This window comes from Cryobacterium shii, from assembly GCF_004402595.1.
Classification (GTDB): Bacteria; Actinomycetota; Actinomycetes; order Actinomycetales; family Microbacteriaceae; genus Cryobacterium; species Cryobacterium shii.
In genome coordinates this window covers 1-57671 of sequence record NZ_SOFY01000011.1, presented here as the reverse complement: position 1 = coordinate 57671, position 57671 = coordinate 1, and the positions used below count along the sequence as shown (strand labels likewise).

52 protein-coding genes (1 of these 52 running past the window's edge) are annotated in these 57671 nt (G+C 68.8%); 37 read left to right on the top strand and 15 right to left on the bottom strand.

The window, feature by feature from the left end:
* Window positions 1-88: the 5' portion of a LacI family DNA-binding transcriptional regulator gene (locus E3O49_RS02010; protein ID WP_241978667.1), read on the bottom strand. It extends 941 nt beyond the left edge of the window; the window shows 88 of its 1029 coding nt (coding positions 1-88); the start codon lies at window positions 86-88; its stop codon lies beyond the left edge, outside the window.
* 179 nt (window positions 89-267) lie between these two features.
* Here E3O49_RS02010 and E3O49_RS02005 point away from each other — a divergent pair, with 179 nt between their 5' ends.
* Together E3O49_RS02005 and E3O49_RS02000 are read left to right on the top strand one after the other, a co-directional pair.
* Window positions 268-1704, top strand: a complete 1437-nt coding sequence (locus tag E3O49_RS02005; protein ID WP_134367476.1) for a lipase maturation factor family protein — start codon at window positions 268-270, stop codon at window positions 1702-1704.
* Window positions 1697-3169: a phytoene desaturase family protein gene (locus E3O49_RS02000; RefSeq protein ID WP_134450911.1), complete on the top strand. Its 1473-nt coding sequence runs from the start codon at window positions 1697-1699 to the stop codon at window positions 3167-3169. Before E3O49_RS02005 ends, E3O49_RS02000 begins: the two co-directional genes overlap by 8 nt.
* Before the next feature lie 19 nt (window positions 3170-3188).
* Here the strand turns inward: E3O49_RS02000 and E3O49_RS01995 are convergent, their stop codons facing one another.
* The 8 genes from E3O49_RS01995 to idi are packed head-to-tail and all read right to left on the bottom strand — an operon-like array spanning window position 3189 to window position 9253.
* A complete protein-coding gene (locus E3O49_RS01995; protein WP_134367472.1) occupies window positions 3189-3593 on the bottom strand; it encodes an RNA-binding S4 domain-containing protein in 405 nt (134 codons plus the stop codon).
* A 22-nt stretch (window positions 3594-3615) separates the two neighbouring features.
* On the bottom strand, window positions 3616-4518 hold the full coding sequence (locus E3O49_RS01990; protein ID WP_134367470.1) for a prenyltransferase: 903 nt from the start codon (window positions 4516-4518) through the stop codon (window positions 3616-3618).
* Window positions 4511-4831: a lycopene cyclase domain-containing protein gene (locus tag E3O49_RS01985; protein ID WP_134367468.1), complete on the bottom strand. Its 321-nt coding sequence runs from the start codon at window positions 4829-4831 to the stop codon at window positions 4511-4513. Before E3O49_RS01985 ends, E3O49_RS01990 begins: the two co-directional genes overlap by 8 nt.
* Complete coding sequence (locus E3O49_RS01980; protein ID WP_134367466.1) at window positions 4828-5187, bottom strand: lycopene cyclase domain-containing protein; 360 nt, start codon at window positions 5185-5187, stop codon at window positions 4828-4830. The genes E3O49_RS01985 and E3O49_RS01980 overlap by 4 nt, the downstream gene beginning before the upstream one ends.
* Window positions 5188-5189: 2 nt before the next feature.
* Complete coding sequence (gene crtI, locus E3O49_RS01975; protein ID WP_134367464.1) at window positions 5190-6821, bottom strand: phytoene desaturase family protein; 1632 nt, start codon at window positions 6819-6821, stop codon at window positions 5190-5192.
* Window positions 6818-7711 (bottom strand): phytoene/squalene synthase family protein, encoded by an 894-nt coding sequence (locus E3O49_RS01970; protein WP_134367462.1) that lies wholly within the window; start codon window positions 7709-7711, stop codon window positions 6818-6820. Before E3O49_RS01970 ends, crtI begins: the two co-directional genes overlap by 4 nt.
* Window positions 7708-8751, bottom strand: a complete 1044-nt coding sequence (locus tag E3O49_RS01965; protein ID WP_134367460.1) for a polyprenyl synthetase family protein — start codon at window positions 8749-8751, stop codon at window positions 7708-7710. Before E3O49_RS01965 ends, E3O49_RS01970 begins: the two co-directional genes overlap by 4 nt.
* The gene (idi, locus tag E3O49_RS01960; RefSeq protein ID WP_241978655.1) at window positions 8744-9253 is read right to left on the bottom strand and encodes an isopentenyl-diphosphate Delta-isomerase; all 510 of its coding nucleotides are present in this window, start codon (window positions 9251-9253) and stop codon (window positions 8744-8746) included. Before idi ends, E3O49_RS01965 begins: the two co-directional genes overlap by 8 nt.
* A 183-nt stretch (window positions 9254-9436) precedes the next feature.
* On the opposite strand from idi, the gene E3O49_RS01955 reads away from it, so the two are divergent.
* Both E3O49_RS01955 and E3O49_RS01950 read left to right on the top strand, forming a co-directional pair.
* Window positions 9437-9964, top strand: coding sequence for an adenine phosphoribosyltransferase (locus tag E3O49_RS01955; protein ID WP_134367456.1), 528 nt, complete (start codon window positions 9437-9439; stop codon window positions 9962-9964).
* Between the two features lie 132 nt (window positions 9965-10096).
* The gene (locus E3O49_RS01950; protein ID WP_134367455.1) at window positions 10097-10546 is read left to right on the top strand and encodes an NUDIX hydrolase; all 450 of its coding nucleotides are present in this window, start codon (window positions 10097-10099) and stop codon (window positions 10544-10546) included.
* Window positions 10547-10552: 6 nt separating this feature from the next.
* Here the strand turns inward: E3O49_RS01950 and E3O49_RS01945 are convergent, their stop codons facing one another.
* A complete protein-coding gene (locus tag E3O49_RS01945; protein ID WP_134402435.1) occupies window positions 10553-13021 on the bottom strand; it encodes an ATP-dependent DNA ligase in 2469 nt (822 codons plus the stop codon).
* 82 nt (window positions 13022-13103) lie between these two features.
* Between E3O49_RS01945 and ku the strand changes: the two genes are divergently transcribed.
* The 5 genes from ku (at window position 13104) to E3O49_RS01920 (ending at window position 16519) form a co-directional block, all read left to right on the top strand.
* Window positions 13104-13964, top strand: a complete 861-nt coding sequence (gene ku, locus E3O49_RS01940; protein ID WP_134367451.1) for a non-homologous end joining protein Ku — start codon at window positions 13104-13106, stop codon at window positions 13962-13964.
* Window positions 13965-14011: 47 nt separating this feature from the next.
* Window positions 14012-14629: a CDP-alcohol phosphatidyltransferase family protein gene (locus E3O49_RS01935; RefSeq protein ID WP_255572881.1), complete on the top strand. Its 618-nt coding sequence runs from the start codon at window positions 14012-14014 to the stop codon at window positions 14627-14629.
* Between the two features lie 85 nt (window positions 14630-14714).
* Window positions 14715-15128, top strand: a complete 414-nt coding sequence (locus tag E3O49_RS01930) for an FHA domain-containing protein (RefSeq protein WP_134367520.1) — start codon at window positions 14715-14717, stop codon at window positions 15126-15128.
* Window positions 15129-15175: 47 nt separating this feature from the next.
* On the top strand, window positions 15176-15826 hold the full coding sequence (gene ftsR, locus E3O49_RS01925) for a transcriptional regulator FtsR (RefSeq protein ID WP_244285237.1): 651 nt from the start codon (window positions 15176-15178) through the stop codon (window positions 15824-15826).
* Between the two features lie 141 nt (window positions 15827-15967).
* On the top strand, window positions 15968-16519 hold the full coding sequence (locus E3O49_RS01920) for a MerR family transcriptional regulator (protein ID WP_134367447.1): 552 nt from the start codon (window positions 15968-15970) through the stop codon (window positions 16517-16519).
* Between the two features lie 90 nt (window positions 16520-16609).
* On the opposite strand, the gene E3O49_RS01915 is transcribed toward E3O49_RS01920, so the two are convergent.
* A complete protein-coding gene (locus E3O49_RS01915) occupies window positions 16610-17416 on the bottom strand; it encodes a ParA family protein (protein ID WP_134450965.1) in 807 nt (268 codons plus the stop codon).
* A 77-nt stretch (window positions 17417-17493) separates the two neighbouring features.
* On the opposite strand from E3O49_RS01915, the gene E3O49_RS01910 reads away from it, so the two are divergent.
* The 3 genes from E3O49_RS01910 to E3O49_RS01900 all read left to right on the top strand — a co-directional run bounded on the left by E3O49_RS01910 (window position 17494) and on the right by E3O49_RS01900 (window position 22796).
* The gene (locus E3O49_RS01910; protein ID WP_134367446.1) at window positions 17494-20898 is read left to right on the top strand and encodes a pyruvate carboxylase; all 3405 of its coding nucleotides are present in this window, start codon (window positions 17494-17496) and stop codon (window positions 20896-20898) included.
* A gap of 35 nt (window positions 20899-20933) precedes the next feature.
* Window positions 20934-22241 carry a MinD/ParA family ATP-binding protein gene (locus E3O49_RS01905; protein WP_244285236.1) on the top strand — a complete coding sequence of 436 codons (1308 nt, stop codon included), beginning with the start codon at window positions 20934-20936 and terminating at the stop codon, window positions 22239-22241.
* A 63-nt stretch (window positions 22242-22304) separates the two neighbouring features.
* Window positions 22305-22796 (top strand): peptide deformylase, encoded by a 492-nt coding sequence (locus tag E3O49_RS01900; RefSeq protein ID WP_134450907.1) that lies wholly within the window; start codon window positions 22305-22307, stop codon window positions 22794-22796.
* A gap of 66 nt (window positions 22797-22862) precedes the next feature.
* On the opposite strand, the gene E3O49_RS01895 is transcribed toward E3O49_RS01900, so the two are convergent.
* Entirely contained in the window at window positions 22863-24695 is a 1833-nt protein-coding gene (locus E3O49_RS01895) for an AMP-dependent synthetase/ligase (RefSeq protein ID WP_134367442.1), read from the bottom strand.
* A 175-nt stretch (window positions 24696-24870) separates the two neighbouring features.
* Between E3O49_RS01895 and E3O49_RS01890 the strand changes: the two genes are divergently transcribed.
* The 3 genes from E3O49_RS01890 to E3O49_RS01880 all read left to right on the top strand — a co-directional run bounded on the left by E3O49_RS01890 (window position 24871) and on the right by E3O49_RS01880 (window position 28002).
* Window positions 24871-25818, top strand: coding sequence for an ROK family glucokinase (locus tag E3O49_RS01890; protein ID WP_134367440.1), 948 nt, complete (start codon window positions 24871-24873; stop codon window positions 25816-25818).
* 28 nt (window positions 25819-25846) lie between these two features.
* Window positions 25847-26536, top strand: a complete 690-nt coding sequence (locus E3O49_RS01885; protein ID WP_134367438.1) for a lysophospholipid acyltransferase family protein — start codon at window positions 25847-25849, stop codon at window positions 26534-26536.
* 95 nt (window positions 26537-26631) lie between these two features.
* The gene (locus E3O49_RS01880) at window positions 26632-28002 is read left to right on the top strand and encodes a class II 3-deoxy-7-phosphoheptulonate synthase (RefSeq protein WP_370261575.1); all 1371 of its coding nucleotides are present in this window, start codon (window positions 26632-26634) and stop codon (window positions 28000-28002) included.
* A gap of 371 nt (window positions 28003-28373) precedes the next feature.
* On the opposite strand, the gene pknB is transcribed toward E3O49_RS01880, so the two are convergent.
* Entirely contained in the window at window positions 28374-30353 is a 1980-nt protein-coding gene (gene pknB / locus E3O49_RS01875; RefSeq protein WP_134367436.1) for a Stk1 family PASTA domain-containing Ser/Thr kinase, read from the bottom strand.
* A 78-nt stretch (window positions 30354-30431) separates the two neighbouring features.
* Window positions 30432-31751 carry a LysM peptidoglycan-binding domain-containing protein gene (locus tag E3O49_RS01870; RefSeq protein ID WP_134450905.1) on the bottom strand — a complete coding sequence of 440 codons (1320 nt, stop codon included), beginning with the start codon at window positions 31749-31751 and terminating at the stop codon, window positions 30432-30434.
* Window positions 31752-31899: 148 nt separating this feature from the next.
* On the opposite strand from E3O49_RS01870, the gene E3O49_RS01865 reads away from it, so the two are divergent.
* Window positions 31900-32244, top strand: coding sequence for an Rv2175c family DNA-binding protein (locus E3O49_RS01865; RefSeq protein WP_134367432.1), 345 nt, complete (start codon window positions 31900-31902; stop codon window positions 32242-32244).
* 27 nt (window positions 32245-32271) lie between these two features.
* Here the strand turns inward: E3O49_RS01865 and E3O49_RS01860 are convergent, their stop codons facing one another.
* A complete protein-coding gene (locus E3O49_RS01860; protein ID WP_134450903.1) occupies window positions 32272-33393 on the bottom strand; it encodes a polyprenyl synthetase family protein in 1122 nt (373 codons plus the stop codon).
* Window positions 33394-33466: 73 nt separating this feature from the next.
* Here E3O49_RS01860 and E3O49_RS01855 point away from each other — a divergent pair, with 73 nt between their 5' ends.
* The 21 genes from E3O49_RS01855 (at window position 33467) to dnaE (ending at window position 57518) form a co-directional block, all read left to right on the top strand.
* Complete coding sequence (locus tag E3O49_RS01855; RefSeq protein WP_134367428.1) at window positions 33467-33841, top strand: DUF3040 domain-containing protein; 375 nt, start codon at window positions 33467-33469, stop codon at window positions 33839-33841.
* Window positions 33842-34115: 274 nt separating this feature from the next.
* The gene (gene mraZ, locus E3O49_RS01850) at window positions 34116-34547 is read left to right on the top strand and encodes a division/cell wall cluster transcriptional repressor MraZ (RefSeq protein ID WP_134367427.1); all 432 of its coding nucleotides are present in this window, start codon (window positions 34116-34118) and stop codon (window positions 34545-34547) included.
* 96 nt (window positions 34548-34643) lie between these two features.
* Window positions 34644-35597 (top strand): 16S rRNA (cytosine(1402)-N(4))-methyltransferase RsmH, encoded by a 954-nt coding sequence (gene rsmH / locus E3O49_RS01845; protein ID WP_134367513.1) that lies wholly within the window; start codon window positions 34644-34646, stop codon window positions 35595-35597.
* On the top strand, window positions 35594-36196 hold the full coding sequence (ftsL, locus tag E3O49_RS01840) for a cell division protein FtsL (protein WP_134450902.1): 603 nt from the start codon (window positions 35594-35596) through the stop codon (window positions 36194-36196). Before rsmH ends, ftsL begins: the two co-directional genes overlap by 4 nt.
* A gap of 104 nt (window positions 36197-36300) precedes the next feature.
* On the top strand, window positions 36301-38079 hold the full coding sequence (locus E3O49_RS01835) for a peptidoglycan D,D-transpeptidase FtsI family protein (protein WP_241975795.1): 1779 nt from the start codon (window positions 36301-36303) through the stop codon (window positions 38077-38079).
* A 14-nt stretch (window positions 38080-38093) separates the two neighbouring features.
* Complete coding sequence (locus E3O49_RS01830; RefSeq protein WP_134450900.1) at window positions 38094-39638, top strand: Mur ligase family protein; 1545 nt, start codon at window positions 38094-38096, stop codon at window positions 39636-39638.
* Window positions 39639-41051, top strand: a complete 1413-nt coding sequence (locus E3O49_RS01825; RefSeq protein ID WP_134402430.1) for a UDP-N-acetylmuramoyl-tripeptide--D-alanyl-D-alanine ligase — start codon at window positions 39639-39641, stop codon at window positions 41049-41051.
* Complete coding sequence (gene mraY / locus E3O49_RS01820; protein WP_134367419.1) at window positions 41048-42139, top strand: phospho-N-acetylmuramoyl-pentapeptide-transferase; 1092 nt, start codon at window positions 41048-41050, stop codon at window positions 42137-42139. The genes E3O49_RS01825 and mraY overlap by 4 nt, the downstream gene beginning before the upstream one ends.
* Window positions 42139-43701 (top strand): UDP-N-acetylmuramoyl-L-alanine--D-glutamate ligase, encoded by a 1563-nt coding sequence (gene murD, locus E3O49_RS01815; protein ID WP_244285235.1) that lies wholly within the window; start codon window positions 42139-42141, stop codon window positions 43699-43701. Before mraY ends, murD begins: the two co-directional genes overlap by 1 nt.
* Complete coding sequence (ftsW, locus tag E3O49_RS01810) at window positions 43664-44980, top strand: putative lipid II flippase FtsW (protein WP_134402429.1); 1317 nt, start codon at window positions 43664-43666, stop codon at window positions 44978-44980. Before murD ends, ftsW begins: the two co-directional genes overlap by 38 nt.
* Window positions 44977-46050, top strand: coding sequence for a UDP-N-acetylglucosamine--N-acetylmuramyl-(pentapeptide) pyrophosphoryl-undecaprenol N-acetylglucosamine transferase (locus E3O49_RS01805; protein WP_134367413.1), 1074 nt, complete (start codon window positions 44977-44979; stop codon window positions 46048-46050). The genes ftsW and E3O49_RS01805 overlap by 4 nt, the downstream gene beginning before the upstream one ends.
* A gap of 136 nt (window positions 46051-46186) precedes the next feature.
* Window positions 46187-47584: a UDP-N-acetylmuramate--L-alanine ligase gene (murC, locus tag E3O49_RS01800; RefSeq protein WP_134367412.1), complete on the top strand. Its 1398-nt coding sequence runs from the start codon at window positions 46187-46189 to the stop codon at window positions 47582-47584.
* Window positions 47585-47597: 13 nt separating this feature from the next.
* Window positions 47598-48713, top strand: coding sequence for a cell division protein FtsQ/DivIB (locus E3O49_RS01795; protein WP_134367410.1), 1116 nt, complete (start codon window positions 47598-47600; stop codon window positions 48711-48713).
* A gap of 160 nt (window positions 48714-48873) precedes the next feature.
* Entirely contained in the window at window positions 48874-50070 is a 1197-nt protein-coding gene (ftsZ, locus tag E3O49_RS01790; protein ID WP_134367408.1) for a cell division protein FtsZ, read from the top strand.
* A 16-nt stretch (window positions 50071-50086) separates the two neighbouring features.
* A complete protein-coding gene (locus E3O49_RS01785) occupies window positions 50087-50791 on the top strand; it encodes a YggS family pyridoxal phosphate-dependent enzyme (RefSeq protein ID WP_134402428.1) in 705 nt (234 codons plus the stop codon).
* A gap of 35 nt (window positions 50792-50826) precedes the next feature.
* On the top strand, window positions 50827-51390 hold the full coding sequence (locus E3O49_RS01780; RefSeq protein ID WP_134367404.1) for a cell division protein SepF: 564 nt from the start codon (window positions 50827-50829) through the stop codon (window positions 51388-51390).
* A gap of 8 nt (window positions 51391-51398) precedes the next feature.
* Window positions 51399-51701: a YggT family protein gene (locus E3O49_RS01775; protein ID WP_134367402.1), complete on the top strand. Its 303-nt coding sequence runs from the start codon at window positions 51399-51401 to the stop codon at window positions 51699-51701.
* Between the two features lie 136 nt (window positions 51702-51837).
* Window positions 51838-52467, top strand: coding sequence for a DivIVA domain-containing protein (locus E3O49_RS01770; RefSeq protein ID WP_134367400.1), 630 nt, complete (start codon window positions 51838-51840; stop codon window positions 52465-52467).
* The gene (gene lspA / locus E3O49_RS01765) at window positions 52457-53014 is read left to right on the top strand and encodes a signal peptidase II (RefSeq protein ID WP_241975793.1); all 558 of its coding nucleotides are present in this window, start codon (window positions 52457-52459) and stop codon (window positions 53012-53014) included. Before E3O49_RS01770 ends, lspA begins: the two co-directional genes overlap by 11 nt.
* An 8-nt stretch (window positions 53015-53022) precedes the next feature.
* On the top strand, window positions 53023-53943 hold the full coding sequence (locus E3O49_RS01760; protein WP_134367398.1) for an RluA family pseudouridine synthase: 921 nt from the start codon (window positions 53023-53025) through the stop codon (window positions 53941-53943).
* Between the two features lie 107 nt (window positions 53944-54050).
* On the top strand, window positions 54051-57518 hold the full coding sequence (dnaE, locus tag E3O49_RS01755; RefSeq protein WP_241975797.1) for a DNA polymerase III subunit alpha: 3468 nt from the start codon (window positions 54051-54053) through the stop codon (window positions 57516-57518).
* The last annotated feature ends 153 nt before the right edge of the window (window positions 57519-57671 follow it).

Sequence of the window (57671 nt, the reverse complement as noted above, 5' to 3'; positions counted from 1 at the left end):
GGCGGTCGTTCAGGGCGAAGGACACGAGCCCCTTGCTGACGCCGGCCTGCTTGGCGACGACGGCGATCGTGACTTTCTCGCGGTTCACGGGTGGCCTCCTCATTGACAGCCGATCCAACTGAACCGGTTTAGAGGAAGGCTATACCGGTTTAGTCCGCCTCGTCAAGGTCCGGCCCGGATCCGCCCCGCACCCCGGGCGGCGGTTTCCGTGTCCCGGGTCCCCGCCCCATTGAAGGCCCGTCTCCCGCGGCCTATCGTGAGGGCACCATGGAATGGTTCGATGCGGGAGACTATGAGGTCGCGCGGCAGGTACTGCAGCGCGGCGTTGCGGCGTGCTATCTGATCGGCTTCGTCTCGGCAATCAACCAGTTCCCCGTGCTGCTGGGCGACCGAGGTCTGCTCCCGGTGGCCCGGTTCACCCGGCAGGTGCGATTCCGCCAGTCCCCGAGCCTGTTCCACTGGCGCTACTCCGACCGGATGCTGCGCGTGCTTGCGTGGTCGGGGGCCGGTCTGGCGGCGGCCCTGGTGGCCGGCCTGCCCCAACTCGCACCGCCCTGGCTGCCGATGGCGTGCTTCCTCCTGCTCTTCGCCGCCTACCTGTCGATCGTCAACGTGGGCCAGACGTTCTACTCGTTCGGCTGGGAGAGCCTGCTGCTGGAGGCCGGCTTCGTGGTGGCGTTCCTCGGCTCCAACGACGTGGCTCCTCCGCTGGTCGTGATCCTGTTCTGCCGCTGGCTCCTGTTCCGCCTGGAGTTCGGCGCCGGCCTGATCAAGATCCGCGGCGGCCAGGAGTGGCGCGACCTGACCGCTTTGTACTACCACCACGAGACCCAGCCGATGCCGAACCCGGTCAGCTGGTTCGTGCACCACCTGCCGAAGTGGTTCCACCGCGGCGAGGTCCTGGGCAACCACTTCGCCCAGCTCGTCGTGCCGTTCTTCCTGTTCGCGCCCCAGCCCCTCGCATCCGTTGCCGGCCTGATCGTGATCCTGACCCAGGGCTGGCTCGTGCTCACCGGCAACTTCGCCTGGCTCAACTGGATCACCATCGTGCTCGCCTTCTCCGCGATCGACGACACCAGCATCCGGTTCGTGCTCGGCCTGGCCCCGCCGGCGCCGGCGGGGGAGACGCCGCTCTGGTTCGTCGTCGTGGTGCTCGCCGCGACCGGGTTCCTGCTGGTGCTGAGCTGGTGGCCGCTGCGCAACCTGTTCGCCCGCCGCCAGCTGATGAACGCGAGTTTCAACCGCTACCACCTGGTGAACGCCTACGGCGCTTTCGGCACGGTCACGAAGGAGCGCTTCGAGGTGGTCGTGGAGGGCAGCGACGCCGCCGACCCCGGCGACGAGTCCGGGTGGCTGGCCTACGAGTTCCGAGGCAAACCGGGCGATCCGGCGCGGATGCCCCGCCAGTTCGCGCCGTACCACCTCCGGCTCGACTGGCTGATGTGGTTCCTGGCGCTCGGAACCCGCGACACCCGGTGGTTCGAGATGCTCCTGGCCCGGCTGCTCGAGGGGGACCGGGCGACACTGCGGATGCTGCGCGCGAACCCCTTCCCGTCCGGCCCGCCCCGGTACGTGCGTGCCCGGGTCTTCCTGTACCGGTTCTCCACCCCAGCCGAGCGTCGCGCGACCGGCGACTGGTGGGTGCGCTCCGAGGTCGGAATGCTCGTGCCCCCCGTCTCCCTTCCCGGAGGGACCCGTGCCTGACGTCAACGTGGTCGGTGCCGGACCCAACGGCCTCGCAGCCGCGGTCGTGCTGGCCCGGGCCGGCCTGTCGGTGCAGGTGATCGAGCAGTCCGGGGCGGCGGGCGGGGCCCTGCGCACGCAGGAGCTGACCCTGCCGGGATTCCGGCACGACGTCGGCTCCGCCGTGCACCCCGCCGCCCTGGCCTCCCCGTTCTTCCGGGAATTCGGCTTGACCGGGCGGGTGCCGTTCATCGTCCCCGAGATCTCCTACGCGCATCCGCTGGACGGCGGGCAGGCCGCGGTCGCCTGGCTGAACCTCGACCGCACGGCCGACGCCCTGGGCCGGGACTCGCGTGCTTGGGCGCGGGTGTTCCAGCCCCTGCTGAACCGCCTCGACGGCGTGGTGGGCTTCACCGGCAATCAGCTGCTCCGCTGGCCCGACGACCCCGTGGCCGCGGCCGCCTTCGGCGCACGGGTGCTCCTGCTCGGCACGGCGGCCCGGCGCCTCGTGTTCCGGACAGAGGCGGCGGCGGCGCTCTTCGCCGGCGTGGCCGCCCACACCCCCGGCCGGCAGCCGTCCCCGGCCTCGGCGGGCGCGGGGCTGCTGCTCGCCGCGCACGCCCACGGCCGCGGCTGGGGGTACCCGGTCGGCGGTTCCCAGGCCATCGCCGACGCGCTCGTCGCCGATCTGCTCGCGCACGGCGGCAGCCTGCGGCTGGACACCGAGGTGCGTTCCCCGTCCGACCTGGAGCCCGCCCGGGTCACCCTGCTCGACACGTCGCCGGGCTTCCTCGCCCGGTTCGCCGGCCCCCGCCTGCCCGATCGGTACCGCCGGGCACTGGCGCGCTTCCGCTACGGCGCCGGGGTGGCGAAGGTCGACTTCGCCCTCTCCGGCCCGGTCCCGTGGACGAATCCGGATGTGGCCCGGTCGCCCACGGTGCACGTCGGCGGCACCCGGGCCGAGGTGGTCGGCGCCGAACGCGAGGTGGCCCGGGGGCGGTCGGCGGAGCATCCGTTCGTGCTGGTCACCCAGCCCAGCGTGCTCGATCCCACGCGGGCGCCGGCGGGCTGCCACGTGCTGTGGGCCTACGCCCACGTGCCGCCCGGCTCGGACGAGGACCTGACCGAGGCGATCGTGTTGCAGATCGAGCGCTTCGCGCCCGGATTCCGGGACACGATCCTGGCCAGCACCGCCCGGTCCGCCCGGGGGATGGCCGCGCAGGACCCGAACCTCGTCGGCGGCGACATCCTCGGCGGCGTGGTGTCGCTCCGCCAGCTCGTCAAACGCCCGGTGGTGTCATCCCGGCCCTGGCGGACGCCGGTCCCCGGCCTCTACCTCTGCTCGGCGTCGACCCCGCCCGGTCCCGCCGTGCACGGCATGAACGGATGGTACGCGGCCACCCTGGTCCTGCGGCACGAGTTCGGCCTCGACGCGTTCCCGTCGCTCGCGCCCGACAGCACGGCACCCGACAGCGCCCGCGCCTGAGCAGCGCCACGGCTCGGGGTCAGTCCTCATCCGTCTCGTACCGGGCCGGCTGTTCGGGTGCGCGGAGGCGGTCGATCTCCCGGCGTTCCCGCTTGGTCGGGCGCCCGGCGCCGCGATCGCGCATCGGGAGCAGCGCCACCTCCTCCCGGGGCGGGGGCGGCGGGGTCATGTCGACGAAGCACTCCGCCGCGACCGGCGCGCCGACGCGCTTGGTGACGATCTTCGCCACCACCAGCACCCGGTCGAAGCCGCTGCTGCGCACCCGCACCTCGTCGCCCACGCGCACGGGCTGGGCCGACTTGGCCCGTTCGCCGTTGACCTTGACGTGACCGGCCCGGCAGGCCGCGGTGGCCTGGGAGCGGGTCTTGAACATCCGCACGCCCCAGGTCCAGCTGTCGACGCGGGCTGAGCCCAGAGGTTCCATGCCTCGACTCTAGGCCAGGCGGCTAGAACGGTCCGAGCATCACCCAGGCGATGAGCAGCATCGTGACCAGGAAACCGGTCAGGAAGTTGAGCCAGAGAAACCGCTTCCAGCCCGCGTTCGCGGTCTCCGCGCGCTCGTCCGTGACCGAGCGGAACGGCCAGGCCGCACCGATGTACGGCAGCGCGAGCACCGCGCCGAGCAGTCCGGGCCAGCCGGTGAAGAGCATCAGCAGCCCGGCGAGGGCCCAGAACGCGATCGCCAGGCGAACGGTGCGCGCCGCGCCGAGTGCGGTCGCGATCGAGGCGATCCCGCCTTCCCGGTCCGGCACGATGTCCTGCACCGCGCCGAACGCGTGGCTCGCCATGCCCCAGAGGAAGAACGCGAGGAGCAGGGCCACCAGCCCGGGCGTGAAGACGGCGCCGGCCACGACCAGGCCGTAGACCGCGGGGCTGACGAAGTGCGTGCTCGACGTCGCCGAGTCGATGAACGGGCGTTCCTTGAACCGGAGGCCGGGCACCGAATAGGCGGCGACGGCGAACAGGCTGATCGCGAGCACGAGCCAGGACAACGGATGCCCCGTGCCGGCCAGCAGGAGCATCGCCGCGAGCACGGGAACCGCGGTCACCACCCCGGCGACCAGCACCAGCCGGTGCAGGCCCGGGTCGAGCATGGCGCCCTCGACGCCGCCCTTGCGCGGGTTGCGGAGGTCGGACTCGTAGTCGAAGACGTCGTTGATGCCGTACATCAGCAGGTTGTAGGGAATCAGGAAGAACAGCGTTCCCACGATGAGCAGGGCGTCGACCCGGCCCGTGGTCACGATGTAGGCGGCCGCGAACGGGTAGGCCGTGTTGACCCAACTCAGCGGCCGCGACGAGAGCAACACCTGGCGGGTCTTCCACAGCGTGGGGGTGGGGGTCTCAGTCATCGGTCTCAGTCATTCGTTTTCTTTCCAGCAGCGCCCAGACCGCGGGCAGCAGGAGCGCTGCCCCCACAGGATAGGCGAAGTCTTCGATCGGGGCCACACCGATGCGCAGCCCGGAGATCCGGTTCGGATCGTAGTCGACCAGCCCGATCGCGATCATGATGTTGTCGAAAATGGCCGTCAGCACGATCACGACGGCCAGAGCTATCAGGGTGGCGGCGATCCCGCGCCGGGAGAGCGCGCCGCGGCGAACGGCCACGAGGTACACGGCCGCCGCGAGCACGAGGAAGACACTGTTCAGGAGCAGGTACGTCATCCGTGTGTCCCGTCGTCGACGCCGGGGCGGGCCGGCCGGGCGCCCCGCCGCCCCAGGAGGAGGCGCGCGCCCTGCACCGCGTTCAGGGTGAGGTAGCAGAGGAAGGTGAGGAAGACGAGTTCCTCCACCGGCAGCTCCGGGGCCAGCTGCAGGCCCGTCATCAGGTCGGTCTCGCCGCGATAGAAGATGCCCAGACCGATCCCGAAAAGGTCCCAGAGCAGGAAATACGCCACCCCCGCGCCGAGCACCACGGATGCCCGCACCGGGTTCTGCCAGAAGGACAGCCGGAAGCGCGCGTCGAGCAGCACCATCGCGCCCAGGCTCGCCAGCAGGGTCAGCAGGTAGGCGACCTGCACCGCTACCGGGCTTCCGGCCGGGCGTGCCGCACGGAGTTCGGCAGCGGTTTGTCGGGCAGCGGCTCCGGCAGCGGTCCGGTGGACGTGTCCGCGTTGATGCGTTTGAGCAGGATCTCAGCGCTGATCAGGCACATCGGAAGCCCGATACCCGGAATGGTGGTGCCGCCGGCGTAGAACAGGCCCTCGACCTTCGCGGAGGCGTTGGAGCCGCGCAGGAACGCGCTCTGACGCAGGGTGTGCGCCGGGCCAAGGGCCCCGCCGCGCCAGGAATTCAGGTCGTCGGCGAAGTCGCTTGGGCCCACGGTGCGGCGCACCACGATCCGATCGAACAGGTCGGGGATGCCGGCCCACTCGCTGAGCTGACGGATGGTGTCGTCCGCGATCTTCTCGATCGTCGGCGAACCGGCGCCGTTGATCCCGCCGTGGCCGAGGCCCGGGTCGGCGGGGATCGGCACCAGCAGGAACATGTTCGTGTGCCCCTCGGGGGCGACGCCCGGGTCGGTGGCGCTGGGCATGCACGCGTAGAAGGAGGCCGGCGAGGGCACGCTGGTCGTCTTGCCGAAAATGCGGCCGAAGTTCTCGGCCCAGTCCTCGGTGAAGAAGAGGGTGTGGTGCTTCAGCTCGGGAAGGTCGCCCCTGATCCCGAGCATCACCAGCACGGCGCCGGGTCCGGAGACCTTTTTGCGCCACCAGCTCTCCGGGTAGGTCCGGGAGGCGGCCGGGAGCAGCTCGGTTTCGGTGTGGTGCAGGTCGGCGGCCGAGACGACGGTGTCGGCGTCGAGGGTGACCAGGGTGCCGTCCTCCGTGCGGTAGCTGACGCCGGCGACGGCGGTCCCGGCGCCCGGGGTGGTGCGGATGGCCGTGACTCTCGCCCCGGTGATCACGGTCACGCCCTGGGCGCGGGCGATGTCGGCGATGCTGTCGATCAGCCGTGTGAACCCGCCCTGGGGATAGAGCACGCCGTCGGCCATGTCGAGGTGACTCATCAGGTGGTACATCGAGGGGGTCTGGTCCGGGGAGGAGCCGAGGAACACGGCCGGGTAGCCGAGGATCTGGCGCAGCCGGTTGTCCTTCACATAGCCGGCGGCGAACCGGTCCAGCGGCTGCAGGAGCAGGCGCGCCAGCCGACCGAGCCGGCGGAGGACATCCGGAACCAGCAGCGGCCGGAAGCTCGCGAAGCTCGTGTACAGGAAGCGCTTGACGGCCATGTCGTACGTCTCTTTGGCGGAAACGAGGTAGCGGTCGAGGGCGGCACCCGCGCCGGGTTCCAGGCTTTCGAACAGGGCGATGTTGTCGGCCCGCTCGGCCGCGATGTCCACCGGCTCGCGGGTGTTCTCGAAGAACACGCGGTAGCCGGGGTCCAGCCGGGTCAGGTCGAGCTGTTCGGCGGAGGACGTGCCGAACAGACGGTAGAAGTGGTCGAACACCTCCGGCATCAGGTACCACGACGGACCGGTTTCGAATCGGAACCCGTCCACCTCCCAGGAGCCGGCCCGGCCGCCGAGGGTCGCGTGCGCCTCGAGCAGGGTGACCCGGTGGCCGTCCCTGGCCAGCAGGGCGGCGCTGGCCAGCCCGGCGATGCCGCCGCCGATGACGACGGTGTGCCCAGCGGCGTGTCCAGCCGTGCTGCTCATCGCTTCCACGCTCCCGGGCCGAACGATGCGGCGAGTGCAATCATGATTTTCTCCGGATCCGGCACCCGTACCCGGGCGCTCATCAGTGCTCGCGCGGGGGTGACGCGCAGCTTCGCCGACAGGCGGGCGAAGAGGCGGTGTGCGGCGGCGACCGCGCGGCGGCTCCCCACCGGAAGCATGGGCAGCACGCGTGCGGCTGCGTCGAGGTCGGCGTCCATATCGTCGAGGAGCTCGTTCTTCTGTGTCTCGGTCAGGGTGAGCAGGTTCACGCCGGGGAAGTAGTTGCGTCCGAGGGCGTCCCGATCGGCGGCCAGGTCGCGCAGGAAATTGACCTTCTGGAACGCGGCGCCGAGGCTGCGGGCGCCGGTCTCGAGCACCTCGAGCTCGGCGGCCGTGCGCGGGGTGTCCTGAACGAAACAGCGCAGGCACATCAGCCCGATCACCTCGGCCGAACCGTAGATGTACTCCGCCACGCCGGCGGCATCGAACGGCGACGGGTCGAGGTCGCGGCGCATCGAGGCGAAGAAGGGCGCGGTCAGGCTCGTCCCGATCCCGGCCTCCCGGGCGGTCGCGGCGAAGGCGTGCACGACCAGATTGGTGCTGAAGCCCGTCTCGATGGCCCGGCCGGTCTCCCGTTCGAGCCCGTCCAGCAGCTCCCGCTGGCCGCCCACGCTGACCCCGGCCTGACTAGCGGCGCCGTCCACGATTTCGTCGGCGATCCTAACGAGGGCGTAGATGGTGCGCACCTGGCTGCGCACGCGCGGCTCCAGGAGCCGGGCCGCGAGGCCGAACGAGGTGGAGTAATGGCCGATAACCGTGGCCGAACTGGCCCGGGCGGCGGCGTTGTACTTGGCGATGCCGGTGTGCTCGGCGGGGGTGTCCCGGATCATCGGCTGCGATTCACTGCGGTGCCGGCCAGGGTGGTGAGCAGCGCCCGGAGCGCCGCCGGGATGGCGGGGGTGTCCAGCGCCCGGGCGGCGCGGTCGGCGTGGTCCGCGGCGAGCTCGGTCGCCGACTGCAGGGCGCCGCAGTCCCGGATGCTGGCACGAACGGCCTCGGCCTCCGCCTCGGTGAGGTCTGCCTTTCCGATGAAGGGGGCGATGCCGGTCCAGGCCGGTGTGGTGCCCGCATGGGCGATCAGGGCCGTCTGCTTGCCTTCACGCAGATCGGTGAGCACGCTCTTGCCGGTCACCGCCGGGTCCCCGAACACGCCGAGGATGTCGTCGGTGAGCTGGAAGGCCACCCCGATCAGCCGGCCAAACGCACCGAGGGCGTCGATCGCTTCGGCCGAGGCGCCGGCGAGGACCGCGCCGGCCTGCAGGGGTGCTTCGAAGGAGTACACGGCCGTCTTCTGCTCCAGCGTCGACACCACCCGGTCCACCGACAGGGGATGCTTCGAGGCGGTGTTGGTCACGTCCGCCAGCTCCCCGGCAGCGGACACGAACACGGCCCGGTCGAGAAGGTCGAGCAGTCGCCCGCGCAGTTCGAGCTCCACCGGAAGCAGGGCGAGGGCGCGGTGCGCTTCGCTGAGGGCCAGGTCGCCGGCCAGGATGGCGGCGGTCGCCGCCCAGGCATCCGCCTGGTCTTCGGCTCCGTGGGCGTGCGCCCGCTCGGCGAACGTGCCGGCGATGTTGGCCACGCCGCGTCGGGCCAGGTCCCGGTCGATCACGTCGTCGTGGATGACGAATGCGGTGTGCAGCAGCTCGAAGCTCACGGCGACGGGGGTTGCCAGGGTGAGGTCGGTGCCGCCGAGGCCCGAGAACGCGGCCAGCACGAGGGCGGGGCGCACCCGTTTTCCGCCCGTGCTGGCCCGCTCGAGGCAGTCCCAGAGGGCGACATAGTGGTCCCCGTAGTCACTGGCCCGCAGGCGTGCCGCCGCGAAGAAGCGTCCCAGTTCCGTTTCCACCCCGACGGTCTGGATTTCATGCATCGAAGCTCGTCAGTTCGGCCAGCTGCAGGCCGAGCCAGGGGCTGAAGGCCCAGGGGGCGTCGCGCACGGCACGCTGGAGGGTGGCAGGGTCGACCCAGGCGAACTCCATCACCTCGTCGGGGTTGGGAACCGGGTCGGCGTCCGCGCGGGCCAGGTAGACCGGGCAGATCTCGTTCTCGACGATGCCGCTGCTGTCGACGGCCCGGTAGCGGAAGTCCGGCAGCGTGACGGCCAGGTCCGTGACCTCGAGGCCGAGTTCGAAGCGGGCACGGCGCGTGATGGCCTCCGTCATCGGCTCGTCGGGCAGAGGGTGGCCGCAGAAGGAGTTGGTCCAGACGCCCGGCCAGGTCTTCTTGGCCAGGGCTCTCCGGGTGACGAGCACGTCGCCGGCCGGATTGAGCACGTGGCAGGAGAACGCGAGGTGCAACGCCGTGTTCGTGTCGTGCACGATGAGCTTGGGGGCAGTGCCGATTTCATGCCCCGCTTCATCCAGCAGAACCACGAGTTCCTCTAGCACTTCGACCCCTGCATAGCTGCCCTTTCTGGCGTTCCAGCAAAGATACCGGAAAAAGTGTCTAACTTTGTTAGCTAAATCTGAGGCTAGCACGCAGCACCGTGCGGACGCGTCATCCGGGGGACTGGCGGGGCGGGTCAGGGCGAGCCGGAGAACGCTTAAACTGAGGGGGTGAACACCCCCGCAGCAGACCATGTGCACGCCCTCCTCGCCTCGTACCCCGATTTCCCGCAAGCGGGCATCCTGTTCCGCGACCTCAACCCGGTGTTCGCCGACGCCAAGGCGTTCCGGTCCCTGATCGACGAACTGGCCGGCCGGTTCGACGGCCAGTTCGACGCCGTCGCGGGCATTGAGGCTCGCGGCTTCCTGCTGGCCGCCGCCGTCGGCTACGCGGCGGATGTCGCCGTGCTCGCCGTGCGCAAGGGCGGCAAACTGCCCGGCTCGGTGCTGAGCGAGGAGTACGACCTGGAATACGGATCGGCGTGCCTCGAGCTCGAGATCGGCCAGCTGGCCGCCGGCTCGCGTGTGCTCGTCCTCGACGACGTCCTGGCCACCGGCGGAACCATCGCCGCCACCTCGCGCCTGGTCGAGCGGGCCGGTTACCACCTGGCCGGGGTCGGCGTCGTGCTCGAGCTGACCGACCTGGTCGGCCGGTCCCGCCTCGGCGACGCCCCCGTGCACGCCATCGTGGCCCTTTAGTAGTTCCCGTTCCGGTCGAGAGTGGCCGCTGTGCCGGGCACTCTCGACCGGAACGGGCACGGTCGCCCGACGACCGGGTGACACCGGGCAACACGAAGGGTTTTCACGGCCGGGGTGCCCCATGCTTGTGCCATGAGCAGTAACGGCGACAGGTGGGTGTACGGGCCCGATGGCGGCAAGTTCTGGGGGCTGTTCGGCGCTGCCGGCCTGCTGGTGCACCACCTCGAGCTGGGGGTGCTGCTGCAACACCGCGCTCTCTGGAGCCATCAAGGTGACACCTGGGGGCTGCCCGGGGGAGCGCGGCACGAACACGAGACCGCCCTCGAGGCGGCGCTGCGCGAGGCCGGGGAAGAGGCCGGCGTCCCGGCCGACCTGGTCACGGTGCAGTTCAGTTCGGTCCTGGACCTCGGGTTCTGGTCGTACACCACGGTGGTGGTCCGGGCCACGGAGCCCTTCGACCCGGTGATCAGCGACCAGGAGAGCATTGCGCTCCGCTGGGTCCCCACCGAACAGGTCGGGGATCTTCCGCTGCATCCGGGATTCGCCGCCAGCTGGCCCGCCCTGCGCGCCCGTCTCGCCTGAGCCGCGCTACGGCGCTTCCCTGACCACGTCCGCCGGCGTTTTGTCCGGGCGCCACCCGCGCCAGGACGGATGCCGGAGGCGGCCGGCCGCGGTCCAGTCCGCGAACTCGACCTCGCCGACGAGCACCGGACGAACCCAGCGGGCGTCCCGGGCGTCGGCGACGGGCACGTCCGCGAACGGGCCGTCCGCCGTTTCGAGGGGGTCCAGCCGGGCCCGGAGGTCGTCCAGGTCCCGGTCCCGGAAGCCCGTACCCACCCGGCCGATATAGCGAAGCCGGCCCCCATCCGGGATTCCCATCAGCAGAGACCCCGCCGAGCCCGACCGCCGGCCGTTGCCGGGCCGCCACCCGCCGATGACGACCTCCTGGCTGAGATGATGCCTGATCTTGATCCACGACCGGGAGCGGCGCCCGGCCTGGTAGCGGCCGTCGAGGGTCTTGGCGACCACGCCCTCCAGACCGAGGTTCCGGCTGGATCGCATGGCCTCGGCGGAGTCGCCGTCGAAAGCCGGCGGAACCTGCACCGCGCCGGTCACCTCCAGGATGTCCGCGAGGACGGCCCGGCGTACGGCGTAGGTGCGGTCCAGGAGCGGCTCCCCGTCGCGTTCGAGCACATCGAAGGCCATGAACCGCACCGGCGTCGCCGCGACGGCGGCGTCGATCTGGCGTCGGTCGGTCAGGCCCATCCGGGTCTGGAGCAGGCCGAAATCCGGCCGCCCGGCGCGGTCGAGGGCGACGATCTCCCCGTCGAGCACGGCCGAATCGGCCCGGAGGGCGCCGGGCAGCGTCGCCACCAGCTCCGGATAGGCCGGCGTGACGTCGTTGCCGTTTCGGGTCAGCAGGCGCACCTCCGCGGCGGGATCGTCCTCCGCCCGGACATAGGCCAGGGCACGGATCCCGTCCCACTTCATCTCGAAGGCCCAGGCGTCGTCCTCCGGCAGATCGGTCACCGAGCCGAGGGTGGCGAGCATGGGCCGGTAACGGATGCGCCGGTCGGCCCCGGCGGAGGAACCGACGCTCCCCGAACGCGCCGGCGGATACGACCCGGACGAGGGCCGGGGCTTCATCAGGTGGATCAGCCAGTTCTTGCCGCCGGTGCGGATCAGCGCGAACCGGGCCGATCCGTTCAATCCTCCGCGCGGCTCGCCGTTCAGGGTGGCGATCACCTCGTCGTCCCGCCATTTCTCCAGGTCGTACGCGCCTCGGTCCCAGATGCTGACCGTGCCGGCACCGTACTCACCTGCCGGGATGACGCCCTCGTACGCGCCGTATTCGAGCGGGTGGTCCTCCGTCCTGACGGCGAGCCGGTTCTTCGCCGGATCAGTCGGCACGCCGCGCGGCAGGGCCCAGGAGGCCAGCACCCCCTCGTGCTCGAGGCGCAGGTCGTAGTGCAGATTGCGGGCATGGTGCTCCTGGATCACGAAGGACCGGCCGTCGCCCGCCGTCACGACGCCGGCCGGCATCGGCTCCGGGGTCGTGGACGCGTCTCGCTTGCTGCGGTAGACGGCCAGGGCATCCGCCCCCGGCCCGCCGACGGCGGCGACACCGGCCGGGTCCCCGCCACCCGAGTGCGCGGTGAGCAGGCCGGCCAGCGGATCGCCCCCGCGCTCGACCCGGTGCATGGCCTGCCGAAAATCGACCTGCGCGAGGCCGGGGGAGGCCAGCTCGCGCCAGGTGCGGGGCATCGCGACCATGGGGCGCAGCGTCCCGCGCAGGGAATACGGCGTGATGGTCGTTTTGGAACTGTTGTTCTGGCTCCAGTCCACGAACACCCGGCCAGGGCGCTTCGCCTTCTGCATATCGCTGACCACCTGGTCCGGGTGGTCGGCCTCGAGTGCCCGCGCCAGTTCGTGGGCGACCTGCGAGACCTGCTCGGACGTGTGGCTCAGGTCCAGGGCCGCATACAGATGGATGCCCTTGCTTCCGCTGGTAACGGGCAGCGGGTCGAGACCCATGTCCCGCAGGATCGCCCGGGCCAGGCGGGCGACCTCCGCGCACTCGGACAGGCTCACCCCCTCGCCCGGGTCGAGGTCGAGCACGAGCCGGTCGGGATTGCGCGGACTGCCGTCCGGCCCGAACTGCCACTGCGGCACGTGGATCTCGAGGGCGGAGATCTGGCCCAGCCAGGTCAGCGTGGCCAGGTCGTTCACCAGCGGGTACTCGTTCACGTGGTGAGTGTGCTGCAGCCGGCCGCGCCTGACCCAATCCGGGGTGGAACTGTCGAGGTTTTTCTGGAAGAAGACGTGGCCCGGTCCCTCCGCGGTCCCGACGCCGTGCACCCACCGCTTGCGGGTGGCGGGCCGGTTGGCGGCGTGCGGGATCAGCACGTCGGCCACGGCGGCGTAGTAGCCGAGCACATCCGCTTTGGTCGTGCCCGTCTCCGGGTACAGCACCTTGTCGAGGTGGGTGAGCGTGATCCGGCGCCCCCCGACCATCACGACCTGCCTCGAACCCCCGTGTTCCGGCACCTCGCTCATGAGGTCAGCATGCTCTCCGGTCCCCGGCGCCGCTAGGCCGTGCAGGCTAGCCCCGGGCCCGTGACCGGTGTCTACTGAGGGAATGAGATCGTTCTGGAAAGGCGCGATCACCTTCGGACTCGTCAATGTGCCCGTCAAGGTGTACAGCGCGACCGAAGACCACGACGTGGCGCTGCACCAGGTGCACGACGCGGACGGCGGGCGCATCCGGTACCAGCGGCGGTGTGAGAAGTGCGGCCGCGTGGTCGACTACGCCCATATCGGCAAGGCCTGGGACAGCGGCGACAGGACGGTGATCATCTCGGATGAGGACCTGAGCCGGCTGCCGGCCGAGCGAAGCCACGAGATCGAGGTGGTCGAATTCGTGCCCAGCGAACAGCTCGACCCGATCATGTTCGAGCGCAGCTACTACCTCGAACCGGACGGGTCGTCGGCCAAGGCGTACGTGCTGCTGCGCCGGGCGCTCGAGGCCACGGATCGCACCGCGATCACGCGGTTCGCGCTGCGCCAGAAGACGCGCCTCGGGGCGCTCCGGGTGCGCGATGACGTCCTGCTGCTGCAATCACTGCTCTGGAGCGACGAGGTGAGGGACGCCCGCTTTCCCGCCCTCGACGAGCCGGTGCGCATCTCGGCCCAGGAACTCGAGCTCTCGGCCGCCCTCGTGGAATCGTTCGCCTCCGACTTCTCCCCGGAGGATTTCCGGGATGACTACCAGGACCAGCTGCGGGAACTCCTCGACGCGAAACTCGCGGCCGGGGACGCGGTGGACACCGAGGCCACCCTCGGCCGTCCGACCGGCGAGGAGGGCGGGGGAGAGGTCCTCGATCTGATGGAGGCCCTGCGCCGCAGCGTGGAGCGGAGCCGCAGCGGGCAGCAGGACCGTGGTTCGGAGCAGAAGAAGCCGGAACACGGACGGGCCCAAAAACGCGGGTCGGTCGGCTGACGGGATGGCGCAGACCGATCCGGCGGTGCCTCGGTAGACTCGGGATCGTGGCCGGGTCAGAGGGAACCAACGTCAGTACGAAGGTCATCACGCTGCCCAATCTGCTCAGCATGCTCCGACTGGCCCTGGTGCCGGTCTTCCTGGTCCTGCTGATCCAAGGTGAGGATGCCTGGGCTCTCCTCGTCCTGGCCGTCGCCAGCTTCACCGATTTCCTCGACGGTTTCCTGGCCAGGCGGTTCAGTCAGATCACCCGACTGGGACAACTGCTCGACCCCGCGGCCGACCGGTTGTACATCTTCGCCGCGCTGCTCGGGCTGGCCTCGCGCGACCTCGTGCCGTGGTGGATCGTGCTGGTCGTGGTGGGGCGGGACATCTTCCTGCTCGGGCTCGGCGTGATCCTGGCGAACTTCGGGTTCGGGCCCCTCCCGGTGCACCTGCTCGGCAAAGTGGCCACGTTCTGCCTCTTCTACGCCCTGCCCATGATCATGCTGGGCGAGGCCTTCCCGGCGGTGGCCTGGTGGTCGATGCCCGTGGGCTGGGCCTTCGGGCTGTGGGGAGCTTTTCTTTACTGGTGGGCGGGCATTATCTACGCAATCGAGACGGCCAGGGTGATTCGCCTTCCGCGGGTAAATCCGGCCCTCCGATCCGATACGCTGGAGGACTAGGAGGTGTACGGTGATTGATTCCAAAAAGACGAATGAACCCCAGCGCAAGGCTGCGCCGCAAAACTTTGCCAACACCGACACGACCATGACCTTCGGGCAGGAGTTCGCGGCGCAGTTGGCCGCGATCGACGGCGTAGTGACGGCCGAGGAGCAGGAAGCCATCGCGGCTCTGCCCTCAGGGTCCGCCCTGCTCGTGGTGCGTCGGGGTCCCAACGCCGGCGCGCGTTTCCTGCTGGACGCGGACGTGACGACGGTCGGTCGCCACCCCAACGCGGACATCTTCCTCGACGACGTCACCGTCTCGCGGCGGCATGCGGAATTCCTGCGGCACGGAACCGCCTTCGAGGTCAAGGACCTCGTCTCCCTCAACGGCACCTACTTCGACGGCGTGCGGATCGACTCCGCGCTGCTCCACGACGGAGCCGAAGTCCAGGTCGGCAAATTCCGCCTCACCTTCTACGCCTCCCGGCACGACCTCAAGCTCCTGGCGAGCGACTAGTGTCGGCGTCCTCCGCCCAGGCCAGAGCGCCGGGCGCGACGTCACTCTTGAGCATCGGACAGGTGCTGGCCCGGCTGACGCCGGAATTCCCGGACCTGACTCCGTCGAAGCTGCGGTTCCTCGAGGAACAGCGGCTGGTTTCGCCTGCCCGCACCGAATCCGGGTATCGCAAGTTCTGCGCGGGCGACCTGGATCGCCTCCGCCTGGTGCTCTCCATGCAACGGGACAACTACCTCCCGTTGAAGGTCATCCGCGCCTACCTCGACGATCTCGATGCCGGGCTGTCGCCGGTCCTCCCCGGCGGGGTGACGCCGGGCCCCTCGATGCTGACCACGGCGCGCCGGCTCAGCCGGGACGAGCTCGCTCGCGAGGCCGGGGCCTCCGCCTCCCTGCTCCACGACGCCGTGTCAGCGTCGATCATCCTGCCGGCCGACGTCTACGGCGACGATGCACTGAGTGTGCTCCGCGCCCTGGTGGAACTGCAACGCAGCGGCATCGAGCCTCGCCACCTCCGCAGTTTCCGCGGGGCGGCCGAACGCGAACTCGGCCTGATCGAGAGCGCCCTCGTTCCGCTGTCCCGTCGCAAGGACGCCTCCAGCCGCGCCAAGGCCGCCGAGATGGCGGTGGAAATCGCCGGACAGCTCGAGGTGATTCGCGGCAGCCTGATACGCTCCGCCCTGGGCCGACTGACCAAGTAAGTCCTACACTGGGCCTGACCCGACCTTTTCGGCCCGACACGCAAAGTGTTCGACCGGATGTCGTTGATCAGGGCCGCCCACCTCGGTAGCGTTGATCCAGCGATCATCTGCGTCGCAGTCCCACCCCGAGAGGCAAAACGTATGAGCGAGCTCCATCAGCGTGACGAGGGCTCTCGCTACAGCGAGGGTCTGCTCTTCACCGACGGGATGCCGGAGCTCGACGACAAATCGGGTTACCGCGGCGCTGTGGCGGCTCGGGCCGCCGGGATCAGTTACCGCCAACTGGACTACTGGGCCCGCACCGAACTGGTCCAGCCCACCGTGCGCGGCGCTGCCGGGTCCGGCACCCAACGTCTCTACGGATTCCGCGACATCCTGGTTCTGAAGCTGGTCAAACGACTGCTCGACACCGGAATCTCCCTCCAGCAGATTCGCACCGCCGTGAACCAGCTGCGCGAATCCGGCGTCAGCGACCTGGCCCAGACGACGCTCATGAGCGACGGGGCCAGCGTCTACCTGTGCACGTCCAACGACGAGGTCATCGACCTGGTCAGCCGCGGCCAGGGCGTCTTCGGCATCGCCGTCGGCAAGGTGCTCCGCGAGGTCGAGACGACCCTCGTCGAGCTGGACACCCAGGCGGTCGACCCCGCGGACGAACTCGCCGTCCGCCGTGGCAGCCGCAAGGTCTCTTGAGAACAGCCGAGACCAGCTGAGACCACCCGGCCGGCTCACGCCAGGCCGGTGCCCGCTCGGGCGCCGTCCTCAAGACAGGGCGCGCTCAGGTCAGCGCGGCTCCGCGTACTCGGCGATGCGGGCCGTGCGCAGAATCCGCTCCAGCAGCTGGTCGAAGTAGCGCGCCATCTCCTGGGCGCTGTCTCCGGGCCACGTGTGCAGCGGCTTCGCCGCGCCCTGAGCCTGCTGCAGGGAGGTGCGCTCGGGAAGCTGGGGGCTGAGCACGAGCGGACCGAACATGTCCCGCAGCTCCTTGATCCGGAACTGGTGTTCGAGGGAGGCGACTCGGGCCCGGTTGACGATGATGCCGAGCGGCTGGAGTCTGGGGCTGAGTCCGCGCCGGATCTCCTCGATCGCGCGCAGGGCGCGGTCGGCGGCGGCCACGGAAAAGAGGCCGGGTTCTGTCACTACGGCCACCCGGTCACTCGCTGCCCACGCCGTGCGCGTGAGCGCGTTCAGGGACGGGGCGCAGTCGATCAGCACCAGGTCGTAGTCCTTCTCGACCGTGGAGAGAGCCTCCTCGAGCTTCCAGATGTCCCGGATGCTGGGGTGCGGGCCGTCGAAGTTGATGGCGGACGGGCTGCCGATCATCACGTCGACGGTGCCGGGCCGGCCGCGGGTCCACCCGCTGGGAACGATGGCCGCGCGAACGACCTTTTCCTTGGGAGAGGCGAGCACATCGGCGATGTTGAGGTGGCCGGCGACCTCGATATCCATCCCCGTCGACACATCCGACTGTGGATCAATGTCCACAACCAGGGTTCGCACGCCGCGGGCGAAGGCAGCAGACGCCAGACCCAGGGTCACTGTGGTCTTGCCTACTCCTCCCTTGAGGGAGCTAACGCTTAGTACGTGCACAAGTAGATACGTTACCTTCACTAGTCTTGGAGAACCTAACCGTTGGCTGTGTGCGGCTCCGCGCTTGAGAGGTCCTGATGTTCACGAAAATCCTTGTTGCCAACCGCGGTGAAATCGCGATCAGGGCCTTCCGGGCCGCCTACGAGCTCGGCGCGAAAACGGTCGCGGTGTTCCCGTTCGAGGACCGCAACTCCCTGCACCGGCTGAAGGCCGACGAGGCGTACCAGATCGGCGAACCGGGTCACCCGGTGCGTGCCTACCTCACGGTGAGCGAGATCATCCGGGTGGCCAAGGAGAGCGGCGCCGACGCGATCTACCCCGGTTACGGCTTCCTGTCCGAGAACCCGGAGCTGGCCCTCGCCGCCCGGCAGGCCGGCATCACGTTCATCGGCCCGGGCGAGCATGTGCTCGAAATGGCCGGCAACAAGGTCACCGCCAAGGAGCACGCGATCGCCGCCGGGGTGCCCGTGCTCAAGTCCAGCGCGCCCTCCCGCGACGTCGACGAGCTGATCGCCGCGGCAGAGGAGATCGGCTTCCCGATCTTCGCGAAGGCCGTCGCGGGCGGCGGCGGGCGCGGCATGCGCCGGGTCGCCCAGATGAGCGAGCTGCGCGGGTCCCTCGAAGAGGCCATGCGCGAGGCGAACAGTGCCTTCGGCGACCCGACGATGTTCCTGGAGCAGGCGGTCCTCCGGCCCCGCCACATCGAGGTGCAGATCCTGGCCGACTCCACCGGCGAGACCGTGCACCTGTTCGAGCGGGACTGCTCCGTGCAGCGTCGCCACCAGAAAGTGATCGAGATCGCTCCCGCGCCGAACCTGTCCGACGAGATCCGCCAGCGGCTCTACGCCGACGCGGTCGCCTTCGCCCGGTCGATCGGCTACGTCAACGCCGGCACCGTCGAGTTCCTGCTCGACACGGTCGGCGAACGTGAGGGCCAGCACGTGTTCATCGAGATGAACCCGCGCATCCAGGTCGAGCACACCGTGACGGAAGAGGTGACGGATGTCGACCTCGTGCAGTCCCAGATCCGCATCGCGGCGGGCGAGAGCCTTCGCGACCTCGAACTGACCCAGGACAAGATCCAGCTTCGCGGGGCCGCGCTGCAGTGCCGCATCACGACGGAGGACCCGACCATGGGTTTCCGCCCGGACACCGGCAAGATCACCACGTACCGCTCGCCCGGCGGCGCCGGGATCCGGCTCGACGGCGGCACGATCAACCCCGGCGCCCACATCAGCCCCCACTTCGACTCGATGCTCGCCAAGCTCACCTGCCGTGGCCGTGACTTCCCGTCCGCGGTCACCCGCTCCAAGCGCGCCCTGGCCGAGTTCCGCATCCGCGGCGTGTCCACGAACGTCTCGTTCCTGCAGGCCGTCCTCGACGACCCCGACTTCGCGGCCGGCAACCTCAGCACCTCCTTCATCGACGAGCGGCCGGAGCTCCTGCGCGGTCGGGCATCCAAGGACCGCGGGACCAAGATCCTGAACTGGCTCGCCGACGTCACGGTGAACAAGCCCAACGGGGTGCCGATCACCCTGCTGAACCCGGCCGAGAAGCTGCCGAAGCTCGACCTGGCCGAGCCGGCACCTTCCGGCTCGCGCCAGCGACTCCAGCTGCTGGGCCCGGCCGGCTTTGCCGCCGCGTTGCGCGCCCAGACGGCCCTGGCCGTGACCGATACCACGTTCCGCGACGCTCACCAGTCGCTGCTGGCGACCCGGGTGCGCACCCGCGATCTCGTCGCCGTGGCGCCGTACGTGGCACGGATGACCCCGCAGCTACTTTCGGTCGAGGCCTGGGGCGGCGCCACCTACGACGTGGCCCTGCGTTTCCTCGGCGAAGACCCGTGGGAGCGGCTCGCGTCGTTGCGGGAGGCTCTGCCCAACATCAACCTGCAGATGCTGCTGCGCGGGCGGAACACGGTCGGATACACGCCGTACCCGACCGAGGTGACCGACGCGTTCGTGCGGGAGGCCGCCGCGACCGGTGTCGACATCTTCCGCATCTTCGACGCCCTCAACGACGTCTCCCAGATGCGCCCGGCCATCGATGCCGTGCTCGCGACCGGATCATCCGTCGCCGAGGTCGCGCTCTGTTACACCGGCGACCTGCTCGACCCGGCGGAGAAGCTGTACACCCTCGACTACTACCTGCGGCTCGCCGAGCAGATCGTCGAGTCGGGCGCGCACGTCCTCGCGATCAAGGACATGGCCGGCCTGCTCCGGCCCGCGGCCGCGGAGAAGCTCGTCACCGCTCTCCGGGACCGGTTCGACCTCCCGGTCCATGTGCACACCCACGACACCCCGGGCGGCCAGCTGGCCACCCTGCTGGCGGCGGCACGCGCCGGCGCCGACGCGGTCGACGTGGCCAGCGCCCCGATGGCCGGCACCACCAGCCAGCCCTCGGCATCCTCTCTCGTCGCCGCGCTGGCCCATACCGAACGCGACACTGGCATCTCGCTCAAGGCCGTCTGTGACCTCGAACCGTACTGGGAAGACGTGCGCCGGGTCTACCACCCCTTCGAATCGGGCCTGCGGGCGCCGACCGGGCGGGTGTACACCCACGAGATCCCGGGCGGGCAGCTGTCCAACCTGCGCACGCAAGCGGTCGCCCTCGGCCTCGCCGACGACTTCGAACTGATCGAGGACATGTACGCCGCGGCCAACGACATCCTCGGCCGCGTGCCCAAGGTGACGCCGTCGTCCAAGGTGGTCGGCGACCTCGCCCTCTACCTGGCCGCGGTGCGCGCCGACCCCGCCGACTTCGCGGAGAACCCCGGCAACTACGACGTGCCCGACTCGGTCATCGGCTTCATGGCGGGGGAGCTGGGTGACCTGCCCGGCGGCTGGCCGGAGCCCTTTCGCAGCAAGGTGCTCGCCGGACGCACCGTCCGCATCGGCGTGACCGAGCTGACCGCGGACGAGCGCGGCGCCCTGAACGGCGACAGCCTCACCCGCCGCGCCATGCTCAACCAGCTGCTGTTCCCCGCTCCGACCAGGCAGTTCGAGCAGATCCGCGAACTGTTCGGCGACCTCTCCGTACTGGACACCGTCGACTACCTCAACGGGCTGCAGCAGGGCGTCGAGCATGCCGTCGAAATCGACAAGGGCGTGCGACTCTACGTCGGCCTCGAGGCCATCGGCGAGCCGGATGAGAAGGGCATGCGCACGGTCATGACGACCCTGAACGGCCAGCTGCGCCCGGTGTTCGTGCGTGACCGCAGCATCACCGTCAGCAGCAAGGCGGCGGAGAAGGCGGATGCGAACCGGCCGGGCCAGATCGCCGCGCCGTTCTCCGGAGTGGTGACCCTCAAGGTCGAGGAAGGCGCCTTCGTCGAGGCCGGTGAGAGTGTCGCCTCGATCGAGGCCATGAAGATGGAGGCCGCGATCACCTCGCCCATCGCGGGCGTCGTCGAGCGCGTCGCGATCCCGAAAACGCAGCAGGTCGACGCGGGGGATCTGCTCGTGGTGGTGCTGCCGCGCTAAGATTGGGGCCGATCTCCGACGAAGGGGCTGATCTTTTGTCCGAAAAGCGCACAGGCGCCGAGGGTTCCGGTCGGGAACCCTCGGCCGTGCCGCTCACCCAGCCGGGTGACGAGTACCACAGCGAGCTGCCGCCGCACACGATCGTGAACCTCGCGGCCGCTCTGCCGGCCTCGGCGCCGGTTGCCGCCCGCAGGGGACCTGTCGGCCTGTCCCGTCCCGCCGACGCACCCAGCCACCCGACGACCCACACGATCGAAATCAGCACCCCGGCCGTGCCCCGTGCCGAGCGCTCCTCGGCGGCCGTCACCGGCGCCGTGCGGGCCCTGTCCGCACCCGCCGCCGAGACCGCGACCCAGCAAACCCGCCGTGACCGGCTCCGCCCCGAAACGAGCTCCTCGCCCGAATCCGCCGCGATGCTCACCTCCGACCGCCTGCTGGCGGTCAACCGGCGCACCAAGCCGCCGCCCCGCGGCGCCTGGAACACCTTCGTCTTCGCGGCGACCCTGCACCTGGTGAACCTGGGCGATTCCGCCCGGGTGCGGGCGCAGAAGGAACTCGACGACCGCATCCGCAAGGAGTTCGACGGCGGCACCCGCTTCGTCCCGATCCTGACCCGCAAGGGCGGCGTGGGCAAGACGACGGTCACCGCACTCCTCGGCATGGCCCTGGCGGATGCCCGTGAAGACCGGATCATCGCCATCGACGCCAACCCGGACCGGGGCACGCTCTCCGAGCGCGTGACCAAGCAGACGCGTTCCACCGTGCGCGACGTGGTCACGAAGGCCGCATCCATCGGCGGCTTCACCGACTTCTCCGCCCTGGTGTCCCGGGACGCCACCCGGCTCGACATCCTCGCGTCCGACACCGACCCGCTCCTGTCGGAGGCCTTCGACGAGGACGACTACAACGTCGTCGCCGACCTGGCCGCCCGGTACTACTCGATCATGCTCACCGACTGCGGCACGGGAATCGTGCACTCCGTGATGCGGGCGACCCTACAGCGTGCCGATTCGATCGTCATTGTGTCCGGCGGCAGCGTCGACGAGGCCCGGCTGGCCTCGGAAACCCTGACCTGGCTCGAGGCGAACGGCTACGGCGACCTGGTGCAGAACGCCATCGTCGCGCTCAATACGGCGACCCAGGGCACCAACCTGGTCAAGCTCGAGGAGATCGAGTCGCACTTCCGGTCCCGGGTGCGGGAGATCGTGCGGATCCCCTGGGACCCGCAGCTGGCCGCGGGAAGTGTCATCTCGTTCGACGATCTGAAGCCGATCACGCGGCTCGCCGCCCGCACCCTGGCCGCCATGGTCGTGGAAGGCCTTCCGGCCGACCGCGGCGTGTGATCGCCACGGGCTGCTCTTCCCTCGCCCCTTGCATCCCCTGTACCAACGACTTGGAGTTCCACTGTGCCTGAGCGCCAGATCCGTCTCTTCGGAGATCCCGTCCTGAAGACCGTCTCCGACCCGATCGTCACCATCGACTCCCGGGTGGAGAGCCTGGTCGAGGACCTGCTCGACAGCGTGCTCCTGCCCGGGCGGGCGGGGGTCGCGGCGTCACAGATCGGCGTCAACCTGCGGGCGTTCAGCTACAACATCGACGGCAAGATCGGGTACATCCTGAACCCGGTCCTGGCCGAGGTCTCCGGCGAGCCCGAACTCGTGGAGGAGGGCTGCCTCTCCGTGCCCGGCCTGTGGTACCCGACCCGGCGCTACCCGTTCGCCCGGGTGACCGGTGTGGACCTGGACGGGGACGCCGTCGAACTCTCCGGCACCGGCATCATGGCGCAGGCGCTGCAGCACGAAACCGACCACCTCGACGGCTTCCTCTACCTCGACCGCCTCGACAAGGAGAACCGCCGGGCGGCCATGAAGGAAGTCCGCGAGTCCACCTGGTTCTGATCGATACCGGTCGGGTCCGGGCGGACCCGACCAGAACGCGTCCGGCTACCCGGCCTGGCTGTACACCTAGCCCTTGACCGGGGTCGTCCCGGTCACCGGGGCGCCGATATACATGGCCTCGATGGTGTCGGCGAAGTCCCGCAGGATGATGTCCCGCTTGATGCTGAGCTTCGGCGTGAGATAACCGTTGTCCTCGGTGAGCTCCGTCGAGAGCACCGTGAACTTACGGATCGACTCGGCCCGGGACACATGGTCGTTGGCGTGGTCGATCGCTCGCTGCACCTCGGCGAGAACCTTGGTGTTGACGGATGCCTCGGCGACCGACATGCCCGCATCCTCGCCGTTGTTGTTCAGCCAGACCGCAAGCATGTCCGGGTCGAGGGTGACGAGAGCGGCGATGAACGGCTTGCGATCGCCGACGACGACGACCTGGCCGATCAGCGGGTTCGAACGAATGGGGTCCTCGAGCGCGGCCGGGGCGACGTTCTTGCCACCCGCCGTGACGATGATCTCCTTCTTGCGCCCGGTGATGGTCAGGTAACCCTCACTGTCGAAGTCGCCGATGTCACCGGTGCGGAGCCATCCGTCGTTGAAGGTGGCCGCGGTCGCCTCCGGGTTCTTCCAATACTCCTTGAAGACGTTGACGCCCTTGACCTCGATCTCGCCGTCGTCCATGACCCGAACGGAGACGCCGGGCAGGGGCGGCCCCACGGTTCCGATCTTGAACTGGGCGGGGCGGCCCACGGTGGTTGGGGCGGTGGTCTCGGTCAGCCCGTAGCCTTCGAGGATCTTGATGCCCAGGCTGTGGTAGAAGTGGCCGAGGTGCATGCCGAGGGGGGCCGAACCGGACACGGCGTACTTCACGTTCCCGCCCATGGCGGCGCGCAGCTTGCTGTAGACGAGCCGGTCGAACAGGGTGAACCGGATCTTCATCATCAGGGGAACGGGCTTGCCCGCGTTGACCAGCATCGAGTGGTCGACGGCCGTTTGGGCCGCGGTCTCGAAGATCCTGCCGCGCCCGGCGGCGAGCGCCTTCTGTTCGGCGGAGTTGTAGACCTTCTCGAAGACCCGGGGCACCGCGAGCAGGAAGGTCGGTTTGAACGTGCCGAGGGATTCGAGCAGCTTCTTGGTGTCGGGCTGGTGGCCCACGCGCACACCGGCGTGCACGCAGAGCACGGAGATGAACCGGGCGAAGACGTGCGCGGTGGTGATGAACAGGAGCGTCGACGCGCCATGCTCGTCGGTGAGCACCTCGTCCAGCGCGACGGCCGCGTTGCGGCTGGTCTCGACGAAGTTGGCGTGGGTGAGCACGCAACCCTTGGGCCGGCCGGTGGAACCGGACGTGTAGATCAGGGTGGCCATGTCGGCGCCCACCGCGAGGGAGCGGCGTCGCTCGATTTCCTCGTCCGGCACGTCGACCCCGGCAGCCCCGAGCTTGTCGAGGTCGCCGAGATTGATCTGCCAGACGCGCTGCACGCTGGGGAGCTCGGGGTGCACCTCATCGAGGCGGGAGAAGTGCTCCGGGGTTTCCACGATCACGGCGACGGCGTCGGAATCGCCCAGGATCCACTGGATCTGGGTGGGGGAGCTGGTCTCATAGACGGGGACGAGCACGGCGCCGGCGAACCAGGCGGCGAAGTCGATCAGCGTCCACTCGTAGCGGGTCTTGCACATCAGCCCGATCTTGTCGCCGGGCTGGATGCCGGCGGCGACGAGGCCCTTGGCCAGGGCGATGACCTGTCCGTAGAACTGGCTGGTGGTCACCGGGAGCCAGGCGCCGTTCTGCGGCAGGGAGAACAGCACGGACTCCGGGGTTGCCGCGAGGCGGTCGACGAGCAGGTCGGTGACGTTGGCTGCGGGATCCGCAGGAACGATTGCGGGCAGATCGAACTGTTTCACGGTAACTCCTCTGGTACCGGGCGGGCATTTCCGACCACTCTATCCGCGTGGGACGAATGAGGCTGGTGTTTCGCCGTGCGGTGTGTTGACTCAGTACACTCTAAAGGGCATGCTTCGGCACTGCCGCTCGCTCGGGGGCCTGATTCCCCTGTTCCCCCTACGAAAGAAGAATGCTGTGCACGCCATTGGGATTGACATCGGCGGCACAAAAATCGCCGCGGCTCTCGTTGACGAGTCCGGTTCGATCATCCGTTCGGACCGTCGTCCGACGACCGCGAGCGATCCGCGCGGCATCGAGGATGCCGTCGTCGAGATGATCACGGAACTCGCCGCCGGTGAAGAGGTCGTCGCCGCCGGCATCGCCGCGGCCGGCTTCATCGACGCTGCCCAGTCCACCGTGTATTACGGGCCCAACGTCAATTGGCGCCACGAGCCGCTTAGAGCCACGCTCGAGGCGCGGCTCGACATGCCGATCCTGATCGAGAACGATGCGAACGCCGCGGGCTGGGCGGAATTCGTCTTCGGCGCCGGTCGCGGCTACAGCGATATGGTGACGCTCACCATCGGCACCGGCGTCGGCGGCGCGATCATCTCCGGCCACCGGCTCTTCCGCGGCGGCTTCGGCTGCGCGGCGGAGCTCGGGCACCTGCGAGTGGTGCCGAATGGGCGACTGTGCGGCTGCGGCGCGCACGGCTGTATCGAACAGTACGGCTCGGGCCGGGCCCTGCTCCGCATCGCCACCGAGCTGGCTGACGCCGGCGGAATCGGTCTCGGGCTCGCCGCCGCGCGGGAGCGCAAGGGCAAGCTCACCGGCAAGGAGGTCGGCCGGCTGATCCAGGAGGGCGACAACGGCGCCCTCGCCGCCCTGCGTCAGCTCGGCGGGTCCCTCGGCCAGGCGTGCGCCAGTCTCGCGGCCGTGCTCGACCCGCAGTTGTTCGTCTTCGGCGGCGGAGTCGCCGCTGCCGGTGAACTGTTGCTGGAGCCGATCCGCGCCGCGTACCTCGAAAACCTGCCGGCCCGGGGCTATCACCCCGAGGCGGAATTCGCCATCGCCCAACTCGTCAACGACGCCGGTGTCGTGGGCGCGGCCGACCTCGCGCGGAAACACGTCTTCGCGCAGTAGGCTGTGCCGGTCACCGAGGGAGGCAACGATGTTCTACTGGTTCATGAAAAACATTGTCATCGGCCCTCTGCTGCTGGCGATCTTCCGGCCCTGGGTGGTCGGTCTCGAGAACATCCCCAAAGAGGGCGGTGTCATCCTCGCGAGCAATCACCTGTCGTTCATCGACTCGGTTTTCCTCCCGCTGGTCGTACCCCGGCGGGTTGTCTTCCTGGCGAAAAGCGAGTACTTCACCGGCAAGGGACTCAATGGCTGGGCCACGCGCCAGTTCTTCAAGGCGACCGGCCAACTGCCGATCGACCGGTCCGGCGGCAAGGCGTCAGAGGATTCCCTGAACACCGGGCTGCGCATCCTCTCCGGCGGCGGCGTGCTCGGCATCTACCCGGAGGGAACCCGCAGCCCCGATGCCCGGATGTATCGGGGCCGCACGGGCGTTGCCCGGATGCTGCTCGAAGCCGAGGTGCCCGTGGTGCCCGTCGCGATGATCGACACGGAGAAGGCCATGCCCACCGGCACGCGCATCCCCAAGGTGCGCCGGATCGGCATCGTGATCGGCAAGCCCCTGGACTTCACCCGGTTCGCCGGCATGGAGGGTGACCGCTTCGTGCTCCGCTCCGTGACCGACGAGTTGATGTACGAGCTGCAGGCGCTGAGCAAGCAGGAGTACGTGGACGTGTATGCGACCAGCGTGAAGGAAAAGCGCGCGAGCCTTTCGCGATAAGATCGCTCCATTGCCTTGTGGCCGATTCCGGCCACCAAAGCCATCGTTCGGTGCGGAGTTGTGCGCGCCGGCCCAGAGAAAACAGGAATAGCCGCGTGGTAGACCCAACCGAACCAGTCGTCGTCGCAGATCGATCTGTGGTTGCCGGCCTGGACTATTGGCGCACGCTTCCGATCAAGCAGCAGCCGACCTGGCCGGATGCGGACGCGGTCGCCGCCGCGTCCGCCGAGCTGTCCGCGCAGCCGCCGCTGGTGTTCGCCGGTGAGGTCGACATCCTGCGGGATCGCCTCGCGGAGGCCGCCAGCGGCCACGCGTTCCTGCTCCAGGGCGGGGACTGTGCCGAGACCTTCAGCGGCGCGACCGCCGAGCAGATCCGCAACCGCGTCAAGACCGTGCTGCAGATGGCCGTCGTCCTGACGTACGGCGCCTCGATGCCCGTGATCAAGATGGGGCGGATGGCCGGCCAGTTCGCCAAGCCCCGCTCCAGTGACTTCGAAACCCGCGGCGGCGTCACCCTGCCCGCCTACCGCGGCGACATCGTCAACGGCTACGATTTCACCCCCGAATCGCGCGAGGCCGACCCGGCCCGCCTGGTCAAGGGCTACCACACCGCGGCATCCACCCTCAATCTGATCCGCGCCTTCACCCAGGGCGGTTTCGCAGACCTGCGCCAGGTGCACAGCTGGAACCAGGGCTTCGCCGCGAACCCGGCGAACCAGCGCTACGAGAAGGTGGCCAAGGAGATCGACCGTGCGATCAAGTTCATGATCGCCTGCGGGGCCGACTTCGAGGCGATGCGCCGCACCGAGTTCTACACCAGCCACGAGGGCCTGCTGATGGACTACGAGCGCCCGATGACCCGGATCGACTCCCGCACGGGCACGCCGTACAACACCTCGGCCCACTTCATCTGGATCGGCGAACGCACCCGCGACCTCGACGGCGCCCACGTGGACTTCCTCTCCCGGGTGCGGAACCCGATCGGGGTCAAGCTCGGCCCGACCACCTCCGCCGACGACATGCTGCGCCTGGTCGACAAGCTCGACCCCAACCGCGAGCCCGGCCGCCTCACTTTCATCACCCGGATGGGCGCCGGCAAGGTCAGGGATGCCCTTCCGCCCCTGCTCGAGGCGATCAAGGCGAGCGAGGCCAAGCCGCTGTGGGTCGCCGACCCGATGCACGGCAACGGCGTCACGACCCCCACCGGCTACAAGACCCGTCGCTTCGACGACGTCGTCGACGAGGTGCGCGGCTTCTTCGAGGCGCATCGCAGCGTCGGGACGCACCCGGGCGGCGTGCACGTGGAACTCACCGGCGACGACGTCACCGAGTGCCTCGGCGGTTCGGAGCACATCGACGAGGCCGCGCTGGCCACCCGGTATGAGTCGCTCTGCGACCCGCGCCTGAACCACATGCAGTCTCTGGAACTGGCCTTCCTGGTCGCCGAGGAACTCGCCGCCCGCTAGTCCCACCCCAACGCCGCGGCGCCACAGTGCCCGTTCCGGTCGAGAGTACCCGTTCAGCCGGGCACTCTCGACCGGAACGGGTGCTCTCGTTTGCCTGCGAACCGACCGGCTATGGCCGGTCCCGGACCCGCATCCACCGGTCCTGAGGCCGGAGTCGGCGAACGAATTCGACGGATATATCGCTCTAAAAAGGCACTTTTGGCCGGTTTCGGGCCGATTCGGGCAGAATCTCCGTCGAATTGGTTCAGGGCGGGCGGAGCAAGCGGCCGAGAACCGCGCCGGCTCGGCGGTGCGAGCGGTGCGAGCGGTGCGAGCGGGCGGACGGACCGTGAGGGCGAGCGGGCGGGTGACGAGGGGGAGAAGCCAGCAGGCTAGGCCAGGGAGCCAGCCAGGCTGATCGTTGATCCCTTGGGGGCCAGTGTGCCGGCCGCGGGGTCCGTCGACTGCACGACGATCGCGAAGCCGGGAGTGTCCCAGAGCGCGTTGTACTTGAGCTTGAAGCCCAGGTCGGTGAGGATCTTCTTGCCCTCGCCCCACGACTTGCCGACGACGTTGGGGACCTCGACCGGGGCCGGCCCCTTCGACGTGGTCAGCGTGAACGTGTCGCCCGCGCGCACCGGGCCGTCCTTGGTGGGGCGGGCGCTGATGACGTCACCGTCGGCGACCGAGTCGCTGAATTCCTCCCCGCCGGCGGTGACGAGCAGTCCCTTGTCGCCGAGGGCTGCCGTCGCGTCGTCGACCGACTTGCCCGACACGTCGGGTACGGCGCCGAGTGAGAGCACGAGGTTGACGTTCATACCCTCGAAGTAGCCTCCGCCCGGGGAGACGTCGCCGCCATCGCTTTCGCGGCTCGCGGAGATGACGAGGCCCGCATCGACGTCGGCGTCGAAAACGGAATCCGTGCTGCCGATCGCGGCCTTGAGGTCGGTGACGGCGGCGGTCGCGGCCTCCTGCGTGAGTCCGGCCAGCGCCGGAAGCGTGATGGGCTGCGGACCCTGGGAAACGCGGAGGGTCACCGTGCTGCCCTTGGCGATCCGGGTGCCCGGCTCCGGGTCGGTGCTGGAAACGAGGCCGGCGGCGATCGTGCCGCTGTATTCCACGTCGCGCGCGGCTTCCAGGCCGAGTTCGGCCAGTTGGGAGGTCGCATCCTCCGGGCTGGCCGAGGTGAGGCTCGGCACCGGAACCTGTGACCCGGGGCCGCTGCCGAAGTACCAGCCGCCGCCGCCGGCGAGGGCGGCGAGCAGCAGGACCAGCGTGAACAGCCAGTAACCCTTGCGCTTGCGCTTGCGGGCCTTGTCGGTCAGGACGACGGTGTTCGCCGGGCCGGAATCACCGGCCGAGGGGAATGCGGAGGCGTTATGGGGAGCCCCGGCCGCCGCGAGCACCGTGGTAGCGGCGAGCGGCGCCGCCCCGAGGATCTGAGTGTCGGCGTCGGCCACTCCGGCGGCCATGCCGGCCCCGCGGGGCATCACCATGGTCTCCGCCTGCCCGGACCCGGTCGCCGCGGGGCGCACCAGTTTGTCCAGGTCGAGCAGCTGGTCGAGCATGACCCGGGCATCACGGGGGCGCTGCTCCGGGTCGCGGGCGGTGGCCCAGAGCACCAGCTCGTCGAGCTCGTGTGGAATCGTCGGAATCCGCGTGCTCGGCATGGGGACCGTGTCATTGGCGTGCTGGTACGCGATCTGCATGGGCGCCTCGCCCACGTACGGCTGCTCTCCGGTGAGCATCTCGTAGGTCATGATGCCGAGGGCGTAGATGTCGCTGCGGGCGTCCGCGATTCCCCGGGTGACCAGCTCGGGGGAGAGGTAGGCGATGGTGCCGAGCAGGGCCTGGCCGGTGGCGGTGTTGTTGTTGACGGCGCGGGCCAGGCCGAAGTCGCCGATCTTGATTCGGCCGTCGTCGGCCAGTAGCACGTTCTCCGGCTTGAGGTCGCGGTGCACGATCCCGGCCTTGTGCGCGGCTGCGAGCCCGCTCAGTACTGCCTCGAGGATGTCCATGGTCTGCTCGCTGGTGAGCCGTCCGTAGTCTTTGAGCAGGTCACGCAGGGTGATGCCCGGTAGGTACTCCATCACCAGGTAGGCCATGTCGGCGTCCTGGCCCTGGTCGTACACGTTCACCACGTTCGGGTGCGCGAGCCGTGCGGCGGAACGGGCTTCCTGCACGAAGCGGGCCTTGAACGTATTGTCGTCAGCCAGATGTCCGTGCATGATCTTGAGCGCTACACGGCGTTCCAGTCTCAGGTCGGTGGCGACGTAGACGGTGGCCATGCCGCCGCGGGCGATCCGGGAGCGCACCTGATAGCGGCCGTCTATCAGACGGCCGATCATCGGATCGGCAGAGGTATCGCTCACTAGTCGAGTCTAGGGATCGTCCGGGGCCTCGGGCTGCCAGGACACCCGGTAGTCAGGGTTTTGGGGGGATGTTCCGGGTCAGCCGAGCTCGGCCAGCCAGGCCCGTGCGGATGTCTCCCACTTGGCGTAGTGGTCGGGGTAGGCCGAGATCTGCACGGCCTGGGCCGCCTGGGTCACGGTCATCGATTCCCAGCCGGCGATGTCGAGCAGACCGCGGGTGACGCCCGCGTTCGGGTTTCCGTCCCCGCCGAAGAAGGCGAGGCTGGCCCGGACGGGGTCCAGTACCTGCTCGGTCGTGCCCCAGCCCGAACTCGGGCGCTGTTGGAACAGCCCGAGAGAGTCCCGGTCGCCGTAGGCCACGTTCCGGAGGCCCGATTCCTGGGCGGCGGCAGCCAGGGCCACGACGAGGCCCGAGTCGCTGACTCCCGCCTGGCGACCGACGAGGATGATCGTCTCCGCGTTGCGGCGCATGTCATCGGTGAGCGGCGTCACCACGCCGAAGATCGCCGTCGGCTCCGGCAGGGTCGGGGCCGAGGGCGCCACGGCTTCGAGCGGGAGCGCCGACGCCGACGCCGACACCGACGGGGACGACGAGAAGGGGACGGCCAGGACCTGGCCGGGATAAATGATGCTGGACCAGCCCAGGCCGTTGGCGTCGAGGACCGCCTGCACCGACACGCCCGCCGCGGCAGCGATGGCCCCGATGGTGTCGCCGGCCGCGATGGTGTGCGAGCCCGGAGCCGTGGCGGCGGTGGCCGAAGGCGGGGGAGCGGCCACGGTGGCGGGCGCTGCCTCGCCGGGTCCGGGCAGCACGATCGCCTGGCCGGGGAAGATGGTGCTGTTGCCGTCGAGGCCGTTGGCGCTGAGGACGGCGCCGGTGGAGAGACCGTGCGCGGCGGCGACGCTGCTGATGGTGTCCCCGTCCCGGATCGAGTACTTCGCGATGTCGGCCGGGGCCGGTGCGGAAGCTGCCGGCTTCGCCTGGCCGAGGATCAGCGTCTGACCGGGGAAGATGCTGGCGGACCAGCCCAGGCCGTTGAGGGCGAGCACGGATGCCGTGGACAGCCCGAACCGACCGGCGACGCCGCTCACGGTGTCACCTTCGACCACCTGGTACTGGCCGGGGGCGGCCACGCCGGAGGTGCCGGGGGCCTGCCGCGCGAGGTCGGCGGGCGGCGAGGGCAGGTTGCTCCTGCTCTTGACGGGCTTCTTCGCCAGGGTCGCCGCGTCCGCGGGCGACGCCAGGTTCAGGCTGATCGCGATGGTGCTGATCAGAACGAGGGGAACGGTAGCCAGGATGCCCAGTCCCCGGCGGGTGCCGGACGATGCCTGGCGGTGCCGGCCTTCGGCGGGCGACGGCGGCGCGTTGGTGCTGATCCTGCTGGCTTTTGCCGACATGGGACTCCTCGTCCTGATTGCGTGCCCAGTCACGCTGACACAGATGACTATTAGAGTCAAACAGTGTGGCCCCTGTTATGGGCGTCAACACGCGCAAAAAACCGGCGCGGGGTTTGTCGAGTCCTGGGAATCATGGGAGGCTGGAACCGTGACCGAATCGTTTTCAGATCAACTGTGGCTGTCCATTCCCGACCTCGTACGGGAGCTCGGCGTCAGCCAGAGCCGCGTACGCCAGCTGATCGATGACAGGCAACTGCTCGCGGTCCGGCGGGACGGCGGCCCGCTCCAGGTTCCGGCCGCGTTCATCAAGGACGGCGCGCCGCTGCCCGAGCTGCGCGGAACGCTGATCGTGCTCGCGGACGACGGCTTCACCGACGAGCAGGCCATGGACTGGCTCCTCGAGGTCGACGCCAGCCTCGGAGTTCCCCCGATCCAGGCGCTGCTGGCCGGCCGCAAGGCCGAGGTGCGACGCGTCGCCCAGGCCCTCGCCTGACCCCTTTGTTTCTCTGACCCGGCCGGGTCAGAAGGCGCGCCGGGTCACCGTTTCCGCCAGCTCGACCAGGCGGCCGGTGACCTCGGCGCCGATCGGTGATCCCTCGAGGGCGGCGAGGGCCTCGGCGACGTGGGAGGCGATCAGATCCTCGATCGCTTCGACGGCGCCGCTGTCCGTGATGGCGGCCTGCAGCAGCGCGATCTGGGCGGGCTCCAGCAGGGAATCCCCGAGGAGCGCGTCCAGGTGCCGCCGGCCTGCGTCGGGCATGGCCTCGCGGGCCAGTGCGATCAGGACCGTGCGCTTTCCCTCGCGCAGGTCGTCGCCGCTCGGCTTGCCGGTCACGGATGCGTCCCCGAAGACCCCGAGGAGGTCGTCGCGCAGCTGGAACGCGATGCCCAGCGGCAGCCCGAAAGCCCGCAGGGCGTCCAGGTGATCCCGTCCGGCGCCGGCCAGGGCCGCGCCGATGACGAGGGGTGCCTGCACGCTGTACTTGGCGGACTTGAAGACGATGACCCGCAACGCCCGATCGAACAGCTCGGCTTCGGGCTGGGTCAGCCAGGCTCGCTCTTCGAGAATGTCGAGGTACTGGCCGGCGGTGACCTCGGTGCGCATCCGGTTGAATTCGTCCCGCGCGTTCCGGGCGGCCGACGAATCCGGCGCGAGCTCCAGACCCTCGTCGAGCAGCTCGTCGCTCCAGCCCAGGAGGAGGTCGCCCAGCAGGATGGCAGCGGCCCGGCCGAACTCGAACCGGCTGCCCGCCCAGCCGTTGTCGCTGTGCATCCCCTCGAAGAGTTTGTGGGCCGAGGCGGCTCCTCGACGGGTGTCCGAATTGTCGATGATGTCATCGTGCACCAGTGCGGCGGCGTGGAAGATCTCCAGGGCCGCGGCGGCGGAAATGACCGCTCCGAGCCGGCCCTCGTCCGGCACGGATGCGCCGGTCCCGGGGCCCCCCGCGCCGGTGCCGACACTCTGCCAGCCCCAGTAGCAGAACAGGGCCCGGAAGCGCTTGCCACCGCTGAGAAACTGCCGTGAGAAGTCCACCAGGGGCGTCAGATCCGGGCTGATGCTGGTCACAATTGGTTGACGGGTTTTGAGGAAATCGTCGATGCGAGAATGAACCAGATCGATCAGTTGATTGCTTTCAGCCACCTGCCTAGCCTAGCCATCCCGGCGGGGTTAGAATCGGGGAGTAAACCGCTCGATCCCAAATAGGAGGAATGAGATGCCGCTTTCTGAACAAGAGCAGCGACTCCTCGAAGAGATGGAGCGCGGCCTATACCACAACGACGCCGACTTCGTGGCGAACGTCGGAGGCTCATCCCTCCGGCCCAACTACCGCTCGATCGCTATCGGAGTTCTGGCTGCCGTCGCCGGAATCGGTGGCTTGATCGCCGGTGTGGCCCTGCAGCAGTTGTGGATCGGCATCTTGGGCTTCGTGGTCATGTTCGCCGGCGTCCTGATCGCGACCACCCCGGGCAAGTCGGGCCGCCGCATGACCGGTCCTCCCCGTCGCCAGCCGACGCAGCGCACCGCCGACCGCGGATTCATGGACCGCATGAACGACCGCTGGGACCGCCGCCAGGACGGCCAGCAGTAACACCAACCGCAGCAACGCCAACCGCAGCAACACAAACCGCAGAGAACAATCGGGCCGATCATCTGATCGGCCCTTTTTTTTGTGCCCGAAAACGGCCCGGGGATGGCGGGACCGGTGCCCAATGACAATTTTCCCTCCACCGGACCAGCCCAGTGTTTGTGCGGGTCAGTGGGGAAAATATCTCGAGTTTTCTCGGTTATTTCCGACTTTGTGGATGAAAGTGGAGTAAAGTGGAGCAAGACCTGGAACTTGGCCGGAAGAGAAGGGGTGATGAATGTTTCTCGGGACCTACGCACCCAAGCTCGACGAAAAGGGGCGCATCATCCTCCCCGCGAAGTTCCGCGACGAGTTGGCCACCGGGATCGTCATGACCCGTGGGCAGGAGAACTGCCTCTACGTCTTCACGACGCGCGAGTTCGAGGCGTTCCACGAGAAGCTCAGCCAGGCACCGCTCACGAGCAAGCCCGCCCGTGACTACGCCCGTGTGATGCTGTCGGGTGCGAGCGCCGAGATGCCGGACAAGCAGAACCGGGTGACCATCCCGGCCCACCTGCGCAGCTTCGCCGGACTCGACCGCGAGCTCACGGTCATCGGTGCGGGCACCCGGGTCGAAATCTGGGACAGCGCGGCGTGGGAGACCTACCTCGCCGAACAAGAAGCCTCATTCGCAAACATCACGGAGGAGGTGATTCCGGGACTCATCTAGCTCCTGGCGCCTGACTCCCAGCCGTTCTGCCTGACACACTTCCCCGGTGGCAGGAACGAATGGATGGGGATCAGGACTCAGGGTCTGACCCGGATTATGGCCATCAACGACATCCACACCCCAGTACTGCTCGAACGCTGCGTCGAGTTGCTCGGCCCGGCGCTGGAGCGCCCCGGCGCGGTCCTCGTCGACGCCACCCTCGGCATGGGCGGGCACGCCGAGGCGTTCCTGCAGCGCTTCCCCGGGCTGACCCTGGTCGGACTCGACCGGGACCTCGACGCCCTGGCCATCGCCGAGGAGCGGCTGAAGCCGTTCCGCGACCGGATCCACCTCGTGCACACCATCTACGACGGCATCCAGGACGCCCTGGCCGGCCTCGGCATCACGGAGGTGTCCGGTGTGCTCTTCGACCTGGGCGTGTCCTCCCTGCAGCTCGACCGGGTCGAGCGCGGGTTCTCCTACTCCAAGGACGCGCCCCTGGACATGCGCATGGACAACACCAGCGACCTGACCGCCGAGCGCATCCTCGCCACCTACAGCGAGCAGGAACTGCGCCGGATCTTCCACGAGTACGGCGAAGAGAAACTGGCCGCACGCTACGCCAAGGCCATCGTCGAAGCTCGGGAAACGACGCCGTTCGTGCGCTCCGCCCAGTTGGTCGCCGTCATCACCGCCGTCACCCCGGTCGTCGTCCAGCGCGCCGGCCACCCGGCGAAACGGGTCTTTCAGGCGCTGCGCATCGAGGTGAACCAGGAACTCGCCGTGCTCGAACGCGCGATCCCGGCGTCGCTCGATGCGGTCTCCGTCGGCGGCCGCATCGTCGTCATGGCCTACCAGTCCCTCGAAGACCGGATCGTCAAGAAACTGCTGGCCAAGGCCTCCAGCTCCAGCGCCCCGGCCGGCCTCCCGGTCGAGCTGCCCGAACACAAACCACTATTCAAGCTTCTGATCCGCGGCGCCGAAATGGCCTCGGAAGACGAAAAAGCGATGAACCCGCGTGCCACGTCGGTTCGACTTCGCGCCGCCGAGCGACTGAGGAGAGCAGCATGAGCGACAACCTCGCACGCGCACCACGACCGAACTGGGCGACCGAGCCCGCCGCCGCGGTGGAGGAACGCCGCCACATCGAGATCGTGTCCTCGAGCAGCCAGCGCCGGGCCCGACCGAAGATCGTCTACGCCCTCTCCGCCGTCACCGGCGTCTCACTGATCGTGCTCGCCCAACTGCTCCTCAGCGTCGGGATCTCCCAGTCCGCCTACGAGGTCTCCCGGCTCCAGGCCAGCCAGGTCGAACTCGGGCGCACCGCGGAGAGCGTGACCGAAGACCTCGTGCGGTCGTCCTCGCCGCAGAGCCTCGCGGCCAACGCGGAGGCCCTCGGTATGGTCAGCAACTCCAACCCGGTCTACCTCCGGCTGTCCGACGGCGCCGTGCTCGGCGCTCCGGCCTCGGCCGCCGGCAGCCAGGGCGGCGCCGCCAGCCTGGTGCCCAACTCCCTCCTCGCCGGGGTGCCTCTCGTGACCCAGCTGCCGCAGGGCAGCGGCCAGGGTGCCAGCGTGGGCGGCGCGGTGGCCCCGGCCGCCGCGCCTGCCGCAGCTCCGGTCGCCTCGACGGCCACGCCGAACGGACTGCCGACGCCCGCGACCCGGTAACGGTTAGGCTGTTCCGGACCGCGGTCTCGTTCCAGCACGCTCGCCCGCCGCTCACCTCCAGAACCCGCCAAACCAGTGGCCCCGGCCGCAGTAAGGACTCACAGGTGGCGAGCAGCACCCGGTCAGGCAGACGGCGCATCGCAGTGACGGTCGTGCTGCTGTTCGCATTCGTCGCCGTGTTCGTGGTCCGGCTGGTGGACATCCAGATCGTGCGCGCCGACACGCTCAACGCCGACTCGCTCGGCAACCGATCGGTCGAGCAACCCGTCTACGGCTCCCGCGGCGACATCGTCGACGCCAACGGCGTGGTCCTGGCCGGCACGGTCATGCGCTACAACATCACCCTGTCGCCACGGAACGCGGCCGAATTCGAACGCACCACCGACGCCGGCAAGGTGACCGTGACCGTCGCCCAGGCCGCGGCCGAGGTCGGCGCCCTCACCGGGCAGTCCGGGGACGCCATCCTCAAGATCATCGCCGACGCCCTCGCCGAGAACAAGGACTCCGACTACGCCTTCGTCGCCCGCGCGGTGGACGTCTCGGTCTTCCGGGCCATCGACAAGCTCGAGATTCCGTGGATGTACGCCGAGAAGAATCCCAGCCGGGTCTACCCCGACGGCGCCGTCGCCGGCAACCTGGTCGGGTTCGTGTCGTCCGTGGGGGAGGCGCAGGCCGGGCTCGAGCTCGGCCAGGACGCCTGCCTGGCCAGCAGCAACGGGATCGAGACCTACGAGAAGGGCGCCGACGGTGTTCGCCTGCCGCAGAGCACGGTGACCACCAGGCAGGCCGAGAACGGCGGCGACGTCGTCACCACGATCGACTCCGACCTGCAGTGGTACGTGCAGCAGGTGCTGGCCAAGCAGGCCATCGCGACCGGGGCGGCGTGGGGCAACGTCGTCGTGCAGGAAGTGAAGACCGGCAAGCTGGTGGCTGTGGCGGACTACCCCTCGGTGGACCCCAACAACGTCAACGGCACCCCGAACCCCGACGACCGCGGGTCGCGGGCGTTCACGGCCTCCTTCGAACCGGGCTCGACGTTCAAGGCACTCACCGCGGCATCCGTGCTCGATGCGGGCGTGGCCACGCCGTACAGCAAGGTCGTCGCGCCCTACCGGTACCTCCCGGCGAACGGTGCCAACGTGAACGATAGCTCCGGCCACGCCGACCTGAACCTCACCCTGACCGGCGTGCTGATCGAATCCTCCAATACCGGGATGTCCAAGTTCGGCGAGATGATCAGCGATGAGCAGCGCTACGACTACATGACCAAATTCGGGATCGGCGCGGTCACCGAATCGGGCTTCCTCGCCGAGGACTCCGGCATCCTGCACCCGTGGCAGGACTGGGACAACCAGACCAAGTACGCGACCATGTTCGGGCAGGGTCTGACGACCACGGCACTGCAGGTGTCCAGCATCTACCAGACGATCGGCAACAACGGGGTACGCATGCCCGTGCAGCTGGTGGCGGGCTGCCGGCACGCCGACGGCACCATGACCGAGGTCCCGCCGACGACCGGGACACCGGTGATCTCGGCCACCGCCGCGCGCGACACCGCCGACATGCTCGAGATGGTCTACCAGAAGGGCTGGCTGGCCGCGAAGTGGAACATTCCCGGCTACCGCGTGGCCGCCAAGACCGGCACGGCGCAGATGCCGGACGGGCAGGGAGGGTACACCAAGGGGTACCTGGTGTCGGTCTCCGGCTTCGCCCCGGCCGACGATCCGCAGTACGTCGTGTCCGTCAGCCTCGCCGATCCTGTTAAACTGAACTCTTCGGCGGCATCTGCTCCGGTCTTCCAGGAGGTCATGAGCCAGGTGCTGAAGAAGTACCGGGCGGTTCCATCGGGCGCCACCGCGCCTGCCCTTCCCGGTACCTGGTAAGAAAGCGAGCCCCCGTGACCGAATTGGCACCCTCGGCTCTCCGTCCTCAGCATCCGGTCCCCAGATCGTTGTCGGGACTGGTCGATGAATTCGAACTTTATTTGCGCGGCGACGTGGATGGCCTCGAGGTCACCGGCGTCAGCCTGAGTTCGCGCACCGTGCAGCCCGGAGACCTCTACGTCGGCGTACCCGGACGGGCCAGCCATGGCGCGTCCTTCGCCGCGGCCGCCCGCGAGGCCGGCGCCGTCGCCATCCTGACCGATGAGGCCGGCGCGCTCCTCGCCGCCGGCAGCGGCCTCCCCATCCTGGCGACCCCCGACGCGCGCGCCGCGCTGGGAGCCGTCGCCGCCTGGATCTACCGCACGGAGGACAACCCGGCGACGCTCTTCGCCGTCACCGGCACGAACGGCAAGACCAGCGTGGTCTACCTGCTCTTCGCCATCCTGAATCAGCTGGGCGTCGTGTCCGGGCTCACCTCGACCGCCGAACGCCGCATCGGCGAGCTGGCCGTCGTGAGCGCCCTGACCACCCCGGAAGCCACCGAACTGCACGCGCTGCTGGCACGGATGCGCGAGGCCGAGGTTCGGGCCGTCGCCATCGAGGTGTCGGCGCAGGCGCTCAGCCGCCACCGGGTCGACGGCCTCGTCTTCGACGTGGCCGGGTTCACCAACCTGAGCCACGACCACCTCGACGACTATGCCGGCCTGGACGAGTACTTCCAGGCCAAGCTCGAGCTCTTCCAGCCCGACCGCTCCCGCCGCGGCGTGATCACGGTGGACTCCGGCTGGGGTCGCCGGATCGTCGAGGAGTGCCGCATCCCGGTCACCACCCTCAGCAGCAACCCCGCGGTCGACGCCGACTGGCACATGAGCATCGTCGACGAGAGCGCGCTCTACACCGAGTTCCTGCTCGAGGGCCCGGAAGGCCGTCGGCTGCAGACCCGGGTTCCCCTGGTCGGCTGGTTCATGGCCGCCAACGCGGCCCTCGCCATCCTGCTGCTGGTCGAATCCGGCTACGACCTCGAGGCCATCGCGCACACGCTCGACCGCGACGGCGGCATCGACGTCTACATCCCCGGTCGGGCCGAGCGCATCTCGGGCGACGCGGGCCCGCTCGTCTACATCGACTACGGCCACAGCCCGGATGCGTTCCTGAACACCCTGGCCGCCATCCGCAAGTTCACGCCCGGCCGCCTGATCATGGTGTTCGGGGCCGACGGCGACCGCGACACCACCAAGCGCACCGACATGGGCGCCATCGCGGCGCGCGGGTCGGACATCGTGGTCGTCACAGACTTCCACCCGCGGTTCGAAGACCCCGCGGCCATCCGTGCCACGCTCCTGGCAGCAGCCAGGGAAGCCGTCCCCGACGGGGAGTTCTACGAGGTCGCGGATCCCCGCACGGCGTTCCGCACGGCACTCTCACTAGCGAAAGAAGGCGACGCGATCTTGTACGCGGGACCAGGGCATGAAAATTATCACGAAGTCGCCGGCGTCAAGATTCCGTACTCCGCCAGGGACGATTCCCGCCAGGCGCTGCGCGAAGCCGGGTGGCTGTAGATGATCGCCCTCACCCTGACCGAGATCGCCGCGGCCGTCTCCGGGGTCCTCCACCTCGACGGCAGCGCGCTGACCGCCGAGTCCGTCGTCGACGGCACGGTGCACACCGACTCGCGCGAATCCGTGCCCGGTTCGATCTTCGTGGCCAAGCCCGGGGACGTGACCGACGGCCACCTCTTCGCCCCGTCCGCCGCCGGGCAGGGCGCGGCGCTTTTGATCGTCGAACGGCGCCTGGACCTGCCCGTGGCCCAGATCGTCGTCGCCGACGCCGTGGTGGCGCTGGGCGACCTGGCCACCGAGGTCGTGCTCCGCGTGCGTGCCGCCGGCAACCTGAAGATCGTCGGCGTCACCGGCTCGAACGGCAAGACCACCACCAAGAACCTGATCCGGGCCGTGCTCGAACGGGTCGGGCCCACCGTCGCCGCCCGGGCCTCCTTCAACAACGAGGTCGGCGCGCCGCTGACCATGCTCGAACTCACGATGGACACCCGATTCCTCGTGGCCGAAATGGGTGCGAGCGCCGTCGGCGAGATCGCCCGGCTGATCAGGATGGCCCGTCCCGACATCGGCATCGTGCTCAAGGTCGGCCTCGCCCACGCGGGCGAGTTCGGCGGCATCGAGGCCACCGTCCTGGCCAAGACCGAGATGGTCACCGACCTGCTGGCCACGGATGTCGCCGTGCTGAACGCCGACGACCCGCGCGTCGCCGGGATGGCCGCCGCCACCGCGGCCCGGATCGTCTGGTTCGGCCAGTACTGCGACGAGGGCGTGCGCGCCACCGACGTGCACGGGACCGCGACCGGCACCACCTTCACCCTGCAGCTGGCCTCGGGGGAGTCACGGCCGGTGTCCTTCCAGGTGCTCGGCGAGCACCACGTGATGAACGCACTGGCCGCCGCGGCCGCCGCCGAACTCCTCGGCGTCGGGATCGACGACATCGTCTCCGCCCTTGAATCCGTGCAGACCGCCGAGCGCTGGCGGATGCAGGTGATGGGTGGGCGTGAGGGCGTGACCGTGATCAACGACGCCTACAACGCGAGCCCCGACTCGATGACCGCCGCGCTGAAGACACTCGCCCAGATCGCCGCCCCCGGGCAGCGCACCTTCGCCGTCCTCGGCGAGATGAGCGAACTGGGCGAGCTGGCCGGCGAAGAGCATGACCGGATCGGCCTGATGGCCGTGCGGCTGAACATCTCCCAGCTCGTCGTCGTGGGCCGCGGCGCGCGGCGCATGCACATCAGCACGATCAACGAAGGATCCTGGGACGGGGAGTCGGCGTTCGTCGAGTCGTCGGACGAGGCCTTCGACCTGCTGACGAAGACGGTGCGACCGGGAGACACTGTGCTGGTCAAATCGTCCAATTCCGCCGGCCTGCGCTTTCTCGGCGACCGGCTCGGAGAGTGGTTCTCATGAGAGCACTGCTGATGGCCGGAGCCTTCTCCCTCGTCTTCACCCTGGCGTTCACGCCACTGTTCATCCGGCTGTTCAAGAAGCTGGGCTGGGGGCAGTTCATCCGCGACGACGGGCCGCAGAGCCACCACGCCAAACGCGGCACCGCCACCATGGGCGGCATCATCATCATCCTCGGCACCGTGATCAGCTACTTCTCGGCCATGTGGATCACCGGGAGCCACATCCCGATGTCGCCGCTGCTGGTGCTATTCATGATGGTGGGCCTCGGCTTCGTCGGTTTCATCGACGACTTCCTCAAGACCCGCAACCAGCGCAGCCTCGGTCTCGGCGGCTGGGCCAAGGTCATCGGGCAGGTCATCGTGGCGAGCACCTTCGCCCTCCTCTCGATCCAGTTCCCGAACATCAACGGGGTGACGCCGGCGTCGACGAAAATCTCGCTGCTGCGGGACCTGCCGCTGGACTTCATGCAGCTCGGCGCCATCATCGGCACCATCCTCTTCGTGATCTGGATCTGCCTGATCGTGGCGGCCACCTCCAACAGCGTCAACGTCACCGACGGGCTCGACGGCCTCGCCACCGGTTCCTCGATCCTCTCGATCGGCGCCTTCATCGTGATCGGTTTCTGGCAGTCCAACCAGGCCCGGTTCGGGGGAGCGGACGTCGCCGACCTCTACCGCTCCTACGACGTGCGCGACCCGCTCGACCTGGCGATCGTGTCGGCGGCCATCGTCGGCGGCCTGATCGGCTTCCTCTGGTACAACACGTCGCCGGCGAAGATCTTCCTCGGCGACACCGGGTCACTCGCCATCGGCGGCGCCCTGGCCGCCCTGGCCATCCTCAGCCGCACCGAGCTGCTCCTAGTGCTGATCGGCGGGCTGTTCGTGTTCGAGGCCGGCTCCGTCATCGTGCAGCGCGCCTACTTCAAACTCACCCGCGGCAAACGCATTTTCCTGATGAGCCCGATCCACCATCACTTCGAGCTCAAGGGCTGGGCCGAAGTCACCGTCGTGGTGCGCTTCTGGATCATCGGCGGCCTCCTGGTGGCCGCGGGCGTCGGGTCGTTCTACCTCGAATGGCTGGCCAGCTAGTGACCGGAAGACACTCCGGCGGCGCCTCGCCCGCCGCAGCGGATGCCGCGCGCCTGGACGGCCTGACCAGCTGGCACTCCGACTGGTCCGGCCTGCGGGTGGGCGTGCTCGGCCTGGGCGTCACCGGCTTCGCGGCCGCGGACACCCTCGCCGAACTCGGCGCCGAGGTGCTCGTCGTGGCCGGGACGGCACCGGAGCAGACCATCCGCCTGCTCGACGTGATCGGGGCGGGCCTCGTGCAGGCCGCCCCGGCCACCGTGCCCGCCGAACTGATCGAGCACCGGCCGGACGTGCTGATCGCATCGCCGGGCTTCCACCCCGACCACCCGCTACTGCTCTGGGCTGCGACCGCCGGCATCCCGGTCTGGGGTGACATCGAGCTGGCCTGGCGCCTGCGGGACAAGGTCGGTGCCCCGGCCGAATGGATCCTCGTCACCGGCACCAACGGTAAGACCACCACGGTGCAGCTCACCGCCACCATGCTCGCCGCAGCAGGCCACCGGGTGGCGCCCTGCGGCAACATCGGCGTGCCCGTGCTCGACGCCGTGCGCGACCCGCAGGGCTGGGACGTGCTCGTGGTCGAGCTCTCCAGTTACCAGCTGCACCACCTGCCCCGCACCGGTCCGGGAGCGCTCGTGCCCTGGGCCAGCGTCTGCCTGAACATCGCCGACGACCACCTCGACTGGCACGGCTCGGCCAAGGCGTACCGCGACGCGAAAGCCACGGTCTACGCGAACACGAAGTCGGCCTGCGTCTACAACAAGGCGGATGCCGCCACGATGCGCATGGTCGAGGACGCCGACGTCGTCGAGGGGGCTCGGGCGATCGGCTTCGGCCTCGGTGTGCCCGGTCCCAGCGACCTCGGCATCGTGGACGGAATCCTCTGCGACCGCGCGTTCCACGAGGACCGGCACGAGACGGCCGTGGAGATCACCACCGTGCAAGACCTCCGCGCCAACGGGCTCAGTGCGCCGCACCTCCTCGCCGACATCCTCGCGGCCAGCGCCCTCGCCCGGTCCTTCGGCGTGCCCGCCGCGGTCATCCACGACGCGCTCGAAGACTTCAGGCTCGACGCGCACCGGATCGAGATCGTGGCCGAGGCCGCCGGCATCCGCTGGATCGACGATTCGAAGGCCACCAACCCGCACGCGGCCGACGCGTCACTGACCGCGTTCGACTCCGTCGTCTGGCTCGTCGGAGGCCTGCTCAAGGGCGTCGACATCGACCAGCTGGTGGCCGGCCACGTCGGGCACCTGCGGGGCGCCGTCATCATCGGAGTCGACCGTTCCGTGCTGCGCGACGCATTCCGGCGACACGCGCCCGAGCTGCGGGTGTTCGAGATCGAGGCCGACGACACTGGTCAGGTCATGCCGGAGGCCGTGCGGCTGGCGGCCGACCTCGCCGAAACCGGCGACGTCGTGCTCCTCGCGCCGGCCGCCGCATCCATGGACCAGTTCACCGACTACGCCCAGCGCGGCCGGTTGTTCGCCGAAGCCGTGCACGAATATCTTGGAGGTGATCGGGGTGGCGACTCCGCCTCGGACCCGCGCGCCCAGGCCTGACCTGGCCGCGGCGACCGCCGCCACCCGGACGGCGGGGCCCCATGCTGCGGGACCCGCTCCGGAGGCCGAGGACGCGGGGCACGCCGCCCGCATCCATCTCGGCCGGGTCCTGCACGCCGAGTCCGCCAGCTACTTCCTGCTGCTGGGCACGACCCTGTTCCTGATCGTGTTCGGACTGGTCATGGTGCTCTCGTCCTCCTCGGTGGACTCCTACCTGGAGAACACCGGGTTCTTCGGCACAGTGCTGCGCCAGGGCGGGTTCGCCCTGATCGGGGTGCCCCTGATGTTGCTGATCAGCCGGCTGCCGCTCAAGTTCTGGCGGCGCGTCTCCTGGCCGGCGCTGATCATCTCCTGCCTGCTCCAGTGCCTGGTAGTGTTCACGCCGCTCGGCATCGAAGTGGCCGGCAACACCAATTGGCTCTCCATCGGCGGGATCCAGTTCCAGCCCTCCGAGGGCATCAAGCTGGCCCTGGTCATCTGGCTCGGCATGATCTTGTCCCAGAAGCAGAACAAGCTCGACGACTGGCGCCACGTCTACATCCCCGTCTTCGGCGTGGGCGGCGGCGCCGTCATGCTGGTCCTGATCGGCGGGGACCTCGGCACCGTCATGATCATGGCGGGCATCCTCTTCGGCGCGCTCTTCTTCGCCGGGGTGCGCCTGCGCATGCTGGGCCTTCCGCTCGGGGTCGGTGCCGTGCTCGCTCTCCTGATGGCGTTGACCAGCTCCAACCGGATGACGCGCATCCTGAGCTTCCTCGGTGACGGCTGCGACGCGGTCGACGGCCCCATCTCGGCCGCCTGCTGGCAGCCGTTGCACGGTACCTGGGCCCTCGCCAACGGGGGAGTGTTCGGCGTGGGGCTCGGCAACTCCAAAGCGAAGTGGTCCTGGCTGCCCGCCGCCGACAACGACTATATCTTCGCCATCATCGGCGAGGAGCTCGGCCTGATCGGCGCGATCGTGGTGCTGGCCATGTTCATCCTCCTGGCGTTCGCGTTCCTGCGGATCATGCGCACCAGCGTGAGCATGCAGGCCAGGGTCTCCACCGCGGCCGTCATGGTCTGGCTGATCGGCCAGGCGTTCGTCAACATCGGCGTGGTCCTCGGCGTGTTCCCCGTTCTCGGCGTGCCGCTCCCGCTGGTCTCGTCCGGCGGCACAGCCCTGCTGTCGACGCTGGGCGCCATCGGAATCGTGCTGTCCTTCGCCCACGGCGACCATGCCGGCTCGCCGGCCAACGCGGCCTCGCCGGCCAACACAGCGCTGACGGGAGAGAACCGGTGACCACCTACCTTCTGGCCGGAGGCGGAACCGCCGGCCACGTGAACCCCCTGCTGGCGGTGGCGGACACCATCGCCGCGCGGGAACCGGACGCCACTCTGATCGTGCTCGGCACCCGGGAGGGGCTCGAGGCCAGGCTGGTTCCCGCCCGCGGCTACGAGCTCGTGTTCGTGCCCCGGCTGCCGTTCCCGCGTCGTCCGAACCGCCAGGCCCTCACTTTCCTGCCGCGGTTCAACCAGGCGGTCGCCGACCTTGCCGACCTCCTCGCCGCCCGCGGCGTCGACGTCGTGGTGGGTTTTGGCGGCTACGTGTCCACGCCGGCGTACCTGGCCGCCCGCCGGTCAGGCATCCCCATCGTCATCCACGAGGCCAATTTCAAGGCCGGCCTGGCCAACCGGCTGGGCGCCTGGTTGACCCACCATGTCGGTGTCGCCTTCGCCGGCACCCGGATCCGGCGCGCGCACACCGTCGGGATGCCGCTGCGCGCCGAAATCGCCGAGCTGGACCGGGACGCGACTCGCCCGGAGGCGCTCGCCTTCTTCGGCCTCGCCGAGGAGCGGCCCACCCTGCTCGTCACCGGCGGATCCCTCGGCGCGAGAAGACTGAACACGACGATCGTCCAATCCGCGCCCGCGCTGATCGCCGCCGGGTGGCAGGTGCTGCACATCACCGGCGACAAGTCCGAGGTGAGCGACCCCGGTCTGGGGCACTATCGCATGATCTCCTATTGCGACCGGATGGACCTGGCGCTGTCAGCGGCGGACTTCGCCGTGTCCCGGTCCGGCGCCGGCACGGTGTCCGAGCTGAGCGCCCTGGGCATCCCGGCCGCGTACGTGCCGTACCCGGTGGGCAACGGCGAGCAGCGCTTCAACGCGGCCGACGTCGTCGCGTCCGGCGGCGGAATCCTCGTCGATGACGCGGACTTCCTCCCCGAATGGGTCCGGGACGAGCTCATCCCCGTGCTGAGCGACCGGTCGCGGGTGCGCCGGATGGGCGTCGCGGCGGCATCCGCCGGGGCCAGGGACGGCGCCGCCAGAATGGTCGACTTCATTCAGGGCGCGGTCCGGGGGTAACCGCCCGGGTTCGCGCCCGCCGCGGTCAATCCGGCATTCCGGGGCCGCGGCGGCTAACGTGGTTTCAGCACACCGAGCACCTGTCTTCAACCATTCGTCTCCACATTCGTCTCCGACTGAGAAGAGCGCAGCAACCGTGATCAAGCCCGATCTGAACCTCACCATTCCCCGAGATCTCGGAACGGTGCATTTCGTGGGCATCGGCGGCTCGGGGATGAGCGGCATCGCGCGCCTGTTCATCGACGCCGGGCACACGGTGACCGGGTCTGACGTGCGGGAGTCGGACAACGTGCTGGCACTGCGCAAACTGGGCGCGCGCATCGCGATCGGCCACGCGGCCGAGAACGTCGGCGACGCCGACAGCCTCGTCGTCACGGGCGCGCTCTGGCAGGACAACCCCGAGTACGTGCTGGCCAGGGAGAAGGGCCTCCCGGTGCTGCACCGGTCGCAGGCCCTGGCCTGGCTGATCGAGAAGCACCGTCTGGTCGCCGTGGCCGGCGCCCACGGCAAGACCACCTCCACCGGCATGATCGTGACCGGCCTGCTCGGCCTGGGACAGCACCCGAGCTTCGTCAACGGCGGCGTGATCGAGTCCCTCGGCGTGTCGGCGGCCAGCGGAACCGACGATCTCTTCGTCGTCGAGGCCGACGAATCCGACGGGTCGTTCCTGCTCTACAACACGGCCGTGGCTTTGGTCACCAACGTCGACCCCGACCACCTCGACCACTACGGCTCGCTGGAAGCGTTCGAGGCGGCCTTCGTGGAGTTCGCCCAGAACGCGACCGAACTCGTCGTCATCTCCTCCGACGACCCTGGCGCGGTCAGTGTGACCGGCAAGCTGGCCGAAAAGCGCGTCATCACCTTCGGCGAGGACGACGGCGCCGACGTGCGGCTGCACTCCGTGGTCACGGACGGGCCGGTGCGCTTCGGCGTGGCGTGGGCCGGCCACGACTACTTCGCCACCCTCCGCATCCCGGGCCGGCACAACGCCATCAACGCCGCCGGGGCCTTCGCTGTGCTGGTGGGACTCGGGTTCGAGGCTGAAGCGTCCCTGGCCGCCATCTCGGAGTTCGGCGGCACGGAGCGCCGGTTCGAACTGCACGGCACAGTCGGCGGCGTGAGCGTCTACGACGACTACGCCCATCACCCGACCGAAGTGGCCGCAGCCCTGTCCGCCGCCCGAACCGTGGTCGGCTCCGGCCGCATCATCGCCGTGCACCAGCCGCACCTGTACAGCCGCACCCGGCTCTTCGCGCAGGAATTCGCGGACGCCCTCGAGACCTGCGCCGACCAGACCGTCGTACTGGGCGTGTACGGCGCCCGGGAAGACCCCGAGCCCGGCGTCACCGGCACGCTCGTCGCCGACCGGTTCCTCGACCCGTCCCACGTGGTCTACGTGCCCGACTGGCAGGAGGCCGCGGACTACGTCGCCTCCATCGCCCGGGACGGCGACTTCGTGGTCACCCTCGGCTGCGGCGACGTGTACCGCATCGTTCCCCAGCTCCTCGGCTCGCTCACGCGGGCGCGCGGATGAGCCGCGCCCGGGCATGAGGCGGCCACAGGGCTTCGAACGTCCGGTCGTTCCTCCCGCCGAAACGCCGACCGACAGCGCCCCGCCGGCGCGCAAGGGGGCCGGCATCCGTCGCCCCGTGCGCCCGCCCGCCGCCCAATCTTTCGTGCGCGGTTCGTGGCCCTCGCGTGGCGCCGCGTCCACCGAACCGAACACCGAGTCGTTCACCGAGCCGATCACCGTGCAGCCGGCATCCGCCCTTCCGGGTCCCCTGGCCTCGGTGTCTCCACTGCGGCCGGGCTCGGGCGCGAGCCCCGCACCCACGCCGCCTGCGGACACGCGCTCGACGAAGACGCAGCCGGCCGACAAACCTGCGGCGCCCCTCACACCGGCCGGGGCCAGGCTCAAGCTGCGGGCCGCCCGGCGGGCTCGGAAACGCTACGAGCGCGAGGAGGTCAGGCGGTTCACCTGGCGGTCACGCCGCCGGCGCAATGCCTGGCTGGCGTCCCTGGGCGTCACCGTCGTCCTGGCCGCTTTCGTCGTCGTCGGCGTCTACTCGCCGCTGATGGCGCTGCGCACGATCGAGGTCGTCGGAGCGAACCGGATCCCGGCGGACAAGATTCAGGCGGCTCTGGGCGACCAGCTCGGCACGCCGTTGCCGCTCGTCGATCTGGCCGAGGTGAAGAAGGACCTGTCCGAGTTCACCCTGATCCAGAGCTACGTCACCGAGAGCCGCCCGCCCGCCACACTGGTGGTGCGCATCGTCGAGCGCGAGCCGGTCGGGGCATTGGCGACCGGCGCGGGCTTCGACCTGGTCGACGCGGCCGGAGTGGTGATCCAGAGCAGCCCGGAGCGCCCGGCCGGGTACGCCACCATCGATGCGCGCTCGGGGTCGGGCAGCGCCGGCTTCCTCGCCGCGACGGCCGTGATCGCCGCTTTGCCGGAGAGCATCCGCACCGGACTGGACACAGTGACCGCGGCCACCAAGGACGATGTCACCCTGACGCTGGTCGGCGGGGCCCGCGTGGTCTGGGGAAGCGCGGAGAAGTCGGAGTACAAGGCGGTCGTCCTGGCCGCCCTGATCGTGAGCCACCCGGTGGGCACCGTCGGCGAATACGACGTGTCCTCGCCCGACAGCGCCGTTCTTCGCTGAATCGGCGAGTTCTTCGCTGAGTTCTGGGCTGAATCTTCGCGACACGCGGGCGCGCCTCCCCGTCCCGGCACGGCTGGCGCATAACTTCGATACAGGAATTGCATACTCAGCATAACTTTAAACTTCGACAAGAGGTTTAGGGTTCCACCGGAGGCCGGACGTGTCAACAACAAATCAGAACTACCTCGCAGTCATCAAGGTTGTTGGAATCGGTGGCGGCGGTGTCAACGCCGTCAACCGCATGATCGAGCTCGGCCTCCGCGGGGTCGAGTTCATCGCCATCAATACGGATGCCCAGGCGCTCCTGATGAGCGACGCCGACGTCAAACTCGACGTGGGCCGCGACCTCACCCGCGGCCTCGGCGCCGGCGCCGACCCCGAGGTGGGCCGTCGCGCCGCCGAGGATCACGCCGAAGAAATCGAAGAGGCCCTGGCTGGCGCGGACATGGTCTTCGTCACGGCAGGCGAGGGTGGTGGAACGGGCACCGGCGGTGCGCCCGTCGTCGCCCGCATCGCCAAGTCCATCGGCGCGCTCACCATCGGTGTCGTCACCAAGCCCTTCGGCTTCGAGGGCAAGCGCCGCCAGGCGCAGGCCGAGGCCGGCGTCGCCTCCCTCAAGAACGAGGTCGACACCCTCATCGTCGTGCCGAACGACCGCTTGCTGGAGATCAGCGACCGCGGCATCAGCATGCTCGAGGCGTTCGCCACCGCCGACCAGGTCCTCCTCGCCGGTGTGCAGGGCATCACCGACCTGATCACCACCCCCGGCCTGATCAACCTCGACTTCGCCGACGTCAAGTCGGTCATGCAGGGCGCCGGTTCCGCGCTGATGGGCATCGGCTCCTCCCGCGGCGCCGACCGTGCCATCAAGGCCGCCGAACTGGCCGTGGCATCGCCGCTGCTCGAGGCGTCCATCGACGGGGCGCACGGCGTACTCCTGTCCATCCAGGGTGGCTCGAACCTCGGAATCTTCGAGATCAATGACGCCGCCCGCCTGGTGCAGGAAGCCGTCCACCCCGAAGCCAACATCATCTTCGGTGCCGTCATCGACGACACCCTCGGCGACGAGGTGCGGGTCACCGTGATCGCGGCCGGGTTCGACGGCGGAGAGCCGGGTGCCAAGGCCGTCGAGGTGCGCCGGGCCGACCTCGTCGCCGCCGGCGTCGCGGCGGGCGTCTCCTCGAACGGCGCCGGTTCGAATGGTACCGCCGCGGACGCGAACGATTCCGCCGCCTATTCCGTCGGTGACGCCTCCGCGTCCTCGGTCTGGTCCGGCGTCGAACCGGGTGCGGCCGTCGCCGACCCCGCCTTCGAAGAAGACCCGGACGACCTGGACATCCCGGACTTCCTGAAGTAGCGGGGCGAACGGCGAGATGAGTGACCCCGACCTGGCCGGCCTGCGCGACCTGGCCGGCCTGGCGGAGCGCCTGGCCGCCGTGCGCAGTGGAATCGCTGCCGCGGCGGCCTCGGCCGGGCGCGACGAACGGGACATCGTGACCGTCGTCGTGACCAAGTTCCACCCGGTCACCCTGATCGAGCAGCTCGTCGCCCTCGGCGTGCACGATGTCGGCGAGAACCGTCATCAGGAAGCCCAGGCGAAGGTCGAGGCCCTGGCCGGACTGGACCTGACCTGGCATTTCGTCGGCCAGGTCCAGGGCAAGAAGGCCAAACAGGTTCGGGCCTACGCCGACGTCATTCACTCCGTCGACCGGGCCTCACTGGTCGACGCGCTCAGCTCGGAATCCGACGTCATCGACTGCTTCGTGCAGGTGAACCTCACCGACGACCCGGCACGCGGGGGAGTCGACCCCGGCCTGCTCGACCCCCTGGTCGAACGAGTCCTGTCCACCTCGGGGCTGCGCCTGCTCGGACTGATGGCGGTGGCCCCGCTCGGCGAGGAACCCAGGCGGGCCTTCGCCCGGGTTCGTGAGCTGGGCGAGCGCATCCGGCTGCTGGCGCCGGAGGCGAAGTTCCTGTCCATGGGCATGTCCCAGGACTACCCGGAGGCGATCAGCGAAGGGGCGACACACCTTCGAATTGGCACAGCAATCACCGGTAATCGCCCGGTACCCGGTTAATCTGGATAAGTAGAATCACCAACACGGAGGTCGAGATGTCCAACCCGCTCAAGAAAACCATGGTTTACCTGGGCCTGGCAGACGAGGAACTCGAATACGAGGCGCCCGCTGCTGCGCCCGTGTCGACCGCCCCGCACTCCGCTGCGTCCAGTCCAGCATCGTCGCACTCGGCGGCCCCGAAGACCGCGGCTCCTCACTCCTCCGCCTCCACCTCTTCGCACTCCGCCTCGTCGCACTCCGCCGGCTCGGCCGGCCGTGCACCGGTGACACCGCTGCGCAAGACTTCCACCCCTAAGAATGTGGCTACCTCAGACATGAATGAAATCCTCACCGTCCACCCGCGCCAGTACAAGGACGCCCAGGTGATCGCCGAATCCTTCCGGGACGGCATCCCGGTCATCATCAACCTGTCCCAGATGAGCGACGCGGATGCCCGGCGTCTGATCGACTTCGCCAGCGGCCTGTCCCAGGGCCTGTACGGCAAGATCGAGCGCGTCACCGCGAAGGTCTTCCTGCTGTCCCCGTCCCACGTCGTCGTGTCCGGCGACAACGCGGCTGAGGAAACCGACGCCGAGGCGTCCTTCTTCGCCCAGTCGTAGCGCGCACCGTGTCCATCATCGGGATCATCGCGGGCCTCGCGTACTTCGTTCTGCTGCTCTATTTCTTCGTGATGTGGGGGCGGTTCATCGTCGATCTGGTGCGCAGTGTCAACCGGTCGTGGCGCCCTCAGGGCTTCACGCTCGTGCTGATCGAGTTCGTATACACCGTGACCGACCCGCCGATCAAGTTCTTCCGGCGGCTCCTGCCGCCGCTCCGGCTCGGCCCCATCGCGTTCGATTTCGGCTGGAGCCTGACCATGCTCTGCGTCATCATCGGAATGTCCGTGATGACGTTCGCGCAGAGGTTATAGACCCCCTCACACTCGGGCCATGTATTCTTGACCGACGACGCGTCCGGTCGGCGCGGTTCGACATCACGTCGGACCTTGGTACCGTTGGTCGAACGCAAACAAATGTTCACAACTCAAGTTTTAAGGGTGGAAAGCCATGGCGTTAACTCCGGAAGATGTAGTCAACAAGCGGTTCCAGTCGACTAAATTTCGCGAAGGTTACGATCAGGACGAGGTCGATGACTTCCTTGACGAGGTCGTTGTCGAGCTTCGTCGACTGACCGCTGAGAACGAGGAGCTCAAGGCTCGCGTTTCCTCCGGTGGCGGCGCCTCCGAGCCCGTTGCCGAGCCCGTCGAGTCCGCGCCGATCGCCGAAACGGTTGCCGAGCCCGTCGTGGCCGCAGCCGTGCCCGTCCCGGCTCCGGTTGTCGCCGAGCCCATCGACGAGACCGCCGGCACCACGAACCTCCTCCAGCTGGCCCGCCGCCTGCACGAGGAGCACGTCAAGGAGGGCGCCGAGAAGCGCGATGCACTCATCGCCGAGGGCCACGCCACCGCCGCCCGTCTCGTCGCCGAGGCGGAAGCCAAGCAGCGTGCGCAGCTCAACATCCTCGACCAGGAGCGTTCGGTCCTCGAGACCAAGATCGATGACCTGCGCACCTTCGAGCGCGAGTACCGCCAGAAGCTGAAGAGCTACATCGAGTCCCAGCTGCACGACCTCGACGCCACGTCGCCGGTCGAGTCGAGCAACGCCTCGAAGCCGAGCTTCCAGAGCTTTGGCGCCTAAGGTCGGAGCGAAGAAACGCTCCACTGCGCTGATCGTCCTCGCCCTCGTGGCGCTGGCCATCTACGCACTGGATCAGATCAGCAAGTTCCTCGTCGTCACGAGACTGACCGAGGGTGACGTCGTCCGGGTTCTGGGAAGCGTGCTGCAACTGCAGTTCGTCCGGAACCCGGGCGCGGCTTTTTCCCTGGCCACGGGGATGACCTGGGTTTTCTCCATCATCGCCGTCGTCGTGGTGTTCCTCATCGTCTGGTTCGCCGGACGCATCCGCTCACTCGCGTGGTCGCTCGTCTTCGGTCTGCTGCTCGGCGGCGTGCTCGGCAACCTGACCGACCGTCTCCTGCGGGAGCCGTCTTTCGGTCAGGGACATGTCATCGACTTCATCGCGACACCCTGGCTGATCCCCGCCATCTACAACGTCGCCGACATGGCCATCGTGTCGAGCATGATCATCTTCATGTACCTGACCATTCGCGGCATCGGCCTCGACGGCCGCCGCACCAGCGCTTCAGACACGTCCGACGTGGCTCCCACCCAGTTAGCACCCTGATCCTCTCTATGGAAACTCGCTCCCTTCCCCTTCCGGACGGACTCGCCGGCGTGCGCGTCGACGCCGGCATCGCCAAGCTCCTCGGCTTCTCGCGGAGTTTCGCGGCCGAGGTGTGCGAGGCCGGCGGGGTCACGCTCAACGGCGCCGTGGTCGGCAAGTCCGACCGCCTGCACGGGGGAGCCTGGCTGGAGGTGACCTGGCAGCCCCGGGAAGCCCTGGCGATCGTTCCCATCGCGGTGCCGGACCTCACCATCGTTCACGACGACGAGAGCATCGTCGTCGTGAACAAGCCGTCCGGCGTCGCCGCGCACCCCAGTGTCGGCTGGACCGGGCCGACCGTCCTCGGCGCCCTCTCCGCGGCCGGCTACCGGATCGCGACCTCAGGGGCCAGCGAACGGGCCGGGATCGTGCACCGCCTCGACGTGGGCACCAGCGGCCTGATGGTCGTCGCCAAATCCGAAGCTGCCTACACCTGGCTGAAGAAGGCATTCCACGATCGCGAAGTCGAGAAGATCTACCACGCCGTCGTGCAGGGGCACCCCGACCCGCTCGCGGGAACCGTCGACGCTCCCATCGGCCGCCACCCGCGGTCGGACTGGAAGTTCGCGGTGATCGCCGGCGGCAAGGACTCCGTCACGCACTACGAGACCCTGGAGGCGTTCCGGTCGGCGTCGCTGCTGGAGGTACACCTGGAGACGGGACGCACCCACCAGATCCGCGTGCACATGGCCGCGCAGCAGCATCCGTGCGTCGGCGACGCCATGTATGGTGCAGACCCGTCGATCACAGCGCGTCTGGGCCTGACCCGGCAATGGCTGCACGCCAGGCAGCTGGCCTTCTTCCACCCCGATTCCCGGGACTGGGTCACGTTCACCACCGAATACCCCGCCGACCTCGCGCATGCACTCGACGTGCTGCGCGATGCCTAGGCTGGAGAGTCCAACCTCAACACCTCGGAGCCGTTTTGTCCTCTCAGAATAAGTCGGGTGGATCGAATGATTCGTTCGTGCACCTCCACGTGCACAGCGAGTACTCGATGCTCGATGGTGCCGCGCGCGTCAAACCGCTGATCAACGCGGCCATCGAGCAGGGGATGCCTGCGGTCGCCATTACCGACCACGGCAACGTGTTCGGCGCCTTCGACTTCTGGCGCACCGCCACCGAGGCCGGCATCAAGCCGATCATCGGCACCGAGGCCTACATCACTCCCGGCACCGACCGGCGTGACAAGACCCGGGTGCGCTGGGGCGCCTCCGGCCAGAACCGGGACGACGTCGGCGGCGCCGGCTCCTACACCCACATGACCCTGCTCTCCGAGACCACGGCGGGGATGCACAACCTGTTCCGGCTCTCGTCCAAGGCCAGCCTGGAGGGGTACTATTTCAAACCAAGGATGGACCGGGAGCTGCTCTCCGAGTTCTCCACCGGCCTGATCGGCACGACCGGATGCGTCGGTGGCGAGGTGCAGACCCGCCTCCGCCTCGGGCAGTACGAGGAGGCGAAGAAGGCCGCCGGCGACTTCCAGGACATCTTCGGCAAGGAGAACTTCTTCTGCGAGATCATGGACCACGGCATCGACATCGAACGCCGCACCATGACCGACCTGCTGAAGCTCGCCGGAGAGCTCAAACTTCCGCTGGTCGCCTCCAACGACCTGCACTACACCCACGCCCACGACGCGACCGCCCACGCGGCCCTGCTCTGCGTGCAGTCCGCCTCGACCCTCGACGACCCGAACCGCTTCAAGTTCGACTCCGACGAGTTCTATCTCAAGACCGCCGCGCAGATGCGGCACCTGTTCCGCGACCACCCGGAAGCCTGCGACAACACGCTGCTGATCGCCGAACGCTGCCAGGTGGACTTCAACACCAAAGCCAACTACATGCCCCGCTTCCCCTGCCCGGAAGGGGAGAACGAGGAGAGCTGGTTCGTCAAGGAGAACGAGATCGGGCTGGCCAAGCGCTACCCGAAGGGCATCCCGGACGACGTGCGCAAACGAGCCGACTACGAGATCGGCATCATCATCCAGATGGGCTTCCCCGGCTACTTCCTCGTGGTCGCCGACTTCATCATGTGGGCGAAGCAGCAGGGCATCCGGGTGGGTCCCGGCCGTGGCTCGGGCGCCGGCTCGATGGTGGCCTACGCCATGGGCATCACCGACCTCGACCCGCTGATCCACGGCCTGATCTTCGAACGGTTCCTGAACCCGGACCGCGTCTCCATGCCCGACTTCGACGTCGACTTCGACGAGCGCCGGCGCGGTGAGGTGATCCACTACGTCACCGAGAAGTACGGCGAAGAACGCGTCGCCCAGATCGTCACCTACGGCACGATCAAGGCCAAGCAGGCCCTGAAAGACGCCTCCCGGGTGCTCGGGTTCCCATTCGGCATGGGCGACAAGCTCACAAAGGCCATGCCGCCGGCCATCATGGGCAAGGACGTGCCCCTGACCGGCATGTTCGACAAGGACCACGCGCGCTACCGCGAGGCGGCCGACTTCCGCGCGGTGATCGAATCCGACCCCGAGGCCCGCACCGTCTTCGACACGGCCCTGGGCCTGGAGAACCTGAAACGCCAGTGGGGCGTCCACGCCGCCGGCGTGATCATGAGCTCCGACCCGCTGATCGACATCATCCCGATCATGAAGCGCGAAGCGGACGGCCAGGTCGTCACGCAGTTCGACTACCCGGCATCCGAGGCCCTGGGCCTGATCAAGATGGACTTCCTGGGGCTGCGCAACCTCACCATCATCGACGACACCCTCGACAACATCGCGGTCAACCGTGGTCACCGGCCCGTGCTCGAGGAGCTCGGGCTGGACGACCCGCTGGCCTACGAGCTGCTCGCCCGGGGCGACACCCTCGGGGTGTTCCAGCTGGACGGCGGGCCCATGCGCTCCCTGCTGCGCCTGATGAAGCCCGACAACTTCGAAGACATCTCGGCTGTCATCGCCCTCTACCGGCCCGGCCCCATGGGCGCCAACTCGCACACCAACTACGCGCTGCGGAAGACCGGTCAGCAGGAGATCATCCCGATCCATCCCGAGCTCGAAGAAGCCCTGCAGGACGTCATCGGCACCACCTACGGCCTGATCGTCTACCAGGAACAGGTCATGTCGATCGCGCAGAAACTGGCCGGCTTCTCCCTCGGCCAGGCGGACCTGCTGCGCCGGGCGATGGGCAAGAAGAAGAAATCCGAACTGGACAAGCAGTTCGAGGGTTTCTCCGGCGGAATGGTCGCCAACGGCTACTCCATGGACGCGGTGAAGACAGTCTGGGACATCCTGCTCCCGTTCTCCGACTACGCCTTCAACAAGGCGCACTCGGCCGCGTACGGGGTGCTCTCGTACTGGACCGCCTACCTCAAGGCCAAATACCCGGCCGAGTACATGGCCGCGCTCCTGACCAGCGTCGGCGATTCGCGCGACAAGCTCGCGCTGTACCTGAACGAGTGCCGCAGGATGGGCATCCAGGTCCTGCCGCCGGACGTGAACGAGTCCATCGGCTACTTCGCGGCCGTGGGCACGGACATCCGTTTCGGTATGGGGGCGGTGCGCAACGTCGGCTTCAACGTCGTCGACGCCATCCGCCTCGCCCGGAAGGAGAAGGGGCGGTTCGAGTCGTTCCACGACTTCCTGCGCAAGGTACCGATCCAGGTGGCCAACAAACGCACGATCGAGTCCCTCGTCAAGGCCGGTGCGTTCGACTCCCTCGGAGCGACCCGGCGCGGCATGGTCGAAATCCATGAGGCCGCGGTCGAATCGGCCGTGAAAATCAAGCGCGACGAGGAACACGGCATGGTCGGGTTCGACTTCGACAGCCTGTTCGACGACCCGCAGGAAACCGAGCAGGTGCCGGACCGTCCCGAGTGGGGCAAGAAGGAGAAGCTCGCCTTCGAACGGGACATGCTGGGGCTGTACGTGTCCGACCACCCGCTGGCCGGGCTCGAGATCCCGCTGGCCAAGCACGCCAGCACCACCATCGTCGACCTGATGGCGTCGGAGCAGACCCAGGATGCCGACACCGTCACCATCGCCGGGCTGATCACGAGCGTGCAGCACCGGATCGCGAAGAAGTCGGGCAACCAGTACGGCATCATCCAGGTCGAGGACTTCGGCGGGGAGATCGCCGTGATGTTCATGGGCAAGGCCTACCAGGAGTTCTCGCCCGACCTGATCAGCGACTCCATCGTGGTCGTGCGGGGCCGGGTGAGCATGCGCGACGACGGGATGAACCTGCACGCGTACAGCATCTTCGCGCCGGAACTCGGGCAGGCCTCCGACTCGGGGACGCTGACCGTCACCCTGGCGGAGTCCCGGGCGACGACCGACACCGTGACGGCGTTGGGCGAGGTCATCACCCGCCACATCGGAACGTCAGAGGTCAGGCTCAAATTGATCAAGGGCAACACCGCGCGCGTGTTCGAGCTGCCCCACCAGGTGAAGATCAGCGCGGACCTCTTCGGGGAGCTGAAGAGCCTGCTCGGGCCCAACTGCCTGACCTAGGGTAGTATTTATCTTCTAAATCAGTTCTCCACAAGTTGAGATAGTCTCGACATAGCGTTCTATGTTTGCTAAAATTGTGCGTATGGATGACCCCACTGCAACCCTCGACGCCGCTGTGGTGGCTGCTGCGTTCGCGGCCCTCGCGGGCGAGGT

Excerpts from the sequence above, each read along its gene's own strand:
- E3O49_RS02005 (WP_134367476.1), top strand. The coding sequence starts at position 268 with ATGGAATGGTTCGATGCGGGAGACTATGAGGTCGCGCGGCAGGTACTG.
- E3O49_RS01995 (WP_134367472.1), bottom strand. The coding sequence starts at position 3,593 with ATGGAACCTCTGGGCTCAGCCCGCGTCGACAGCTGGACCTGGGGCGTG.
- E3O49_RS01990 (WP_134367470.1), bottom strand. The coding sequence starts at position 4,518 with ATGACTGAGACCCCCACCCCCACGCTGTGGAAGACCCGCCAGGTGTTG.
- E3O49_RS01985 (WP_134367468.1), bottom strand. The coding sequence starts at position 4,831 with ATGACGTACCTGCTCCTGAACAGTGTCTTCCTCGTGCTCGCGGCGGCC.
- crtI (WP_134367464.1), bottom strand. The coding sequence starts at position 6,821 with ATGAGCAGCACGGCTGGACACGCCGCTGGGCACACCGTCGTCATCGGC.
- E3O49_RS01970 (WP_134367462.1), bottom strand. The coding sequence starts at position 7,711 with ATGATCCGGGACACCCCCGCCGAGCACACCGGCATCGCCAAGTACAAC.
- E3O49_RS01965 (WP_134367460.1), bottom strand. The coding sequence starts at position 8,751 with ATGCATGAAATCCAGACCGTCGGGGTGGAAACGGAACTGGGACGCTTC.
- E3O49_RS01950 (WP_134367455.1), top strand. The coding sequence starts at position 10,097 with ATGAGCAGTAACGGCGACAGGTGGGTGTACGGGCCCGATGGCGGCAAG.
- E3O49_RS01945 (WP_134402435.1), bottom strand. The coding sequence starts at position 13,021 with ATGAGCGAGGTGCCGGAACACGGGGGTTCGAGGCAGGTCGTGATGGTC.
- ku (WP_134367451.1), top strand. The coding sequence starts at position 13,104 with ATGAGATCGTTCTGGAAAGGCGCGATCACCTTCGGACTCGTCAATGTG.
- E3O49_RS01930 (WP_134367520.1), top strand. The coding sequence starts at position 14,715 with ATGACCTTCGGGCAGGAGTTCGCGGCGCAGTTGGCCGCGATCGACGGC.
- E3O49_RS01920 (WP_134367447.1), top strand. The coding sequence starts at position 15,968 with ATGAGCGAGCTCCATCAGCGTGACGAGGGCTCTCGCTACAGCGAGGGT.
- E3O49_RS01910 (WP_134367446.1), top strand. The coding sequence starts at position 17,494 with ATGTTCACGAAAATCCTTGTTGCCAACCGCGGTGAAATCGCGATCAGG.
- E3O49_RS01885 (WP_134367438.1), top strand. The coding sequence starts at position 25,847 with ATGTTCTACTGGTTCATGAAAAACATTGTCATCGGCCCTCTGCTGCTG.
- E3O49_RS01870 (WP_134450905.1), bottom strand. The coding sequence starts at position 31,751 with ATGTCGGCAAAAGCCAGCAGGATCAGCACCAACGCGCCGCCGTCGCCC.
- E3O49_RS01855 (WP_134367428.1), top strand. The coding sequence starts at position 33,467 with ATGCCGCTTTCTGAACAAGAGCAGCGACTCCTCGAAGAGATGGAGCGC.
- mraZ (WP_134367427.1), top strand. The coding sequence starts at position 34,116 with ATGTTTCTCGGGACCTACGCACCCAAGCTCGACGAAAAGGGGCGCATC.
- rsmH (WP_134367513.1), top strand. The coding sequence starts at position 34,644 with ATGGCCATCAACGACATCCACACCCCAGTACTGCTCGAACGCTGCGTC.
- ftsL (WP_134450902.1), top strand. The coding sequence starts at position 35,594 with ATGAGCGACAACCTCGCACGCGCACCACGACCGAACTGGGCGACCGAG.
- E3O49_RS01825 (WP_134402430.1), top strand. The coding sequence starts at position 39,639 with ATGATCGCCCTCACCCTGACCGAGATCGCCGCGGCCGTCTCCGGGGTC.
- mraY (WP_134367419.1), top strand. The coding sequence starts at position 41,048 with ATGAGAGCACTGCTGATGGCCGGAGCCTTCTCCCTCGTCTTCACCCTG.
- E3O49_RS01795 (WP_134367410.1), top strand. The coding sequence starts at position 47,598 with ATGAGGCGGCCACAGGGCTTCGAACGTCCGGTCGTTCCTCCCGCCGAA.
- E3O49_RS01785 (WP_134402428.1), top strand. The coding sequence starts at position 50,087 with ATGAGTGACCCCGACCTGGCCGGCCTGCGCGACCTGGCCGGCCTGGCG.
- E3O49_RS01780 (WP_134367404.1), top strand. The coding sequence starts at position 50,827 with ATGTCCAACCCGCTCAAGAAAACCATGGTTTACCTGGGCCTGGCAGAC.
- E3O49_RS01770 (WP_134367400.1), top strand. The coding sequence starts at position 51,838 with ATGGCGTTAACTCCGGAAGATGTAGTCAACAAGCGGTTCCAGTCGACT.
- E3O49_RS01760 (WP_134367398.1), top strand. The coding sequence starts at position 53,023 with ATGGAAACTCGCTCCCTTCCCCTTCCGGACGGACTCGCCGGCGTGCGC.
- dnaE (WP_241975797.1), top strand. The coding sequence starts at position 54,051 with ATGCTCGATGGTGCCGCGCGCGTCAAACCGCTGATCAACGCGGCCATC.